The 44,467-nt window shown below is 48.5% G+C and carries 35 protein-coding genes, 1 tRNA gene and 1 pseudogene; 25 read left to right on the top strand and 12 right to left on the bottom strand.

Annotation, left to right across the window (positions count from 1 at the left end; translation table 11 throughout):
• Nucleotides 1–152: 152 nt before the first annotated feature.
• The 6 genes from hpnD to apaG all read left to right on the top strand — a co-directional run bounded on the left by hpnD (nucleotide 153) and on the right by apaG (nucleotide 5,210).
• Nucleotides 153–1,001 (top strand): presqualene diphosphate synthase HpnD, encoded by an 849-nt coding sequence (hpnD, locus tag O3661_RS09695; protein WP_371493253.1) that lies wholly within the window; start codon nucleotides 153–155, stop codon nucleotides 999–1,001.
• Nucleotides 998–2,305 (top strand): hydroxysqualene dehydroxylase HpnE, encoded by a 1,308-nt coding sequence (hpnE, locus tag O3661_RS09690; RefSeq protein ID WP_371493252.1) that lies wholly within the window; start codon nucleotides 998–1,000, stop codon nucleotides 2,303–2,305. Before hpnD ends, hpnE begins: the two co-directional genes overlap by 4 nt.
• A gap of 95 nt (nucleotides 2,306–2,400) precedes the next feature.
• Nucleotides 2,401–3,120 carry an SDR family oxidoreductase gene (locus O3661_RS09685; protein ID WP_371493250.1) on the top strand — a complete coding sequence of 240 codons (720 nt, stop codon included), beginning with the start codon at nucleotides 2,401–2,403 and terminating at the stop codon, nucleotides 3,118–3,120.
• Between the two features lie 187 nt (nucleotides 3,121–3,307).
• The gene (gene thiL, locus O3661_RS09680) at nucleotides 3,308–4,264 is read left to right on the top strand and encodes a thiamine-phosphate kinase (RefSeq protein WP_371493249.1); all 957 of its coding nucleotides are present in this window, start codon (nucleotides 3,308–3,310) and stop codon (nucleotides 4,262–4,264) included.
• The gene (locus O3661_RS09675; protein WP_371493248.1) at nucleotides 4,257–4,745 is read left to right on the top strand and encodes a phosphatidylglycerophosphatase A; all 489 of its coding nucleotides are present in this window, start codon (nucleotides 4,257–4,259) and stop codon (nucleotides 4,743–4,745) included. Before thiL ends, O3661_RS09675 begins: the two co-directional genes overlap by 8 nt.
• 96 nt (nucleotides 4,746–4,841) lie before the next feature.
• Nucleotides 4,842–5,210: a Co2+/Mg2+ efflux protein ApaG gene (apaG, locus tag O3661_RS09670; protein WP_003682575.1), complete on the top strand. Its 369-nt coding sequence runs from the start codon at nucleotides 4,842–4,844 to the stop codon at nucleotides 5,208–5,210.
• A gap of 65 nt (nucleotides 5,211–5,275) precedes the next feature.
• Here apaG and O3661_RS09665 read toward each other — a convergent pair whose 3' ends face one another.
• Entirely contained in the window at nucleotides 5,276–5,572 is a 297-nt protein-coding gene (locus O3661_RS09665; RefSeq protein WP_371493246.1) for a DUF2288 domain-containing protein, read from the bottom strand.
• A 270-nt stretch (nucleotides 5,573–5,842) separates the two neighbouring features.
• On the opposite strand from O3661_RS09665, the gene O3661_RS09660 reads away from it, so the two are divergent.
• The 4 genes from O3661_RS09660 to O3661_RS09645 all read left to right on the top strand — a co-directional run bounded on the left by O3661_RS09660 (nucleotide 5,843) and on the right by O3661_RS09645 (nucleotide 10,110).
• Entirely contained in the window at nucleotides 5,843–6,568 is a 726-nt protein-coding gene (locus tag O3661_RS09660) for a metal ABC transporter ATP-binding protein (protein ID WP_070607635.1), read from the top strand.
• A 76-nt stretch (nucleotides 6,569–6,644) separates the two neighbouring features.
• Nucleotides 6,645–7,520, top strand: coding sequence for a metal ABC transporter permease (locus O3661_RS09655; protein WP_003685375.1), 876 nt, complete (start codon nucleotides 6,645–6,647; stop codon nucleotides 7,518–7,520).
• Between the two features lie 79 nt (nucleotides 7,521–7,599).
• Nucleotides 7,600–8,505: a metal ABC transporter solute-binding protein, Zn/Mn family gene (locus O3661_RS09650; RefSeq protein ID WP_049331107.1), complete on the top strand. Its 906-nt coding sequence runs from the start codon at nucleotides 7,600–7,602 to the stop codon at nucleotides 8,503–8,505.
• 267 nt (nucleotides 8,506–8,772) lie between these two features.
• Nucleotides 8,773–10,110, top strand: a complete 1,338-nt coding sequence (locus tag O3661_RS09645; protein ID WP_371493244.1) for a sodium-dependent transporter — start codon at nucleotides 8,773–8,775, stop codon at nucleotides 10,108–10,110.
• Nucleotides 10,111–10,236: 126 nt separating this feature from the next.
• On the opposite strand, the gene O3661_RS09640 is transcribed toward O3661_RS09645, so the two are convergent.
• On the bottom strand, nucleotides 10,237–12,213 hold the full coding sequence (locus tag O3661_RS09640; RefSeq protein WP_371493243.1) for a TonB-dependent copper receptor: 1,977 nt from the start codon (nucleotides 12,211–12,213) through the stop codon (nucleotides 10,237–10,239).
• A 339-nt stretch (nucleotides 12,214–12,552) separates the two neighbouring features.
• On the opposite strand from O3661_RS09640, the gene O3661_RS09635 reads away from it, so the two are divergent.
• A complete protein-coding gene (locus O3661_RS09635) occupies nucleotides 12,553–13,326 on the top strand; it encodes a FadR/GntR family transcriptional regulator (protein ID WP_049331101.1) in 774 nt (257 codons plus the stop codon).
• A 110-nt stretch (nucleotides 13,327–13,436) separates the two neighbouring features.
• Nucleotides 13,437–14,630 (top strand): aromatic amino acid transaminase, encoded by a 1,194-nt coding sequence (locus O3661_RS09630; RefSeq protein ID WP_371493242.1) that lies wholly within the window; start codon nucleotides 13,437–13,439, stop codon nucleotides 14,628–14,630.
• 91 nt (nucleotides 14,631–14,721) lie between these two features.
• Here O3661_RS09630 and O3661_RS09625 read toward each other — a convergent pair.
• Nucleotides 14,722–14,797 (bottom strand) — tRNA-Arg (locus O3661_RS09625).
• 285 nt (nucleotides 14,798–15,082) lie between these two features.
• On the opposite strand from O3661_RS09625, the gene O3661_RS09620 reads away from it, so the two are divergent.
• Entirely contained in the window at nucleotides 15,083–15,949 is an 867-nt protein-coding gene (locus O3661_RS09620; protein WP_049323135.1) for a cytochrome c5 family protein, read from the top strand.
• Between the two features lie 216 nt (nucleotides 15,950–16,165).
• Complete coding sequence (glmM, locus tag O3661_RS09615) at nucleotides 16,166–17,503, top strand: phosphoglucosamine mutase (protein ID WP_070589678.1); 1,338 nt, start codon at nucleotides 16,166–16,168, stop codon at nucleotides 17,501–17,503.
• A 76-nt stretch (nucleotides 17,504–17,579) separates the two neighbouring features.
• On the opposite strand, the gene lolA is transcribed toward glmM, so the two are convergent.
• The gene (gene lolA, locus O3661_RS09610; protein ID WP_003682545.1) at nucleotides 17,580–18,200 is read right to left on the bottom strand and encodes an outer membrane lipoprotein chaperone LolA; all 621 of its coding nucleotides are present in this window, start codon (nucleotides 18,198–18,200) and stop codon (nucleotides 17,580–17,582) included.
• 289 nt (nucleotides 18,201–18,489) lie between these two features.
• Here lolA and O3661_RS09605 point away from each other — a divergent pair, with 289 nt between their 5' ends.
• The 4 genes from O3661_RS09605 to O3661_RS09590 all read left to right on the top strand — a co-directional run bounded on the left by O3661_RS09605 (nucleotide 18,490) and on the right by O3661_RS09590 (nucleotide 22,292).
• On the top strand, nucleotides 18,490–19,320 hold the full coding sequence (locus O3661_RS09605) for a ferritin-like domain-containing protein (RefSeq protein WP_371493241.1): 831 nt from the start codon (nucleotides 18,490–18,492) through the stop codon (nucleotides 19,318–19,320).
• Nucleotides 19,321–19,335: 15 nt separating this feature from the next.
• The gene (locus tag O3661_RS09600; protein ID WP_371493240.1) at nucleotides 19,336–20,280 is read left to right on the top strand and encodes a cation diffusion facilitator family transporter; all 945 of its coding nucleotides are present in this window, start codon (nucleotides 19,336–19,338) and stop codon (nucleotides 20,278–20,280) included.
• A gap of 69 nt (nucleotides 20,281–20,349) precedes the next feature.
• Entirely contained in the window at nucleotides 20,350–21,000 is a 651-nt protein-coding gene (locus tag O3661_RS09595) for an HAD family hydrolase (RefSeq protein WP_049352777.1), read from the top strand.
• Between the two features lie 98 nt (nucleotides 21,001–21,098).
• On the top strand, nucleotides 21,099–22,292 hold the full coding sequence (locus O3661_RS09590) for an amino acid aminotransferase (protein WP_004520646.1): 1,194 nt from the start codon (nucleotides 21,099–21,101) through the stop codon (nucleotides 22,290–22,292).
• A 66-nt stretch (nucleotides 22,293–22,358) separates the two neighbouring features.
• On the opposite strand, the gene O3661_RS09585 is transcribed toward O3661_RS09590, so the two are convergent.
• On the bottom strand, nucleotides 22,359–22,772 hold the full coding sequence (locus O3661_RS09585) for a YqaA family protein (protein WP_371493239.1): 414 nt from the start codon (nucleotides 22,770–22,772) through the stop codon (nucleotides 22,359–22,361).
• A 274-nt stretch (nucleotides 22,773–23,046) separates the two neighbouring features.
• Here O3661_RS09585 and O3661_RS09580 point away from each other — a divergent pair, with 274 nt between their 5' ends.
• The 4 genes from O3661_RS09580 (at nucleotide 23,047) to nth (ending at nucleotide 27,288) form a co-directional block, all read left to right on the top strand.
• Complete coding sequence (locus O3661_RS09580) at nucleotides 23,047–24,270, top strand: sugar MFS transporter (protein WP_371493238.1); 1,224 nt, start codon at nucleotides 23,047–23,049, stop codon at nucleotides 24,268–24,270.
• A 92-nt stretch (nucleotides 24,271–24,362) separates the two neighbouring features.
• Nucleotides 24,363–24,986, top strand: coding sequence for an alpha/beta fold hydrolase (locus O3661_RS09575; RefSeq protein ID WP_371493236.1), 624 nt, complete (start codon nucleotides 24,363–24,365; stop codon nucleotides 24,984–24,986).
• A 181-nt stretch (nucleotides 24,987–25,167) separates the two neighbouring features.
• Entirely contained in the window at nucleotides 25,168–26,547 is a 1,380-nt protein-coding gene (gene nhaC / locus O3661_RS09570; RefSeq protein ID WP_003747540.1) for a Na+/H+ antiporter NhaC, read from the top strand.
• Nucleotides 26,548–26,658: 111 nt separating this feature from the next.
• Complete coding sequence (gene nth, locus O3661_RS09565; protein ID WP_371493235.1) at nucleotides 26,659–27,288, top strand: endonuclease III; 630 nt, start codon at nucleotides 26,659–26,661, stop codon at nucleotides 27,286–27,288.
• 58 nt (nucleotides 27,289–27,346) lie between these two features.
• Here the strand turns inward: nth and putA are convergent, their stop codons facing one another.
• From putA to O3661_RS09545, 4 genes are all read right to left on the bottom strand, one after another.
• Entirely contained in the window at nucleotides 27,347–30,952 is a 3,606-nt protein-coding gene (gene putA, locus O3661_RS09560; protein ID WP_371493234.1) for a bifunctional proline dehydrogenase/L-glutamate gamma-semialdehyde dehydrogenase PutA, read from the bottom strand.
• 230 nt (nucleotides 30,953–31,182) lie between these two features.
• Nucleotides 31,183–32,709: a sodium/proline symporter PutP gene (putP, locus tag O3661_RS09555; RefSeq protein WP_371493232.1), complete on the bottom strand. Its 1,527-nt coding sequence runs from the start codon at nucleotides 32,707–32,709 to the stop codon at nucleotides 31,183–31,185.
• 452 nt (nucleotides 32,710–33,161) lie between these two features.
• Entirely contained in the window at nucleotides 33,162–33,956 is a 795-nt protein-coding gene (locus tag O3661_RS09550) for a formate/nitrite transporter family protein (RefSeq protein ID WP_004520655.1), read from the bottom strand.
• Nucleotides 33,957–34,154: 198 nt separating this feature from the next.
• Nucleotides 34,155–36,368, bottom strand: coding sequence for a bifunctional (p)ppGpp synthetase/guanosine-3',5'-bis(diphosphate) 3'-pyrophosphohydrolase (locus O3661_RS09545; protein ID WP_371493231.1), 2,214 nt, complete (start codon nucleotides 36,366–36,368; stop codon nucleotides 34,155–34,157).
• Nucleotides 36,369–36,456: 88 nt separating this feature from the next.
• On the opposite strand from O3661_RS09545, the gene grxB reads away from it, so the two are divergent.
• Entirely contained in the window at nucleotides 36,457–37,167 is a 711-nt protein-coding gene (gene grxB, locus O3661_RS09540) for a glutaredoxin 2 (protein ID WP_371493230.1), read from the top strand.
• Between the two features lie 56 nt (nucleotides 37,168–37,223).
• On the opposite strand, the gene O3661_RS09535 is transcribed toward grxB, so the two are convergent.
• The 3 genes from O3661_RS09535 to O3661_RS09525 are packed head-to-tail and all read right to left on the bottom strand — an operon-like array spanning nucleotide 37,224 to nucleotide 40,710.
• On the bottom strand, nucleotides 37,224–37,742 hold the full coding sequence (locus O3661_RS09535) for a membrane integrity-associated transporter subunit PqiC (RefSeq protein ID WP_371493229.1): 519 nt from the start codon (nucleotides 37,740–37,742) through the stop codon (nucleotides 37,224–37,226).
• Complete coding sequence (gene pqiB / locus O3661_RS09530; RefSeq protein ID WP_371493228.1) at nucleotides 37,742–39,403, bottom strand: intermembrane transport protein PqiB; 1,662 nt, start codon at nucleotides 39,401–39,403, stop codon at nucleotides 37,742–37,744. The genes O3661_RS09535 and pqiB overlap by 1 nt, the downstream gene beginning before the upstream one ends.
• Nucleotides 39,400–40,710: a paraquat-inducible protein A gene (locus O3661_RS09525; RefSeq protein ID WP_107722967.1), complete on the bottom strand. Its 1,311-nt coding sequence runs from the start codon at nucleotides 40,708–40,710 to the stop codon at nucleotides 39,400–39,402. Before O3661_RS09525 ends, pqiB begins: the two co-directional genes overlap by 4 nt.
• Before the next feature lie 400 nt (nucleotides 40,711–41,110).
• Here O3661_RS09525 and O3661_RS09520 point away from each other — a divergent pair, with 400 nt between their 5' ends.
• Both O3661_RS09520 and O3661_RS09515 read left to right on the top strand, forming a co-directional pair.
• The gene (locus O3661_RS09520; protein ID WP_371493227.1) at nucleotides 41,111–41,734 is read left to right on the top strand and encodes a biliverdin-producing heme oxygenase; all 624 of its coding nucleotides are present in this window, start codon (nucleotides 41,111–41,113) and stop codon (nucleotides 41,732–41,734) included.
• A gap of 173 nt (nucleotides 41,735–41,907) precedes the next feature.
• A pseudogene (locus O3661_RS09515) lies at nucleotides 41,908–44,392 on the top strand (TonB-dependent hemoglobin/transferrin/lactoferrin family receptor).
• Nucleotides 44,393–44,467: the final 75 nt, after the last annotated feature.

Here is a 44,467-nt window from a genome sequence, read left to right as displayed (position 1 = left end):
TTGGCAACGGTGGATATTAGGCCGTCTGAAAGATACTTAAGAATAGCTTTCAGACGGCCTTGTTGTAAGATGAGTTTTTGATATTGGCGTACTTTTTTAAATACAGATAAAATCCCTGCTAATTATTTATAACGATATTTTTAGGATACACAGTGCTTGCTTTGGATTATTGTCATCAAAAGGCTGCAGAAAGCCATTCCAGTTTTTTATCCGGCTTCCGTTTTTTATCGGTAGAAAAAAGAAATGCGATCACTGTTTTATATGCTTTTTGTCGTGAACTAGATGATGTGGTTGATGGCTGTACCGATCCAAATGTGGCTCAGATAACGTTGAATTGGTGGCGCAGTGATTTGGAGAAAGTATTTAATAATGAGATGCCTGAGCATCCCGTTCATCAGGCTTTAAAAGATATTCGGGTAAATTTTGATTTGCCGAAGAATGAATTTGAAGCTTTAATTGATGGTATGCAGATGGATTTGGAGCAGGCTCGTTATGGTGGTTTTGATGAATTAAAGCTGTATTGCCACCGTGTTGCAGGGGTAGTGGGGTGCCTTATTGCGCGGATTTTAGGTTTTTCCAATCCAAAAACTTTGGAATATGCGGACAAAATGGGCTTGGCTTTGCAGTTGACGAACATTATTCGCGATGTGGGCGAAGATGCGCGACAGGGAAGAATTTATCTGCCGATAGAGGAAATGCAGAAGTTTGATGTACCTGCCAATGTAATCATGCAGTGCAAACCGACAGACAATTTTGCAAAATTGATGCAGTTTCAAGTAAATAGGGCGCGTGAAACTTATCGTGAAGCGATGTTGCTTTTGCCGGCCGCGGATAAGAAATCGCAAAAAGTCGGCCTGATTATGGCGGCTATTTATTATGCGTTGTTGAATGAAATTGACCGTGATGGTGCGCAAAATGTTTTGACTTATAAAATTGCGATTCCTTCTCCCCATAAAAAACGTATTGCTTTGAAAACTTGGCTGTTTGGATTTAAACCATGAATACTAAGCGTCCAAAAATTGCCGTGATTGGTGCCGGTTGGGCAGGTTTGACTGCGGCGGTTTCCCTGATTAATCGAGCAGATATTTCTTTGTTTGAGGCCGGGAGACAGGCTGGCGGTAGGGCGCGTGTCTTGTCCGGGAAAGATGATGGATTCAGCTTTTTGGATAATGGGCAGCATATCTTGTTGGGCGCGTATCATGGTGTTCAAACTTTGATGCAACATATTGGCGTTCAACCTGAATCAGCCTTTTTACGCCAGCCTTTGCAATGGTACATTCATGAGGGATTACAGTTTCAGACGGCCACTCTGCCTGCGCCTTGGCATTTGCTTGTCGCTATCCTGCGTGCTAAAAATCTTTCTTTTTCATTGAAAATCAAATTGCTGTCGGATATGTTGGCATTGCGACGTTGGGCAGCTCATCATAAAACCGATTTGACGGTTGCAAAGTGGTTGAGAACACGAAATGTTCCCCGCAGTCTGCTTGGCCAATTTTGGCAACCTTTGGTTTGGGGTGCTTTAAATACGCCGTTAGAACAGGCATCGTTGCGTATTTTATGTAATGTATTGAATGATGGCGTATGGTCTGAAAAGGAGAACAGCGATTATCTTTTTCCTAAGCAGGATTTAGGGCGGATCGTAGCCGAACCGGCTTTGGCTTTCCTACTCACGCATGGTGCAAAGATACATCTTGAAACTCGTGTTTCACATTTGAACCATCATATTGATGGCCGAATTGAAATCAATGGTGAAGTATTTGATGCGGTGATTTTGGCTGTTGCGCCATATCATGTTGACGCGCTTTTGCCTGAAGATACGCCTGACTATATTCAGACGGCCTATCAATCGTTGCACTATCATGCGATTACCACGGTTTATTTGCGTTATGCCCAAGCAGTCAAACTGCCTGCACCTTTAACCGGGTTTTCTGATGGTACGGCGCAATGGGTGCTGCATCGGGGGGCATTGGGTTTACCGGATAATGAAGTCGCGGTTGTCATCAGCGTTTCCGATTGCACCGATGCTTGGAAGGATAAAGATTTGGCCGAGAAAGTTCATGCGGACATTAAGCGGATTTGTCCGGATTTGGGTAAGCCTGAAGCCGTACGCATTATTACGGAAAAACGCGCGACTACGGCGGCAACGGTTGATTTTGTACAACCTGATTTCTCATGGTTGCACCATCGCCGTATTTATCCGGCCGGCGACTATCTCCATCCGCGCTATCCGGCAACATTGGAGGCTGCGGTTCAGTCGGGCTTTGCCGCGGCTGAAAAGCTTATGCTGGATTTGCGGGTTGAATAAACTGAGGCCGTCTGAATGTTCAGACGGCCTTTTTGACTTTACAAAACTTACCAAGCCGATACAATATCCGAAACCATAAAGTTCAAGGAAAAGTCATGACGACATTAGCGAACAAAACCATCTTGATTACCGGCGCATCCCAAGGCTTGGGCGAACAGGTTGCTAAAGCCTATGCGGCTGCTGGAGCGACTGTCATTTTGGTGGCGCGTCATCAAAAGCGTTTGGAAAAAGTATATGATGCCATTGTGGCTGCGGGCAGCCCTGAGCCGTTTGCTATCTGCTTTGATTTGATGAGCGCGGAGGAGAAAGAGTTTAAGCAATTCGCGGAAACTATTGATGAAGCAACCGGCGGAAAATTGGATGGCGTGGTGCATTGTGCCAGTTATTTCTATGCCTTGTCGCCATTGGACTTCCAAACCGTATCGGAATGGGTCAATCAATACCGCATCAATACCGTTGCGCCTATGGGCTTGACCCGTGCGCTGTTTCCATTTTTGAAGCAATCCGAAGACGCTTCTGTGATTTTTGTCGGCGAAAGTCACGGCGAAAAACCGCAAGCTTATTGGGGCGGTTTCGGTGCCTCCAAAGCTGCGCTTAATTATTTGTGTAAAGTGGCCGCGGACGAGTGGGAACGTTTTGACAACCTGCGTGCTAATGTTTTGGTGCCGGGTGCCATTAATTCGCCGCAACGTATCAAATCTCATCCGGGCGAATCGAAAAGTGAACGTAAAAACTACGAAGATATCCTGCCGCAATTTATTTGGTGGGCAAGTCAAGAGAGCAGGGGGCGGACAGGCGAAATCGTCTATCTGTAAATCTACCTGCTCAGAGTGGTTTGAAAACATGAGGCCGTCTGAAATCTATATTTTCAGACGGCCTTTAACTTATTGAGTTTTATATCTAAATAATATGGAAGTTTGATGTTTGACGTGTTAACAGGCAAACATCAGGCTGGCACAAAATTAGATATAGTAATCTAAGTTATAGTTATATTGGATAAATATGACGGAATTTGACTTTATCAGACAATATTTGCAGCGACAAAAATCGGAAGGTCTGATTTTGGGCATAGGGGACGATGCCGCTATTATTCGCCCAAGTAACGGATTTGATTTATGTTTTAGCGCTGATATGTTGGTTAAGGGCAGACATTTTTTTGAAGATATTTCGCCTGAAGATTTGGCATGGAAAATGCTTGCAGTAAACTTATCCGATATGGCCGCTATGGGTGCCAAGCCACGTTGGGTGTTGCTCAGTGCTGCCTTGCCTGAATTGAATCAAGACTGGCTTAAACGTTTTTGCGATAGCTTTTTTGCTTTGGCCGCGCGTTTTGATACGGTGTTGATTGGTGGCGATACCACCAAAGGCGATTTGGTCTTTAATGTAACGATAGTAGGTGAAGTTCCGACAGGGCGTGCCCTGCGGCGTGATGCGGCCGAAGTCGGTGACGATATTTGGGTATCGGGTCGGTTGGGTTTGGCTGCCGCTGCGTTGAACAAACATCTGGGGCGTTATCAATTGCCGTCTGAAATTATGGCGGTTTGCGATGATAAATTGCTCCGTCCGGAACCGCGCGTTTCATTGGGTCAGGCATTGTTGCTGTTTACCCATGCCGCGCAAGATGTTTCAGACGGCCTGGCTCAAGATGTGGGGCATATTTTAAAAGCCTCTTCTGTCGGGGCGGAAATATTTGCCGATTGTGTGCCGTCGTTGCCTGAATTGAAAAACGTTTTGTCGCGCGAACAATGGTTGTCGGCAGTATTGGCCGGCGGCGATGATTACGAACTGATTTTTACTGCTGCTCCAGAAGACAGGGAACGCGTTTGTCAGGCAGCGGAACAAAGTGGCGTACCGGTCGCCCGAATTGGTAAAATTACTGACTCAGGCCGTCTGAATATTTTGGATGCCGAAGGCGGCGTATTGGAACTGACTTCTTTAGGATTTGATCATTTTGGCTGAACGTAAACCTACTTTTTCTTGGCTGTTGCACAAACCATTGTGTTTTTTAGGATTCGGTTTCGGCAGCGGCTTGTCGCCGGTTGCGCCGGGTACGGCCGGAACGCTGGCAGCATTACCTCTGGCTTTTGTATTGTGCCTGTTGGGCATAGACGGCTGGATATTGCTTTTATTGTGTATCGCCTTGTTTTTTTGGGGTATCCGCATTTGCGGTTATACCGAGAGGGAGCTGGGTATTCAGGATTACGGCGGTATCGTCTGGGATGAAATTGTCGCGATGCTGCTGGTGCTGTCGCTGATTCCGTTCAAATGGAGCTGGTGGCTGGCGGCTTTTGTTATTTTCCGCTTGTTTGATGCGTTGAAACCATGGCCGATCAAATGGTTTGACCAGTGGATTCATGGAGGTTTAGGCATTATGCTTGATGATTTGATTGCGGCTGTGATGACCTTGATGGTCTTGGGCCTGCTTTATTGGATCGCGTGATGCATTTTAAGTGTTTCGACTCTTTGCAAAAATAGGGCGGATACGCCGGAATTATCCGGATTGAAATAAAATAAATACCATACGGGGTAAACAATTATGAATGAAATCGAGATTAACGTGGAGCCGCGTTATATGGCCGGTCAGAGCGACGTCTATCGCGACCGCTACGCCTTCAATTATCTGATTACCATCTGCAACCGCAGTGATGAAATCATTACTTTGCGTCAGCGTTTTTGGGAAATCACCGACGGACACGGTGAGACAGAGCAGGTCGGTCATGCCGGCTTGATTGAAGAGCAACCTGTTTTGTACCCGGGCGAAGCTTATGAGTACAACAGCGGTTCGCAAATCAGCACGCCTTGGGGCAGCATCGAAGGCGCGTATGAGTTTGAAGACAGCATCGGCAAACGTTTCGTTATCGGGGTGCCGAAGCTTGAATTCAAAGCAGGCTTTACTTTGCAATAGGCCGTCTGAAAAAACAAAACCGGAACATGGGAAATGTTCCGGTTTTGTTTTTTCAGACGGCCTTATCAGTCTTTGCAGGGCTGTACCAATACCCACGGCGCCACGACAACCGCCCACATTTCCTGCTTATCCGCTAAAAATGTGCGCGCCATATCATCGCTGACGGCACCGAATTTGCCTTGTTCCATCCATTGTTTCAATGGCGCGGCTTCATCTTCAGCAACATGACGGGCGACGGCAATCAAATCCAAATCGGGCGCAACATAGACGGCGGCACCGCGTGCGAAGTGGGATTGTAGCTCTTCCCATGAAATGCGGGCGGTTTCGGTATTGAGTTTTTCGTTTAAGAGTGGAATAGACATAGGACAATCATCAAATAAAAAATGGATTGTAACCGATATTCGGCCTTTTGCCCGATGCCGTCTGAAAACGAAAGAAATTTACAGGGTTAACGTTATACAGTATCATTTTAATGTTTTAATTTTCTTTCAGACGGCCTGTTGTCCGTATTCGGGCAAGGGCGGTTTTAGGCTTATGAATTCTGTATTGTTGACCGGATTGCTGCAAAGGCTGCTGATTGCGCTTGTCGCATTGGCGGCGTTGTGGGCTGTGTATTTTTGGGCGGTATCGCCATGAGTATCGTGGTGGAGAATCTGACGGTCAGCTATCAGCGCAGGCCGGTGGTGCACCATGTCGATATGGTGTTTGAAGATGGCAAGATGTGGACGATTTTCGGGCCGAACGGCGCGGGCAAATCGACCTTGCTCAAAGCCATTATGGGCTTGCAGAAGACGGACACGGGCAGCGTGCGCTATGAAAATATGGCGCGCAAGGACATTGCCTATCTGCCGCAGCAGTCGGATATTGACCGCAGCCAGCCGATGACGGTGTTTGAACTGGCGGCGATGGGGCTGTGGTATGAAATCGGCTTTTTCGGGCGTGTGAACGCGGCGCAGAAAAAGCGCGTGATGGCGGCTTTGGAACGCGTGGAAATGCAGGATTTTGCCACGCGCCAAATTGCGCATTTGTCCAATGGCCAGTTCCAACGCGTATTGTTTGCGCGGATGCTGGTGCAGGATGCCAAATTTTTGTTGCTGGACGAACCGTTTAACGCGGTGGACGCGCGGACGACTTATGCGCTGTTGGAAGTTTTGCGCCAGTGCCATCAGGACGGTCAGGCAGTGATTGCCGTGTTGCATGATTACGAGCAGGTGAGGGCATATTTTGCCAACACGCTGCTTTTGGCGCGTGAAAAAGTGACTGCCGGTGCGACTGAAAATGTGTTGACCGATGAGTTTTTGGCACAGGCAAACCGAATGATGCAGAAACAGGAAGCGGCCGATTGGTGCGCGGTTTAATGGACAAGGCCGTCTGAAAGTAAGTATTTTTCAGACGGCCTAAGGCTTTCAGAGATTAATAAAAAAGCGATAAAACATGGATTTATATGATTTGGTCGTCGCGCCGTTTGCCGAATTTGACTTTATGCGTTATGCCCTGGCATCGATTTTCTGCCTGGCATTGAGTGCGGCGCCTGTCGGTGTGTTTTTGGTGATGCGCCGCATGAGTTTGGTGGGCGATGCCTTGAGCCATGCAGTTTTGCCCGGTGCGGCCATTGGCTATATGTTTGCCGGTTTGAGTTTGCCTGCGATGAGCGTCGGCGGTTTTGCGGCCGGTTTGCTAATGGCTTTGTTGGCAGGTTTGGTCAGCCGGTTTACTTCATTGAAAGAAGACGCGAACTTTGCCGCATTTTATTTGAGCAGCCTCGCCATCGGTGTGGTTTTGGTCAGCAAAAACGGCAGCAGCGTCGATTTGCTGCATTTGCTGTTTGGCTCGGTATTGGCAGTGGATATTCCGGCTTTGCAGCTGATTGCCGTTTCTGCGAGCGTCACTATTTTGCTGATGGCGGTCATGTTCCGTCCGCTGGTGTTGGAAAGCATAGACCCTTTGTTCCTCAAGGCTGTCGGCGGTAAGGGCGGCTTTTGGCATGTGCTGTTTTTGGTGCTGGTTGTGATGAATCTGGTTGCCGGTTTTCAGGCATTGGGTACGCTGATGTCAGTCGGATTGATGATGTTGCCTGCGATTACCGCCAGACTGTGGGCGAAAAGCATGGGTTGGTTGATGATTTTGTCTGTAGCATTGGCTTTGCTTTGCGGCTTGGCAGGACTGTTGTTTTCCTACCATATCGAAATCCCGTCCGGCCCGGCGATTATTTTATGCTGCGGCACGCTTTACCTGATTTCCGTCGTGTTCGGTTGGGAAGGCGGCATTTTGGCAAAATGGCTGCGCCGCAAGAAACATCGCACGGCATGATTTTTCAGACGGCCGCTTGAATAATCAGGCGGTCTGTTTTATGATGATGTTAATGTTACGTTATATCACTGGAGAGAATATGAAACATTGGAAACTCGGCATCGTTGCCGCATTATTGACCGGTGCAGCTTATGCCGCTCCGCTGCCTGTTGTCACCAGCTTCAGCATTTTGGGCGACGTGGCCAAACAGATTGGTGGCGACCGTGTGGCCGTTCAAAGCTTGGTGGGCCCCAACCAAGACAGCCATGCCTACCACATGACCAGTGGCGACATCAAAAAAATCCGCAGTGCCAAATTGGTATTGCTCAACGGCTTGGGCTTGGAAGCCGCCGATGTACAGCGTGCAGTCAAACAGAGTAAAGTACCTTTTGCCGAAGCGACCAAAGGCATTCAGGCTTTGAAAGCAGAAGAGGGCGGCCATCATCATGACCACGATCATGAAGGCCATCATCACGATCACGGCGAGTTTGACCCGCACGTTTGGACCGACCCCGTCCTGATGGGTACTTATGCGCAAAACGTTGCCAATGCGCTGATTCAAGCCGACCCTGAAGGCAAAACCTACTATCAGCAACGTTTGGGCAACTATCAAATGCAGCTGAAAAAACTGCACAGCGATGCGCAGGCTGCCTTTAATGCCGTACCTGCCGCCAAGCGTAAAGTTTTGACCGGACACGATGCGTTTTCTTACATGGGCAAACGCTACAATATTGAATTCATCGCCCCTCAAGGCGTGAGCAGCGAAGCCGAGCCGTCTGCCAAACAAGTGGCTTCCATTATCCGCCAAATCAAACGCGAGGGTATTAAAGCCGTCTTTACTGAAAACATCAAAGACACGCGCATGATTGACCGTATTGCCAAAGAAACCGGCGTCAATGTCAGCGGCCGCCTGTATTCTGATGCATTGGGTGGCGCACCGGCCAACAGCTACATCGGCATGTACCGCTACAATGTCAAAGTTATGACCGATGCCATGAAAAAATAAAGCGGCTTAAGGATAAAGGCCGTCTGAAACCTTAAAAACAAGGTTTCAGACGGCTTTTTATATGCTTATTTTTAAAATAAACCATCAAATTTAGAATATAAAAATAAAATTTGTGCTATTAAAAATTTAATTATCAAAAAATCATGCTAATTTGCTTGGTAAGCACGCACCATCCGTGCGAATTGCTTATCGGCGGTCTGCCGGCCACTCACGGCTTGACTTCACCCTGTTACAATTCGGCATCTTCACGTTTCTTAATCTTACATCATGAGCAATCATTCGTCTTGGTCATCCAAAATCGGCTTTGTGCTTGCTGCGGCAGGCTCGGCCATCGGTTTGGGTGCAATTTGGAAATTCCCTTATACAGCCGGTACCAACGGCGGCGCCGTATTCTTTCTTTTGTTTTTGATTTTCACCATTTTGGTGGCTTTACCGGTTCAACTGGCCGAGTTTTACATCGGCCGTACAGGCGGTAAAAACGCCATTGATTCCTTTAAAGTATTGCGCCCGGGTTCGCAGTGGCCGTGGGTCGGCCGCATGGGTGTGGCCGCGTGTTTTATTTTGCTGTCGTTTTACAGCGTGGTCGGCGGCTGGGTGTTGCACTACGTCGTGCACAGCTTTACCGGCGAAATTCATGCCGGCGCAGACTTTGAAGCCTTGTTCGGCAACACGATTTCTTCACCGTTTGGTTCGCTGTTTTACCAAGGCTTGTTCATGCTGATTACCATTTGGGTGGTTAAAGGCGGCATTTCAGACGGCATTGAAAAGGCTAACCGCGTGTTGATGCCGGGTTTGTTTATCCTCTTTATCGCACTGGCTGTCCGTTCGCTGACCTTGCCCGGCGCAATGGAGGGCGTGGCATTCTTGTTGAAACCGGATTGGTCGTATTTGAAACCGGGCACGATGCTGACTGCTTTGGGTCAGGCATTTTTTGCCTTGAGTATCGGCGTGTCTGCGATGATTACCTATGCTTCGTATTTGGGTAAGGATCAGGATATGTTCCGCTCCGGCCATACGATTATGTGGATGAACCTGTTTGTATCATTGCTGGCCGGTTTGGTGATTTTCCCTGCGGTATTTGCCTTCGGTTTTGAACCAGGCCAAGGCCCCGGCCTGATTTTTGTCGTGTTACCTGCGGTTTTCATGAAAATGCCGATGGGTACTTATTTATTCGCCGTATTCATGCTGTTGGTTGTTTTTGCAACGCTGACTTCCGCATTTTCCATGCTGGAAACCGTGATTGCGGCAACCATCCGCCAAGACGAGAAAAAGCGCAGCAGCCACACTTGGATAATCGGTATTGCGATTTTCATAGTCGGTATTCCTTCGGCGCTGTCTTTCGGCGTATGGAGCGAGTTTAAAATTTTCGGCAAAACCATTTTTGACTTGTGGGATTTCATCATTTCCGCCGTCATCATGCCGATCGGTGCTTTGAGTGTTGCCGTGTTTACGTCATGGATTCAGGACAAACAGTCCGTCCTGCGCGATGCGGGCATGGGCAGTACCGTGCCGAAACAGCTGCTTTACCTGTGGCTGGGTGCGCTTCGCTATCTTGCGCCGATTGCGATTGTTGTGGTGTTCATCAACTCTTTGGGTTTGATTTAATCCGATAGTGGGCAGACAGTCCGGCGTTGCATTGCTTCGCCGAGCTGTTTGTTTAAAACATCATGAAAAATATTAAGGCCGTCTGAACATTTTTCAGACGGCCTTTTTATAGATGTGCGAGGTTGGTTAGAACTTCGCTTGCAGTCTCAGCCATGCAGTACGGCCGGGTTCGTTCACGCGCATGGTTTGGGTACCGGCAGACGGGTCGCCGCCGCGACTGACGAATTCAGCATAGGTTTTGTTGAACACGTTGTCCACGCCGCCTTGCAATGTGGCGTATTTGCTGAATTTCCAACCGGCATTGAGCGAAAGTACGCCAAAGCCCGAAGAGGCGCCGATGTCTTGGCCGACGATATTGCCTTGGCCTTTGCTGTAACGGTTTTGCTTGGCCACGACGCGCCATAATGCGCCTGCGCTGAATTTGCCGTTGTCAAAGGCAAGGGTGTTGTTCCACTCGAGCGGCGGCGTTTGTGCCAAAGGTTTGCCGTCGGTACGGTTTTTGCCGTGGGTGTAGGCGAGGCTGGTGCCGACTTCCCAGTTAGGCGCAAATGTCCATTTGACTTCGGCTTCGCCGCCAAAGCGTGAAGCGTTGATGTTGCGCACGTTGAAATTCATGCCTTGGCGCTCCATCATGATGAAGTCTTTGATGTTGCTGCCGAATACGGATACGGATGCGTGGAGGTTAGGACGTTTCCAGATGATGCCTGCATCGATTTGGCGGTTTTGCTCTGCGCGGATGGCTTTGTGTTCGGAGCGCAGGCGTTCCCAGTAGTCAGGCGCGCGTTCGGCAATGCCGAATCCGGCATAGTATTTCAGGCCGTTGTCCGTATTTCTTTCCCAACGCAGGAAGCCTGAGTTCAAATTGAATTTTTGATGTTTCAAAACGGGGTCGGTCACACGCGCGGTATCGTAATGCGCTTTGACTTGGTCATGGCGCAAACCTGCTACCCAGCGTTGATTGTCGGTTTGCTGCCAAGAGGCTTCGGTGAAAATACCCCATTGTTTGAAACTTTGGTTGGGCATGTAAGGCTTGTGGCTGTAGCCGTCGCCGCCGCGCTCCATGCGTGCGACGTGGACGTCGTCCAGATAATCCAAACCGGTTTGCAGGTTGAGCTTGTCCCAGTCGAAAGTGGCTTTCAGACGGCCTGTATCGGTATTGCGTTTAGGGTTGTTGGCATTTTTAATCTGCATGCCGGCAGGGTTACGGATGGTACGCAGGCTGTATGTGTCCATCACGTGGTCGATTTCGCTTTTACCGTAGCGCAGTTCCAACTCGCTGAACCATGGGGTGAGGTTGCGTTGGGTAAAACGGATATTCCATGCATCACGGTCGAATTTGCTGCCGTCCATCATGCGGTCGGCGTAGGCAACCTTGGCTCTGCTGCGTTCGTATGTGCCGGCAATGGTGGTGTTTTCTGTCGGGGTAATACCCAGTTGCAACATTTGGCTGTCGCGTTTGAAGTTGGAGTGAATGCGGTTGCCGTCGCCGTCTTTGTAATCGTCGGCTTCGTTATGGGAGATATTGGTACGGACATAGCCGTATTTGCCGCCAAACTCGGCTTCCAGCGAGCCGTCAAGGCGGTCGTTGCTGCCTGCTGTCAGAGTGGCATTGATGTTGTAAGGTTTTTCAGTGAAATCAGGATCTTTACGGATAAATTGCACTGAGCCGCTGACCAAACCCATGCCTTGGGTAACGGTTTGTGGGCCTTTGGTGACCACGACTTTATCAAATGAATTTGGGTGGATATAGGCGGTCGGCGGGTCCATGCGCATACCGCAACCGCCATAAATAAACTGGTCGTCGGCATTGACGGAGAGGCGCGAGCCGCCCAAACCGCGAAATAACGGATCGCCCGAGCTGCCGCCTTTGCGGATGATGCTCATGTTGGGCACGGATTGTAAAAGGTCTGCCCCGTCTCCGGCAGGGAGGGGTTGTAAAGCAGCTTTGGGGTTGAAAGTAACGCGATTGGCTTTTTCTTGTTGTGTGCCGGTGACGGTGACAGGGGAAAGGGTAACCGTTTCTTCAGGTGCAGGGTTAGTATCTGCCCATGCTTGGGATACGGCTAAGGCAATGGGTAATATAAGTAATGGTGGGTATTTCATATCGTTTCTCTCTATTATTAGGAATTATGTTAACTAATACCTAAGCATTATACATAAAGTCTAGTTAAATAGAAGCAGTGGGATTTTAATCTAAATCAATATTTTCAGATTTTGGGCGCATAGGTTGTTTATTGAGATTGGTCATACCAAAATATTGATTTGAAGGCATTGGTGAGGTTACTTGATAAAAATGAATGTGTTTGAATTAAACTGCTTACAATGGGGAGAATGGCATTTCTTGACGAAAAAATAGGGGATTGATTAGAATGGGCGGCTAATTGGTCAATCCAATTTATGGCCGTTTGAATACAACTGTCCTTCAATCATCAGGAATACAACATGACGAAATTGGTTCGTCCTCAAAAAATCAGTGATCAGGTCTTAGCCGTTTTAGAAGAACGTATCGCGACCGGCATTTATGAAGAAGGCAGTAAATTGCCTCCCGAACGTACACTCGCGGAAGAATTCGGCGTGTCGCGTCCGTCGGTCAGGGTGGCGTTGAATATTTTAATTGCCAAGCAGGTTTTGGAAGCGCGGCAGGGCGATGGCTATTATGTTTCCGTCAAGCCGCAACAGGATTTTTTGCAAAGTTGGCAGGAATTGCTCGGCAAACATACCAATTGGGAAACAGACGTATTTGATTTCAGCTGTCACGTTGAAGGCTGTATGGCGGCGCTGGCCGCCGAAAGACGGACTGATGCCGATTTGAAACGCATTGATTTCTGGCGGCAGAAGTTTGAAACGGCCTGTGAAAGCGGAAATTTGGAGCATCAAGCCGAAGCAGACGTCAGCTTCCATCAAACCATTGCCGATGCTGCACACAATATCCTGTTCAGCCATCTTTCCAGCAGCCTGCTCAAAATGCTTTATCAGCAAACACGCAGCGGCATTATCTATATCCATCAAACCGAAGACCCGCGCCCGACGCTGATTGCCCAGCACCGTGCTATTTTTGAAGCCATTGCCCAGGCCAAACCGGCCGAGGCGGCGGAAGCGGCTAAACTGCATTTAAATTATGTCGCCCGCCGCATTTTGCAGGACAGGGAATATCAAAGCCGCAGCGAGCATGCGGATGTATTGGCACAAAACGATTTGAAACGAGTAGATTGGTAGCGTTTAAAAATAATCAGGCCGTCTGAATTTTTCAGACGGCCTGATTTTGCAAATAAGGACTTTTAGTGCCACAATTTGCATCAATTCTGTCTGAAAACAAAGGAAGCACCATGTACCGTCATGTCGAGTATTATCCGGGTGACCCGATTTTGAGTTTGGTTGAAACCTTCAAGCGCGACGAGCGCCCTGAAAAAGTCAATTTGAGCATCGGCATTTATTTTGATGACGAAGGCAAAATGCCGGTTTTGGAATCTGTCCGCCGAGCAGAAGCAGAGCGTGCGGCTGTACCGCGACCATCTCCTTATCTGCCGATGGAAGGTTTGGACACTTATCGGAGTGCCGTTCAGCGTTTGTTGTTTGGCAAGGATAATCCGGCATTGGCAGAAGGGCGCGTTGCGACCGTACAGACTTTAGGCGGCTCAGGGGCGTTGAAAGTCGGTGCCGACTTTTTGCACCGTTGGTTCCCTGATGCAAAAGCCTATGTCAGCGATCCGACTTGGGACAACCATAAAGGTATTTTTGAAGGTGCAGGTTTTGAAGTGGGGACGTATCCTTATTACAACTCTAAAACCGTCGGCGTGAAATTTGAAGAGATGACTGCGTTTTTCAAAACATTGCCGGAAAACAGCGTCTTGATTTTACATCCATGCTGTCAAAACCCGACCGGCGTAGATATGTCGCAAGCGCAATGGGATGAGGTGTTGGACATTATCAAAATGCACAAGCTGATTCCGTTTATGGATATTGCCTATCAAGGTTTCGGCGAAGATTTAGACAGTGATGCCTATGCAATCCATAAAGCCGTCGAAATGGGTCTGCCTTTGTTTGTCAGCAACTCTTTCTCGAAAAACCTGTCGCTGTACGGCGAGCGTGTCGGCGGTTTGAGCGTAGTGTGTCCTAATAAGGAAGAAGCAGAACTGGTGTTTGGACAGTTGAAATTTACCGTCCGCCGCATTTATTCCAGCCCTGCCGCGCATGGCGCATACATCGCTTCTGATGTGATGAATAGCGAGGAGCTGCGCGCTTTGTGGGAAAACGAGGTTTACGCCATGCGCGACCGCATCCGTGCCATGCGTCAGAAACTTTATGATGTTTTGACGGCCAAAATTCCCAATCGCGATTTCAGCTATTTCATCAAACAGCGCGGCATGTTCAGCTATACAGGCCTGACCGTAGAGCAGGTACACCGCCTGCGCGACGAGTTTGCCGTTTATCTGCTGGATTCGGGCAGGATGTGTGTAGCTGGTTTGAATGCATCGAATATCGATTATGTGGCCGAGGCATTTGCCAAAGTGTTGCAATAGCCGTTCAATCTGAAATTGAATGTAGTTTTATTTGAAGTAAATCAAAAGGCCGTCTGAAAAATTTTCATCTTTCAGACGGCCTCTTTATAATTGGCGCACCCAACAGGGATCGAACCTGTGACCTCCAGCTTCGGAAACTGACACTCTTCCAACTGAGCTATGGGTGCGGAAGCCGTAAGGTTAACGCATATTGGCTTTATTGGCAAAGTTTATCTTGAAAGTGTCTGAAAGTGGCATTGGCGGTCACTTTTTTGCATGGCTAGAATAATCAATTAACTACAAAGGTTTACAGAATTCAGACGGTCTTTTTGAGGATTTTTGCGTATCTTTTTCTCAAGATGGATTGGAAAGCCTTTGCGAATTCAGTATAATCCAGCAAAATATTGTTAATTGCGTTTAACACATAAACTATAACTTACAGCACAACCTAACCTAACGGCGAGGCCTACCAAATGAAACAACTCCGCGACCACAAAGCCCAAGGCTCTGCATTGTTCACCCTTGTGAGCGGTATCGTTATTGTCATTGCAGTGATTTACTTCCTGATCAAACTGGCGGGAAGCGGTTCATTCGGCGATGTTGCCGAAACAACCGAAGCTGCAACTCAAACCCGTATCCAGCCAGTCGGCCAACTGAAATTGGGCGATGGTATTCCAGTCGGCGAGCGTCAAGGCGACCAGATTTTCAATAAAATCTGTATTCAATGTCACGCAGCGGACAGCATCGTTCCCAAAGCGCCTAAATTTGAAAACAAAGGCGATTGGGCGCCTCGCATTGCCCAAGGTTTCGATACCTTGTTCCAACACGCTCTGAATGGTTTCAACGCAATGCCTGCCAAAGGCGGTGCGGCTGATTTGACCGATCAAGAATTGAAACGCGTCATTACTTACATGGCCAACAAAGCCGGCGGTACTTTCCCTGATCCTGATGCCGCAGCTCCTGCCGATGCAGCCGCTTCCGGTGAAGCCGCTTCAGCTCCGGCGGCTGAAGGTGCAGCTCCTGCAGAAGCCCCTAAAGCAGATGCGGCCAAAGCAGATGACAAAGGTGCGGCAGCTCCAGCAGCCGGTGGCGCAGACGGCAAAAAAGTTTATGAAGCCAACTGCCAAGCATGTCACGGTGGTGCAGTTCCAGGTGTTCCTCATGTAGGTAAAAAAGAAGACTGGGCTCCTCGTATCAAACAAGGTAAAGACACCCTGCACAAACACGCACTCGAAGGCTTTAATGCAATGCCTGCCAAAGGCGGTAACGGTAGCCTGAGCGATGATGAAGTGAAAGCTGCAGTTGATTACATGGCTAATCAGTCTGGTGCTAAATTCTAAGATTTGATTTTAAATCTCGAATAGAAGGCGCATTCTGCAAAAGGATGCGCTTTTTTCGTGCAGGAAATCCGGATCTTGCTATAATACTGAAGTAGTAAATTATTCTCATGATCAAGGGTCGTCTGAAAGATTCAGACGGCCTTCGAATACAATCAAGATTCTTTTAAAGAAGTTCAACAATATTCACATACGACAAAACAATCACGGAGTTATCTCATGGCAAAAAAATATTTCGGTACTGACGGTGTGCGTGGCGAAGTTGGTCAGTTTCCTATTAATCCTGATTTTGTCTTGAAATTAGGCTATGCGGCAGGTCAGGTTTTGGTACAGCATGAAGGTGAAATTAAACCGACTGTCTTAATCGGCAAAGACACGCGTATTTCAGGCTATATGCTGGAAGCTGCGCTGATTGCCGGTTTTACTGCCGCCGGTGTCAACGTTATTCAAACCGGCCCTCTGCCAACCCCGGGCGTAGCGTATCTGACCCGTGCTTTGCGTTTGTCTGCCGGTGTGATGATTTCTGCTTCCCACAATGTTTATTCCGATAACGGCATTAAATTCTTTGCTGAAGGCGGTGTGAAGCTGAGCGATGAAATCGAGTTGGAAATCGAAGCCAAAATCGATGAGGAAATGAAAACCCAGCCGTCCAGCCGTCTTGGCCGCGCGCGCCGGATTAATGGTGCGGATGACCGCTATATCGAGTTCTGTAAATCCACTTTCCCAAGTCATTTGGACTTGCGCGGTCTGAAATTAGTGGTCGATACCGCCAATGGTGCAGGCTATGCAGTTGCGCCTAAAGTATTCCACGAATTGGGTGCGCAAGTGGTCAGTATCGGTGATGAGCCAAACGGCTACAACATCAATGAGAAATGTGGGGCAACCCATCCGAAAGCTCTGCAAGCGGCTGTATTGCAAAATGAAGCCGATTACGGTATTGCCTTGGATGGCGATGGCGACCGTTTGATGATGGTTGACCGCAATGGCAAAGTGTATGACGGCGACAGCCTGATTTATGTGATTGCCAAAGCACGCGCGCACGAAGGTGTGGAAATCGGCGGCGTGGTGGGTACAGTGATGACCAATATGGCGATGGAAATTGCTTTGAAAGAGCAGGGCGTTGATTTCTGCCGCGCCAAAGTGGGCGACCGCTATGTGTTGGAACAGCTCCACCAACGCGGTTGGCTGATTGGCGGCGAAGCCAGCGGCCATATTTTGTGCATGGACAAACACAATACTGGTGACGGCATCATTTCTGCGCTGCAAGTTTTGGCCGCATTGCAAACCTTGAATCAAGACCTTGCCACCGTCTGCGCCGATTGGCAGCCTTATCCTCAAACCATGATTAACGTCCGCATCAAAAAAGGCCAAAACTGGCAGGACGCTTCCAAAGAGGCTTTGGCTGAAGTGGAAAAAGAACTCGAAGGCAAAGGCCGCGTGGTCTTACGTGCTTCCGGTACCGAGCCTGTCGTGCGCGTGATGGTGGAAGCCAAACAGGCAGACTGGGCGAAAAAAGGCGCAGAAAAAATTGCCGCTGCCATTCAAGGTCAAAAGTAACAGTGTGTTTGATTTTGAATTGAACTAAATAAAAGGCCGTCTGTTGTTCAGACGGCCTTTGTGTTTCATTAGAGGCTTAGTTGCTCAAGACATCAACGCCTTTAGGAGGAGTAAATTTGAACATACCGCTGGAAAGGTTAGGCTTGGTGTTCAAACCGCTGAAGCTGATGCTGGTTTGGTTGCCGAAGCTGTCTTTCAACTGCATGGCGGCGAGGTTGTCGCCTTTGAAGCCGATGCGGATGTATTGGTAGCCGGCGTTGTTTTTCTTAGGCGTAGCCAAAACGTAGTCGATACCGTTGGCAGAACCGTCCTCTTTTAGTGTGTAGCTGCTGTCCAATGCGGTTTTGTTGGAGAGGATGGCGGCAGGGCTGTCGCCGATGGTTTGGTCTTGTGAGGACTTGGTTACTTGCGCCAAATCTACGTCATAGAGCCAAATGGTTTTGCCGTCGCCAACAATGGTTTGTTTGTAGGGTTTGGTGTATTCCCATTTGAACAAGCCCGGGCGCAGGATTTTGAATGTACCGTGTGTGGTTTGGGTTTTCTTTTTGCTGTGAACGGTTTGGCTGAAGTTGCCGCTGATACCGTCGGCGTCATTATTGAATTTTTTCAGGGCGTCCACTGCGCCAGCTTGTGCAAAGCCGATGGCTGAAGAAAGCAGCGCGGCAGCGGTCAGGGTGAACAGTCGGGTAGTTTTCATGTTTTGGTTCCTTGTTCGGAGAGATGGGTTCAGTATAGACGTTATGGTGTAACAGGCAAGGGGCTGAATAGAGGGTTTAATTTGTGTAAATATGAAAAATTCAATCAAGTGACTGAAATAATTTCATTTCTTCAGACGGCCTGTATTTGGTTTTGACGTTTTTTTAATGAATCACACAAGGGTTTGGTGTAGCATTTAATGTCATTTTACGGAAAGCATGAAATTATAGTCTTTCTGTTTGCTTTTTAAAACGGCTATAATATTTGTCTTTTTAAAACAATGGTTTTGTATGTATCTGAATCCTTATCCTTTATTGGAACAGGCTTTGTTGTCGGACAATCTGGATGAAAAGGGAAGATTGACGCAGACTTTGTTTGCGCAGTTGGGCGAGGCGGAAGGTTTGACGGTTGAAGAGTCGAAACCCGTGGATTGCCGATTTGCCGGGCATCCTTCACGCCCGCGTTTGGTTGCGCCTTCGGAAGTCACGCCGCGCAAGATGAATACGGTCGAAGGATATGCGGCTATGTTGCACGCGATTGCGCACATTGAATTTAATGCGATTAATCTGGCTTTGGATGCGGCGTATCGTTTTCGCAATATGCCGTTTCAGTTTGTACGCGATTGGGTAAGGGTAGCAAAAGAAGAAGTATTTCACTTCGGCTTGATGCGTGGCCGTCTGAACAGCTTGGGCTACGATTACGGCGATTTTGAAGCGCACGGGCATTTGTGGGATATGGCGTATAAAACCGCTTACGATCCCTTGTTGCGCATGGCTTTGGTGCCGCGGGTATTGGAAGCGCGCGGTTTGGATGTCACGCCGGGTATTCGTGCAAAAGTGGCGCAACGTGGCGATATGGAAACCTGCGATGTACTGGATATTATTTATCGTGATGAAGTGGGGCATGTCGCCATCGGCAATCATTGGTATCAGCATCTTTGCCGTGAACGCGGTTTGGAACCGGTTGCCTTGTTCCGCAGCCTGATTGCGCGTTACGATATGTTTATCTTTCGCGGCTACGTCAATATCGAAGCGCGAGAACGTGCTGGATTCAGCCGTTTTGAGCTGGACATGTTGGAAGATTTTGAGAAAAGTTTGAAACAGGATAAAAAGGCCGTCTGAAACGGTAAAATCATCATGGCACATCATCACGATCATTCGCACGCGCACACGCATACCGCCAATAAGCAGGTATTGCGTATTTCATTTTTCGTCATTGCCGGATTTATGCTGGTTGAAGCGGTCGGCGGCTGGCTGACCAACTCTTTGGCCCTGCTTTCCGATGCGGGGCATATGTTCAGCGATGCGTTTTCGCTGGGCGTAGCATTGTGGGCATTCAAACTTGGCGAGAAACAGACCACGCTGCAAAAGACATTCGGTTACAAGCGTTTTGAAATTTTGACGGCGATGTTTAACGGATTGTCGCTGGTGTTGATTGCGGCGATGATTTTTTATGAAGCAGTCAAACGATTGTTTTATCCGCCGGAAATTTTGACGGGCGGCATGTTGGTGGTCAGTATCATCGGATTGCTGGTTAACATCGGCGTCGCCGTTTATATGTTGAAGAATGGCGATACCGAAGAAAACGTCAATATGCGCGGCGCGTATCTGCACGTAATCAGCGATTTATTCGGCTCGATAGGGGCGATTGTCGCAGCAGTGCTAATAATGGCGTATGGCTGGCAATGGGCGGATACGGTTGCCAGCGTATTGGTGGCGGCTTTGGTAGGGCGCAGCGGCTGGAAGCTGTTTAAACAGGCTTTGCACATTTTGATGGAAGGTGCGCCGGAAAACATCCATACCGATGAGTTGCTCAGCGTTATCCGTAATACGGAAGGCATAAAATCCGTTCACGACTTGCATGTTTGGACGATTACCAGCAATATCCACGTTTTGTCCTGTCATATTGTTGTCGATGGCAGTATGACGGTTGCAGAGTCCGAACAAATCTCCTACCGCATCGAATATGAATTGGCACATCACAACATCGGGCATTGTACGATTCAGATTGAGAGCGAACAGCATCCGCATAAAGATGAAGTTTTGTGTTCGCAGGAAATGCACGAACATCATCACCATTAACCATATTCAGGCCGTCTGAAACTTGTTGGATTGTTCAGACGGCCTTCTAAAATCATCAAAGGAACACTTATGACCCAAGCCGTATTATTCGACCTTGACGGCACGCTTGCCGATACCGCACTTGATTTGGGTGGCGCGCTCAATACGGTATTGCGCCGACACGGTTTGCCAGAAAAAAGCATGGATGAAATCCGTCCGCAGGCCAGCCACGGTGCGAGCGGTTTGCTCAAACTTGGTGCAGGCATTACGCCCGACCATCCGGACTATATGCAATGGCGCAAAGAGTTTTTGGACGAATACAGCCGCTGCTATGCCGACCAAACCATCTTGTTCGACGGCGTAAACGAAATGTTGGAAGCCTTAGTTCAACGCGGTATCCAATGGGGCATTATTACCAATAAGCCCATGCGTTTTACCGATGTCCTCGTGCCTAAGCTCGGGTTTACCGTGCCTCCTGCCGTGATTGTCAGCGGCGATACTTGCGATGAACCCAAGCCCAGCGTGAAGCCTATGTTTTATGCGTGCGAACAGATTGGCGTTGAGGCGCAGCGATGTTTTTATGTCGGTGATGCAGAGCGCGATATGCAGGCAGGCAAAAATGCAGGCATGACGACCGTGCTTGCCGATTGGGGCTATATTTCTGCCGAAGACCAAACCGAAAACTGGCTTGCCGATTTCCGTATTGCCACGCCTTTGGATTTGTTGGCAATCTTGCGTTAAAACCCTGTAATAATCCGTTTTCAGACGGCCTGAAACGGCGTAAAATTACATAAATTTGTATTTTTTCAACCGTTTTACTACTTGTAAAGAGAAAAATCATGTTCTTCAAGCATATCGAAGCTGCTCCTGCTGATCCGATTTTAGGTTTGGGCGAGGCGTTTAAAGCCGAAACCCGTCCGGAGAAAGTCAATCTCGGTATCGGCGTGTACAAAGACGCATCCGGCGCGACGCCTATTGTCAAAGCCGTTAAAGAGGCTGAAAAACGCCTGTTGGAAAGCGAAACAACCAAAAACTACCTGACCATCGACGGCGTTGCCGACTACAATGAACAAACCCAAATTCTGCTGTTTGGCAAAGACCACGAAATCATTGCCAGCCGTCGCGCCAAAACAGCGCAAAGCCTTGGCGGTACAGGTGCATTGCGCATTGCGGCCGAATTTGTCAAACGCCAGTTGAACGCGCAAACCATCTGGATTTCCAATCCGACTTGGCCAAACCACAACGCCATCGCCAAAGCGGTTGGTATCCAAGATAAACCTTATCGTTACTATGATGCCGCCAAACACGGTTTGGATTGGGACGGCATGATTGAAGACTTGAGCCAAGCGCAAAAAGGCGACATTGTCCTGCTGCACGGCTGCTGCCACAATCCTACCGGTATCGACCCTACGCCTGAACAATGGGAAACTTTGGCAAAACTTTCTGCCGAAAAAGGCTGGTTACCACTGTTTGACTTTGCCTACCAAGGCTTCGGCAATGGTTTGGAAGAAGATGCCTACGGCTTGCGCGTGTTTTTGAAACACAATACAGAATTGCTGATTGCCAGTTCTTATTCTAAAAACTTCGGTATGTACAACGAGCGCGTCGGCGCGTTCACTTTGGTGGCCGAAGATGAAGAAACAGCAGCCCGCGCCCACAGCCAAGTCAAAACCATCATCCGTACCTTGTATTCCAATCCGGCTTCACACGGTGCGAACACCATTGCGCTGGTGTTGAAAAATGATGATTTGAAAGCACAATGGATTGCCGAACTCGATGAAATGCGCGGCCGTATCAAAGCCATGCGCCAAAAATTTGTCGAGTTGCTCAAAGCCAAAGGTGCAACCCAAGACTTTGATTTCATTATCGAACAAAACGGCATGTTCTCTTTCAGCGGCTTGACTCCCGAACAAGTTGACCGTTTGAAAAACGAGTTTGCCATTTATGCCGTCCGTTCCGGCCGCATTAATGTTGCAGGCATTACCGATGATAACATCGACTACCTGTGCGAAAGCATTGTGAAAGTTTTGTAATTGTCGAATTAAAGGCAAAAGGCCGTCTGAATTGTTCAGACGGCCTTTATTTTTGACTGTCGAAACTTATCCGGCAACTGCGTTCATCCCCCAATAAATCATGGCATAGCGCAGCAGTTTGCCTGTAATCAGAATGATGGCGCAATGCAAGGCATTAAGCTTGAGCCAGCCTGCGGCAAGGGGGAGGGCATCGCCGATAATCGGCAACCATGCAAATAATAGCGGCCAAATTCCCCATCTTTGTATACGCGCCAATACTTTTTCAGACGGCCTTTTCTTGGCCGGAAACATTCTGCCCATGTAATACGAAACCATACTGCCCAAGCCATTTGCCAAACCGGCACACAAACATGCACTGAGGGCATGTTGAGGGTATTGGTACACAAATGCGGCGTATGCTGCCTCGGATGTACCCGGAAGTAGTGTGGCTGAAGTGAAGGCAGAAGCAATCAGGGCAAGGTAAGCGTAAAGAGGGGGCATGTTTTGAGTTACATCAAGTGATATTGTAAAAAAGAAATAACAGGCTTAATAAGAGGATTATGCCTTTATTTTTTAATCTAATAAAAGATAAATCCAATATTATTGAAATTTTTAAAATTAAACGACTGAAGGATAATGTAGTCGGCTGTTAGAAAATAGTTTTCAAAGTGACGGATTATCAGTATGATACGGGCGGCTGTTAATGGGTGTTAAGTTTAATGAACTGATTTAAGCTCATTTTTCCAGCAAATCTTAACAAAACGAAAGGCAAATCATGTCTGCGCATTCACAACAAAATCATACTCCTGCGCTGGTTGTCCTAACCACACTCTTTTTCATGATGGGTTTCATTACCTGCATGAACGATATTTTGATTCCGCATTTGAAAGATATTTTCGACCTAACTTATGTTCAGGCGATGCTGATTCAATTCTGTTTCTTTACCGCTTATGCGATTATGTCGATCCCGATGGGCTATTTGGTTGGCAAAATCGGCTATAAAAACGGCGTGATTAGCGGCTTCGTATTGACTGCCATTGGCTGTCTACTCTTCTATCCTGCTGCCGGCAGTCATTCTTATGCAACTTTTTTGGGTGCATTGTTTATTTTGGCTTCAGGTGTAACACTGTTGCAAGTAGCGGGTAACCCTTATGTGACTTTGCTGTCCAAACCGGGTAAAGAATCTGCAACACTGACTTTGGTTCAGGCATTTAACTCTTTGGGTACGACCATTGCTCCGCAAATCGGCGCATTCCTGATTTTGGCTGATGCGACACAAACTGTCAGCAAAGCCGAGCAAATTTCTTCTGTTCAAATTCCATATTTAGGTTTGGCCGGTCTGCTGATTATTTTGGCTGTATTCGTCAAAATGATTCGTCTGCCTGACGCAAACAAAATTGCTGAAGAAGAGAGCGAACACAACCATGATGGCAAACACAGCGTATGGCAATACCGTCATTTGGTTTTTGGTGCGGCCGGTATTTTCTGTTATGTTGGTGCTGAAGTATCTATCGGTTCTTTGTTGGTCAGCGTGTTGGGCTATCTGAAAGGTTTGGACCACGCATCTGCAGCAAAATATCTGTCGTTCTACTGGGGCGGTGCAATGGTCGGCCGTTTCTTAGGCTCTGCTATCATGGCGAAAATTGCGCCTAACCGCTATTTGGCATTTAACGCTACTGCTGCTGTTGCCTTGTTGGGCGTTGCTATGTTGGCAGGTAAAGCCAGTGCAGATGTTGCAATGTGGGCATTGTTGGCTATCGGCTTCTTCAACTCCATCATGTTCCCAACCATTTTCTCTTTGGCAACCAAAGGTCTAGGTCGATTTACCAGCAGCGCTTCCGGCGTATTGTGTACTGCGATTGTCGGCGGTGCGATTGTGCCTGTGGTACAAGGTTGGGCAGCGGATACTTACGGCTTGATGATTTCTTTCGTTGTATCAGCGATTTGTTATGTCTATATCGTCTTCTTTGCTATAAAAGGCTACAAAGCTGACGAATAATCCATCATGATAAAAGGCCGTCTGAAACCTTATGGGATTTCAGACGGCCTTTTTACTTTGTGGCATAATGATTTAAATGACAGGAGGAAAAAATGGCCAAAATCATTTTGCTGCATGGCTTGCACATGCATTCATGGGTAATGAAACCTCTGGCGTATTTGCTGGAACAAGAAGGTTTTGAAGTTGCTCTGTTCGATTATTACAGTGTGTTGCACTCGATGAATCGGCATGTTGAGGACTTGGCGCGATGGATTGATGAGAACCATGCTGATGAAACGCTGCACTTTGTCGGCCATAGTTTGGGCGGGTTGGTTTTACGTAATTTTGCGGCTGCATATCCGGATAAAGTCAGCGGCCGTATCGTTACCATGGGTACACCGCATCAAGGCAGCCGGGCTGCGCAACGTGTGCTCAATTTGGGTTTGCAAAAGCCGGTATTGGGCGGCTCTTACAAAGGCGCATTGGACGGCAGTATGCCTGAATTGCCAGAGGGTGTTGAGCTGGGCAGTATTGCCGGCAATAAACCGTATGGGCTGGGCCGTGTTTTAGGTTTGCATGGCGAACATGATGGTACGGTTTTGGTCAGCGAAACGCATTGTCCAAATATGCGCGATCATGTCGTTTTGCCTGTCAGCCATAGCGGTATGCTGTTTAACCGTAAAACGGTCGAGCAGGTGATGGCATTTTTGCATGATGGACATTTTAAAAAGCAATAAAATTTCATTTATTTCTATTTAAAAATGTTTAATTTTAATAATTTGATATATTTTTAAAGAAAGTGTCTCAATTTTGCTGGAGCTATTTTTATAAAATAACAGGCAGGCCGTCTGAAAATCGGGTTTCAGACGGCCTGTTATGCTAAAATCTGTTAAATACTTATTAAAAAGGCAAAGAACTATGTTTGCTTTCAAATCCTTACTTAATATGCCGCGTTTTGAGGCCATCGCTGTGGCCTTGGCTTTGGTGGCGGCAATGGGCTATACGATTATTTCGCTTGAATGGCTGCCGCATATGTCGATTGTGACGGCGATTGTGGTCTTGCTGTTGTACGGTTTGATGCGCGGCTTGAAATATCAAGACATGCAAAACGGTATGATAGGTGCGGTCGGGCAGGGCATGGGTGCGATTTATCTGTTTTTCTTTATCGGCCTGATGGTCAGTGCGCTGATGATGAGCGGTGCGATTCCGACGCTGATGTATTACGGTTTCGGATTGATTTCGCCGACTTATTTTTATTTTTCGGCGTTTGCGCTTTGCTCGGTCATCGGTATTTCCATCGGCAGTAGTTTGACGACTTGTGCAACTGTCGGCGTGGCCTTTATGGGTATGGCGGCTGCGTTTCATGCCGATATGGCGATGACGGCAGGTGCGATTGTGTCGGGCGCATTCTTCGGCGATAAAATGTCGCCGCTTTCCGATACGACCGGTATTTCCGCTTCGATTGTCGGCATTGATTTGTTCGAGCACATCAAAAACATGATGTACACCACTGTGCCTGCGTGGTTGATCAGTGCGGCGTTGATGTTGTGGCTTTTACCTAATGTGGCTGCACATGATATGAACAGCGTCGAGGCTTTCCGCGCGCAATTGGAGGCAACCGGTTTGGTGCATGCCTACTCGCTGATTCCGTTTGCCTTACTAGTTATCCTTGCCCTGATGCGCGTCAATGCCATTGTGGCCATGTTGTTTACCGTTGTGGTGGCGCTGATTGTCACTTACTTCCACAGTACGCCTGATTTGAAACAGCTGGGCGCGTGGTTTTACAGCGGATACAAACTTGAAGGCGAAGCATTCAAAGACATTGCCCGCTTGATTTCGCGCGGTGGCTTAGAAAGCATGTTCTTTACGCAAACCATCGTGATACTCGGCATGAGCTTGGGCGGCCTGTTGTTTAGCATCGGTGTGATTCCGTCTTTGTTGGAAGCCATTCGTGCGTTCCTGACCAATGCCGGACGCGCTACTTTCAGCGTGGCCATGACATCGGTCGGCGTCAACTTCCTGATTGGCGAACAATATTTAAGTATCCTGCTTTCCGGCGAAACCTTTAAGCCGGTATATGACAAACTCGGCCTGCATTCGCGCAACCTTGCCCGTACGCTGGAAGATGCGGGTACGGTCATCAACCCGTTGGTACCTTGGAGCGTCTGCGGCGTATTTATCAGCCATGCCTTGGGCGTACCTGTTTGGGAATACCTGCCTTACGCCTTCTTCTGCTACTTGAGCTTGGCTCTGACGCTGGTGTTTGGCTGGACAGGGCTAACTTTGAGTAAAAAATAAACAGTAGGCTGTTTGATTATCAGGTCGTCTGAATGTGTTTCAGACGGCCTGCTTTGTTTGAAGCAGCTCCATCGGATATAATTGCCGCGCCATATAAAAACAATTCCAACTATGAACAAACAAATCCGCCAAGAAATTTTCGAGCGTTTCCGCGCTGCCAATCCTCATCCGACTACCGAGTTGAATTTCAGCTCGCCATTTGAGCTGCTTATCGCCGTTTTATTGTCTGCACAGGCGACTGATGTCGGCGTGAACAAAGCGACTGCCAAACTCTTTCCCGTTGCCAATACGCCGCAAACCATGTTGGATTTGGGGCTGGATGGCGTGATGGAATACACCAAAACCATAGGTCTCTACAAAACCAAGTCCAAACATATAATGCAGACTTGCCGTATTTTGCTAGAGAAATACAACGGAGAAGTGCCTGCTGACCGAGAGGCTTTGGAATCTTTGCCCGGTGTTGGCCGTAAAACAGCCAATGTGGTGTTGAACACTGCATTCGGGCAACCTGTTATGGCGGTCGATACCCATATTTTCCGTGTGGCCAACCGCACCAAAATCGCGCCGGGCAAGGATGTGCGTGAAGTTGAAGACAAGCTGATGCGCTTTATTCCCAAAGAATTTTTGATGGATGCCCATCATTGGTTGATTTTGCACGGCCGCTATACATGTAAGGCTTTGAAACCGCAATGCAGCAAATGTTTGATTAATGATTTGTGCGAATATCCAGCAAAAATGTAAATAAAAACAGATAAAAAAAGGCCGTCTGAATTTCAGACGGCCTTTGGTTTGGCTACGATTAGTCGGCAACTGCCATCAGGCTGGCATTACCACCGGCAGCGGTAGTATTGATACTGCAAGAGATTTCTTCAAATACTTGCAGGATGTCCAGACCTTGTTCGGAAGGCAGGATGCGGATGAGCGCACCGTCGCGGCCGGCCAACTCTTGTTTGCGCTCGCTGCTCAAAGGCTCGATGGCGGCAACGTGGCTGATGCCTGCGTTTTCAGGTTTGCTGTTGACTTGCAACAAACCGTCCAAATCGGCTGAGTAGGAAGCCAACGGGCTGTTAGGCTCAACAACGGTTTGGATGCCTGCGGCTGCCAGCTCGGTCAGGGCAGAGAAGGCTTGCAGCAGATTGCCGCCATGTACCCAAACACGTTTTGGAGAGCGCCAGCTCAATGAGTTGCGTTCGCCGGTCGGGCCGACCAATACGGTTTCGGCTTTGCGCAGGGTACGGACGCGTGCGTGACCCAAAGCTGCGGCTGCGGCTTTTTTCTCTTCTGCGTTAAACGGCAGTTTGTGAACCAGGGTTTCCAAACGTTTGAGTGCGTCTTCGTCTGCTTGACCGATTCGGCTGAGGGTTGGGGCAACCCATTCAGGAGTACGAACCAGGCGTTGCAGATAGAATGAACCGCCTGCTTTTGGACCGGTACCGGACAAGCCGTGACCGCCGAAAGGTTGTACGCCGACAACAGCACCAACGATGTTGCGGTTAACGTAGATGTTACCGGCTTCGATGCGGTCGCGGATATGGTCGATAGTGCCTTCGATACGGCTGTGTACACCGCTGGTCAGAGCATAGCCTTTGGCGTTGATTTGGTCGATGAGTTGATCCAATTCGCTGGCGCGGTAGCGGACAACGTGCAGTACAGGACCGAACACTTCGCGTTGCAACTCGTTCAGGTTGTTCAATTCAAACAGAATTGGACGAACGAAGGTAGAGTTGTTGTCATCAACGTCGGCGGCAGTTTTGATTTCGTGGTAAGCCTTTGCTACGCCTTTCATTTTGTTGATGTGGGCCAACAGGTTTTGTTGGGCTTCAGCATCGATGACAGGGCCGATGTCTGTGGTCAGTTGGGTCGGTTTGCCGACAACCAGCTCGTCCATTGCGCCTTTGATGATGTTGATCATTTTATCGGCAACATCTTCTTGAACACACAAGATACGCAGGGCGGAACAACGTTGGCCCGCGCTGTCGAAGGCAGAGTTCAATACGTCGAGGCAGACTTGTTCCGGCAGGGCGGTAGAGTCCACGATCATCGCGTTTTGACCGCCGGTCTCGGCAATCAGGACAGGGCTGTCGTCGCGTTTGGACAGGGCTTTGTTGATCAGGCGCGCTACTTCGGTAGAGCCGGTAAAGATCACGCCGCCGATGCTGGCATCGCCGGTCAGGGCAGAGCCGACATCGCCTGCGCCGAGTACGAGTTGCAGCGCAGAAGTCGGAATACCGGCTTGATGCATCAGGGAAACTGCGTAAGTAGCAATCAGGCTGGTTTGTTCGGCAGGTTTGGCGATAACGGTGTTACCGGCTGCCAATGCAGAAACCACTTCGCCGGTAAAGATGGCCAATGGGAAGTTCCATGGGCTGATGGCAACGATTGCGCCGACAGCTTTGGCATCTTTAGGCAGGGTGTTTTCAGCTTCGTTGGCATAGTAGCGGCAGAAGTCAACGGCTTCGCGTACTTCGGCAACGGCGTTGTTCAGGGTTTTACCGGCTTCTCGGACGGCCAGCATCATCAATGCAGGCGTGTGTTGTTCCAACAAATCGGCAAAACGGCGCAGGCAGTCGGCGCGTTCTGAAGCAGGTTTGGCGCTCCACTCCGGCAGGGCGGCAACGGCTGCACCAATAGCTTCTTGAGCCAATGCGGCATCGGCAAAGCTGACAGTACCGACAACATCGTTGTGGTCTGCAGGGTTGCGGACGGGTTGAGCTTCGCCCACGTTACGCGCTTCGCCATTGACGATAGAAGCGGCGTGGAAGTCTTCGGAAGAAGCTTGGTTGAGTTTTTCTTGCAGGTTTTGCAATACGTTTTCGTTGCTGAAATCGACGCCTTGGGAGTTCAGACGGCCTTTGCCATACAAATCGCGCGGCAGAGGCAATGCCGGATGCAGGTGGATGCCTTGTTCGGCGATGGTGTCGAACGGGCTCTTAATCAGGCGGTCGATGCTGATGTTTTCGTCAACGATTTGGTTCACGAAAGAAGAGTTCGCACCGTTTTCCAACAGGCGGCGTACCAAGTAGGCAAGCAGGGTTTCGTGTGTGCCGACCGGGGCATACACGCGTACGCGGCGGCCTAAGTTTTGCGGGCCGACCACTTGGTCGTACAGGGTTTCACCCATGCCGTGCAGACATTGGTGTTCGAAGTCTTTGCCTTTACCCATTTGGTAGATTGCGCCCAAAGTGTAGGCGTTGTGGGTGGCAAATTGCGGGAACACGGCATCTTGTGCATCCAAGAGTTTGCGTGCGCAGGCGAGGTAGGAGATGTCGGTGTGGACTTTACGGGTGTAAGTCGGATAGCCTTCCATGCCGTCTACTTGAGCCCATTTCACTTCGCTGTCCCAGTATGCACCTTTAACCAAACGGATCATCAGTTTTTGGTTGTTGCGGCGTGCCAGGTCGATCAGATAGTCGATAACGAACGGGCAACGTTTTTGGTAGGCTTGAACAACGAAACCGATACCTTTGTAGCCGGCCAAGTCAGGATCGGAAACCAAAGCTTCCATCAAGTCCAAAGACAATTCGAGACGGTTGGCTTCTTCGGCATCGATGTTGATACCGATATCGTATTTTTTACCCAAAAGGAACAATTCTTTCAGGCGTGGCAACAGTTCGCTCATAACGCGTTCGTGTTGGGCGCGTGAGTAGCGTGGGTGGATGGCGGAGAGTTTGACGGAGATACCGTTGCCTTCGTAAACGCCTTGGCCTGCGGCATCTTTACCGATGGCGTGAATGGCTTGAACGTAGTCGTTGTAGTAGCGGTTGGCATCTTCTTCGGTGTATGCGGCTTCACCCAACATATCGAAAGAGAAGCGGTAACCCATTTTCTCGCGCTCTTTACCGTTTTGCAGCGCTTCTTCAATGGTTTGGCCGGTTACGAACTGCTTGCCCAGCAGGCGCATGGCGTAGTTCACACCTTGACGGATCAGGGGTGCGCCGCCTTTGCTGATCAGACGGCTCAATGCGGAACTCATCTGTTTATCGTTTGTCGCGGTCAGTTTGCCGGTAATCAACAGACCCCATGCAGCCGCGTTAACGAAGAGGGAAGGGCTGTTGTTCAAGTGGCTTTTCCAGTTGCCTTCGGAGATTTTGTCGGCAATCAGGCGGTCGCGGGTTGCATTGTCCGGAATACGCAACAGGGCTTCGGCCAGACACATCAGTGCAACACCTTCTTCACTGGAGAGAGAGAACTCGTGCATCAAGGCATCTACACCGCTGGCTTTGGTGCGGCTGGCACGGACTTGGGTAACCAAACGACGAGCAAGCTCGGAGGCGGCATTGCGTTCTTCGTCGGTCATCTGTGCACGTTGCAACATATCCTGAACGGCCTCGATTTCGTCGCGGCGGTAGGCATCAGTTACAGCTTGACGCAGAGGAGTTTGTGTTGGAAAAGCGAAGTTAAACATTATTTATGTTCTCCAAAGGTTTTTTCATGATTTCAGACGGCCTGAATTAAGACTGCTAAAACAAGCATTCTGAAGGATAGTAATATCGTAATAAAATTATGATGCGGATACAAGATGCATCCGCATAAATTGCTGTTTTTTCTGATAAGGCTCAGATTATTTTGAAACAGTTTATTTCATAACACAGACAGACGGCCTGCACGGAATCATGCAGGCCGTCTGAAAACGTCTTATTTAGAGGCGCGGTATTCTGCGTCTGCTTTTTCAAAGCGTTCTTGCAATTCGCGTGACGGTTGTTTGTCCATCAGGGATACCAAAACAATCACGAGGGTACAAGCAATAAAGCCTGGAACGATTTCATATACGGTAGAGAAGCCTGTTTCTTGTGCAGCCAGAGCAGGTTTTTTGATCCACTCAGCCCAAACAACCACAGTCAGCGCGCCAACAATCATGCCGGAGAGTGCGCCGTAGGCAGTAATGCGTTTCCACAAAACAGACAGGATCACAACCGGACCGAATGCGGCACCAAAGCCTGCCCATGCGTAAGCTACCAAGCCCAATACTTTGCTTTCAGGATCAGAAGCAATCAGGATGGAAATCACGGCGATAGCCAATACCATTACGCGGCCAATCCATACCAATTCAGCTTGTTGGGCGTTTTTACGCAGGAAGCCTTTATAGAAGTCTTCGGTAATCGCGCTGGAGCAAACCAACAATTGGCAAGACAGGGTGGACATTACGGCGGCAAGAATCGCGCTCAAGATGATACCGGCAATCCAAGGGTTGAAGAGTAGGGTAGCCAAAGCGATGAAGATACGTTCGTGGTTGCCGTTCATTTCATCAACGTGGGCAGGGTTGGCGCCGAAGTAAGCGATACCGAAGTAGCCGACGGCCACGGCACCGGCCATACACAGAATCATCCAGGTCATACCGATACGGCGTGCAGAAACCAGAGATTTAGCGCTTTCAGCAGCCATGAAACGGGCCAAAATGTGCGGTTGGCCGAAATAGCCCAAGCCCCAAGCAGCGGTAGAGATAATGCCGATGAAAGTAGTACCGGCAAACAGGCTGCCGTATTCTTTACCGGTAGAAGCGGCAACTTGTTGGATGGCAGCGTTCATTTGATCCGCACCGCCCAAACCCAAGTACACCATTACAGGAGTCAGTACCAATGCAAAAATCATCAAAGAAGCTTGCAGCGTATCGGTCCAGCTTACGGCCAAGAAACCGCCCAAGAAGGTGTAGGCGATGGTTGCGCCGGCACCCAACCACATGGCTTGAGTGTAAGACATACCGTGGAACAGGCTTTGGAACAGGGTAGCACCGGCTACGATGCCTGAAGCACAGTAAATAGTGAAGAAGAACAAGATAATCAGTGCAGAAACCACTTTCATCAAGTGACCGCCGGCACCGAAGCGGTGAAAGAAGTAATCAGGAAGCGTCAGCGCGTTGTTGGCGTATTCGGTATGTACGCGCAGACGGCCTGCAACCAACAGCCAGTTGAGGTATGCACCCACAATCAGACCAATGGCAATCCAAGCTTCATTCAAACCGCTCAGGTAAATGGCACCTGGCAAGCCCATCAAAAGCCAACCTGACATATCGGAAGCACCGGCAGACATCGCGGTCACGAACGGACCTAAGCTGCGGCCGCCGAGAATGTAGTCGTCGAAGTTTCGTGTTGAAAAATAGGCGGCGAGGCCGATCAGTAATACGGCGACCAAATAGATCGCGAAAGTGATATACATGGGATTCATGTACTTATTCCTCATCTAACTTTTAAAACGGGTTTGAAATTGCAAGCAATTCATACCCAAACTTTTTTCTAATAAAAATACAGCTTAAAAATCCTGTTTTTTGCGAGAGAGACAGGATAAATTATTTTCAAATACAATAAAATACGAAATCTTAATGCATTAAATTGTAAATAATTTAAACCAGCATACCGCAAAAAGTTGCTTTTGCAAAGCGAAGAACTCAGCCTTTATTCGAAATTGATGCCGCCTTTTGGCTAAGTCATTTAAAAACATAAAAATATATAAATTTTTACTGATGATGACGAAGGAAAGTGTGTGAAACTATCTTTCCTGATGTTTTTGGGGGATTAAAGAGAAAAAGTAATTAAACGACTTGGACTTTCAGACGGCCCTGTGTAGAACCCCCGTATCTGTGTCGGGCAGATACGGGGTTTTTAGAAAAAAAGACTACATTAAATAGAAAAATCGTCTTTTAGTAAGTGTTTGTAAGCAAAGAGATAAGAGGCTGCGACAAAGGATGATCCGCCCAGGACGTTGCCTAAGAAAACGGGAATCATGTTGTAGAAAAATTGACCCCAGCTGACGTTTGCGCCCGCCCAAATGCCGGCCGGAATGATGAACATATTGGCAACAAAATGTTGAAAGCCGATTAATACGAAGATCATAACAGGGAACCACATGGCTAAGATTCGTCCTGAAGTATGGCGTGCGCCGAAGTAAAACCAGATGCCCATACACACCATCCAGTTACATGCGATGGCAGAAACGAATGCGCGGCCGAAGTCCATATTAACTTTAGCTTCGGCAATGGCAATGGTTTTCGCTGCGGCCGGCCCTTCAGCAAGGCCGACGTAGTGGCCGAGAAAATAGGCCATGGCAACGGCGCCTGCCAGATTGCCCAAGCTGACAATCAGCCAGTTGCGTACCAGTTTGTAGGTGCTGACACGGCCGGTCAATCTGCCCAAAGCCATAATCATCATATTGCCTGTTGCCAACTCTCCACCGCCGATTAAGATACAAATCAGCGCAATCGGGAACACGGATGCGCCCAAAAGGGCGGCCAGGCCGTTCCATTCGGCAGGAATGCCACTGATGACGCGCAGGCAGGCAAGATAGCCGAAGCCGACATAGCCACCACCTAAAAAACTCAAAATCACCAACATTTTGATGCTGAATTCAGATTTGGCGCAACTTTTGCCGATGGCATCCTGCAAAATTTCATGAGGGAACAGGTCTCGTGTATCCATGAAGTTTCCTTAAGGTTAATATAAGAATAAAAATATCTTTCTTTATCATACGGATGGCGAGTTTGCCTGAGAATATGGCGGACAGGAAATAACGGCTGATTGTAAGGATAGAAGCGTAGGTTATATATTGGCAGCCGATGTGTGAAAGGCCGTCTGAAAGCAATACTTTCAGACGGCCTTTAGATGGGGGAATGGGAATTATAAGCGCGTTACGCTTAAAACGCCTTTGATGTCGCCCAAGCTGGCTAATACGCGCGGCAGGTCATTGACTTGGCGGACTTCAAGGGTAAAGCGCATACTAGCTTCCAAATCGCGCGATTGGGTTTGCACCGCGGTAACGTTGAGTTTATGACGCGCCAGCGCATCCGAAACGTCGCGCAGCAAACCGGAGCGGTCTTGGGCGCGGATTTCAACATCGACGGCAAATACTTGTCCTTCTTGCAAAGCTGCCCAGCTTGCGTTCAACACTTTTTCCGGAGCCTGCTCGGCGAGGTGGCGGAAAGAAGGGCAGGTGCAGCGGTGGACGGAAATGCCTCGGTCGCGGGTAACAAAGCCCACAATATCGTCAGGCGGCGCGGGTTTGCAGCATTTGGCAAGCGTGGTCATCAGGCCGTCTTCGCCGTCAATCAAAATGCCGTTTTTGCCGCCTTTTTTGATTTTGGACTGCTTGACGATATTGGTTTCATCAATCGGTACAGGAGGCGGTTCATTCAGCGCGCCGCAGGCTTTGTGGATGGCGCGGTTGGAAACTTCGCCCTGACCGATGGCCGTATAGAGTTCGTCGGTTTTTTTGAAGCCGAGTTTTTCCGCCAACGCTTGCAGATTGGGTTTTGGGAAGATTTTTGACAACTGCTTGTCCAACTGGGTGCGGCCTTCTTCGCGCACGGTATCTGCATTTTGCTGGCGGATATAGGCACGGATTTTGCTGATGGCGCGGTTGGATTTGACCCAGCCTTCGTAGAGCCAGTTGACGGAAGGATTTCCCTCTTTGGCGGTAATGATTTCAACGCGTTGTCCGTTTTCCAACGGCGTTGACAGCGGTACGATTTGTCCTTCGACTTTTGCGCCGCGACAACGATCGCCCACGCTGCTGTGCAGGGCATAGGCAAAGTCGATGGGAGTAGCGCCCGTAGGCAGGGAGAGGACTTTGCCGTGCGGGGTCAAAACATAAATCGTATCGTTGAACAGCTCGGTTTTAAAGGCTGCGGCAAGGTCTTCTTTGCCGCTTTCGGCCATGTTTTCGCGCCAGTCCAAGAGTTGGCGCAACCAGGCGATTTTCTGTTCGTAGGCGGAATCGCCCTTGCCGCCTTCTTTATAACGCCAGTGGGCGGCAACACCGAATTCGTTGAATTGGTGCATGTCGAAGGTGCGGATTTGGACTTCCACGCCTTTGTCTTCCGGGCCGACGATGACGGTGTGCAAACTTTTATAGCCGTTGCCTTTCGGGTTGGCGATATAGTCGTCAAACTCGCCCGGAATCGGCTGCCAGAGGCTGTGGACAATGCCCAAGGTGGTGTAACACTCGGGAATGGTGTCCACCAAAATCCGTACGGCGCGGATGTCGAACAAACCGTCGAAAGTAAGCTTTTTCTTCACCATTTTTTTGTAAATGGAGTAGATGTGCTTCGGTCTTCCGGCAACTTCAAAATGAATATTGTATTTTTTCAGTTCCGTACGCAGGATATTGAGGAAGTTTTCGATGTATTCGAGGCGCTCGGTGCGCTTTTCGTCCAAAAGCAGGGCGATTTCGCGGTATTTTTCCGGCTCTTGATGGCGGAAGCCCAAATCTTCGAGCTGCCATTTGAGTTGCCACACGCCCAAGCGGTTGGCGAGCGGGGCAAAAATGTCGAGGGTTTCTTTGGCAACGGCGCGTTTTTCAGGATTGTCGGGAACGTTGCTTAAGAATTGGAGGGTGCGTGTGCGCATCGCCAGTTTGATCAGGACGACGCGGATGTCGGTAACCATCGCCAACAGCATTTTACGCATGGTTTCGGCTTGTTGGGCGCGCTCTTCCGGCGTGGCAAGGCTGTCCACGCGTGCGAATTGGGTCAGTTTTTGTACTTCGTCTACGCCTTTGACCAGCTCGCAAACGGTGCTGTTGCAGCGTTCGGCAACCAATTCTTGCCAAGTGGGAACGTATTTGCCAATATCGGACAAAATCGTAGCCGCCACGGCATCGGGCAAGAGGTCGAGTTCGCTGACGATTTGCATCGAGCCGAGGAAATGTTCCAGCAATGGCTCGCCGTAAGTCGTTAGTGCATCGGCGGGGTAATGTTCTTTAGCTAAGTCAAAGGCCGTCTGAATCAGGTTTTTATCGGAATCGGGTAGCGCGGCAACATAGCCGTCGAACCAAGCGAGGAGGCCTTCCAGCGTTACGCTCGATGTTTGGGGCGTTTGGCGAATAGTGGTCATGGCGTGCGTTTTTTTCTTTTTGATAAAAACGTTTCCATTGTAACAGTTTATTGCCAACAGCCCTAGATTTGTATGCGAATGTGGCACTATGTTTCAGGAAGCCTTGTTTCAGACGGCCTTGGGTGTTATGGTTAACCGTTTTGAAATTTTAAGGAGCATTTCGATGAAACTGTATATTTACGACCATTGCCCATTTTGCGTCCGTGCGCGGATGATTTTTGGCTTGCGCGATGTAGCGGTGGAAGAGGTTGTCTTGGCGAACGATGACGAAGCTACGCCGATTGGCATGATTGGCTCAAAACAAGTGCCGATTTTGCAAAAAGAAGACGGTTCGTTTATGGGCGAGAGTTTGGATATTGTCCGTTACATCGATCAAGGCCGTCTGAAAGAAGAAGTTCGTTCCGAGGTTCAGGCTTGGTTGGACAAAGTGGGCGAATACAATAACAAACTGGTACAGCCGCGCATGGTCAAAATTGGTTTGCCTGAATTTGAGACTGATGAAGCGAAAAAATACTTTATCGACAAAAAAGAGAAAAGTATCGGCAATTTCGAGACTAATCTGAACAAAACGGCGCAATATCTGGAGCGTCTGCATCAAGATTTGGCTGAGCTGGAAGCGCTGGTATGCGAAGGCGAGGGCTTGGGCGGTGAAATCAGTTTGGAAGATATCCTGACGTTCCCTATTTTGCGCAACCTGACCGTTGTGCGTGGTATCCAATGGCCGCAGAAATTGATGGATTATTTGTTGGCAATGAGCGAGCGTTCCGGCGTGGCTTTATATTTTGACCGCGCGTTGTAATGAATGTTTGAAACATGAAAAAGGCCGTCTGAAAGTTTTTCAGACGGCCTTTGGGTTTAATAGGCAATCGTTTCGGCAACCTGTGACAAACCGTTTTCCAACGATTCGAGCATGGCGGTATAGCCGTCACCTTGTTGCGGCGTGACGGCGTTAAACGGTTTACTGCGTCCGTCCGGCCATTGTGCATAACCGCTGATGGTGGTCTGCCCCTGATAGCTGCCTTGGAAGGCTTCAATATAGACTTTCAGGGTTTGGCTGCTTTGGCTGCGTGAAGCAGGCACAAAAGTGCGATGCGGATTGAGGCGGTTGAGCTTGTTGCTGAGGTTTGCCGCCAACGCGCCATCGAGCGGTGCCGCCCACAGGTGGTTTTTCGCCAGATTCACATGATAGGCATCGGTTTGGTAAACGAGGCCGCCGTTGGCAAGCGGTTCGGCAAGGTTGACTTTGACCGCGATTTCGTTGCCATGCGCAGCAGGTCGGATGTACTGGCTGTCGGGCAGAACGAAATATTGTGTGCTTTGCGCAGTACCGCAGGCGGCAAGCGTCAGGGCGGCGGCAATCGGGAAGAGGCGCATTATCGGCTTCCTTTCGGGATGGGGTCTTTGCTGCTGCTGTTGAAAATCAGCGCGTTGGGTTTTTCTTTCAAAGTATTAATCACGGGTTGAACGTCTTTTAAGGTTTTGTCCAAACTTTGCAGCGTATTTTGTACGTCGCCGTAGATAGGCGATTGAGGCGATACGCCTTGCAGGGTTTGACGCAATTCTTTCAGGGTTTGGTTCAACTCGTTAGGGATGTTTTGTGTCTGCGGTTTGCCGACTAGTTTGTCGATAGAGCTTAGGGCAGCATTGGCAGATTTGAGTGTGGACTTGAGTTCGGCAAGCGAACCGTTCAAGCCGGCAACGGTTTTATCCAATGGCAGATTGTTGAATTTGTCTAACAAGTCGGCCACTTTTGCCTGCAAATCGTCTAAACCGCCGCCTTGGGTTGCGATAACGGTATCGCCTGCATAAACGGTGTGCGGTCGCAGCTTAGGCGAGGCGGAAGGCTGATCGTTCAACTCAATCATTTTGCTGCCGGTCAGCAGGTTGTTGCTGGAGATGGTGGCGGTCAGGCCTTTATTTAAGGCCGTCTGAAATTGTTGTTTCCAATGTTCTTTACTTTGCTCGTCGGCATTGATTTCCAAACGGGAAGGCTCGATACGGATGCGTACGGGAATCCAACCGTTTTCAAACAAATGCAGGCTGTCGTTGCGGTCGAAATAAGGGACATCAGAAACTACGCCGACATTCAGACCTTTGTATTCGACGGGCGAACCGGCAGTCAGACCGCGTACGGATTGTTTGAAAAATGCAGTGTAATACAGCGAGCGGTCGTCAGGCAGGTTGGCCACTTCGCTGCGGCTGTCATAAAGCGTGAAGCTGTCCTCGCTTTTGACGTTTTTGCTGTCGTTTGTTTTGGGCGAATCAAACGAAATCGCACCGGACAGCAGGGCAGGCAGAGGGGCGGAATTGAGTTTGACACCGCTGCCTGTGGTTTCGATATTAATGCCGCTTTCCAGCCAAAAACGGCTGGCGGAATTAATCAGTTTGTCGTTGGGGCTTTGGATGAAGATGGTGTAATGCACACTTTGGTCGGACGGGTCGAAATGCGCGCTTTCTATTTGGCCGACCATAAAGTTTTCATATAAAACCGGGCTGCTGGCATTGAGGATGCGGTCGTTTTTGCCGACTAAATTCAGGCGCAGGCCGCTTTTACCGATGGCGGCAATCGGCGGAATGTCTTGGACGACAAATACATCTTTGACTTCTTGGCTTTTCCCAGGAGTGAATGAAATGTATGAGCCGGAAAGCAAGGTTCCCAAGCCGGTAACGCCGCTTTGATCGATACGCGGTTTGACCACCCAAAATTGGGTATCGCTGCGGATAAGGTCTTTGGCATCGGCGCTGAGCTGGGCAGTAACTTCTACGCCTTTTTGGTCGTCGCGCAATTTGATGCGGGTAACGTGTCCGACATCGACGTTCAATACCTTAATAATGGTGTTGTTGACCTCGATGCCTTCCGCGCTGTCCATCAACAGCGTAACGACAGGGCCGCGGTTGCGGATGTCTTTAACCAAAAGCCAGCCGCCGGCAATCAACGCAATCAGCGGAATCAGCCACACGATAGATGTGAAGACATTGGTTTTCTTGACACGCGCCGAGGCGTGATAATTGGGTGAAGAATCGTGTTTTTTCATTGTGTTAAGGTCTGGTCAGAATCAAGGCCGTCTGAAAGCTGCTGTTGCTTGTCCCAAATCAGACGGGGATCGAAATAATAGGCCGAAAGCATGGTCAAAATAACGACCAGGCAGAAGTATATCGCTGCACCACCCGGCACGACGCGCGCCATATTGGTGTGGAACGAACTCATCAAAATAATAATCACAAAAATATCAATCATCGACCAGCGGCCGATGGATTCGGTAATCCGATACAAAACCGACATTTTGTCCGCACTCATCACGGGTTTGAAGTATGCGGAATAAATCAAAACCGCCATCGCAATAATCTTCAAAACCGGCACCATAATACTGGCACTAAAGATAATCACAGCAATCAAGCGGTCGCCGTCGTTCCACATATAAACAATGCCGTTAAAAATCGTATTGATCTCCAAAGCCGTCGGATTGGACGAAATCATAATCGGCAGGATGTTGGCAGGGAAATACAGGATAAACGCTGCCATTAAAAACGCCAGCGAAATGCTCAGACTTTTCGGGCGGCGGCGGTATAAGTCTGCACCGCATACGCCGCAAGGTTGCTCGTCTTTATTGCGGAAATACAGGCAGCGGCTGCAACAGATTTTGTCTTCAGTGGCCGTCTGAACCGCATGGCCGCCGGTTAAACGGTGAATCTTATAATAAACCCAATGCTGCGGAATCGATACCGAAGTCCGAATCAGCATGACCGACAACGGAAACATCAGGTAAAACGCTGAGCCGAACTCTACTGTAGCAACGGACGAGAGCTTGATATACGCCACCAAAGTGGAAATAAAAAACACATCCACCATAATCCAATGGCGCAGCCGCACCAATACGCGCGTTGCAAAGCGCAGCGCAGGGTAGGCCTTTTCGCGTATCAAAGCCGTATAAACATAAAGGCAGAGCAGTAAAAACAGTAAAGGCGCGCCGAAGGTGAGGATAAACATCACTTCCGCCAGAAAACCATAATCCAGCGAAATCAAAAGCCGCATCATTTGCGGCAACGACAAAATCGAAGTCACGCCGAACAAATCGACGCGGATATATACCATATTGTACGCGAACGCCATCAGAATCAAGGTTGTCAGCGCATAGGCGATCGGCGCGATATACGGATTGTTTTCCACCTCCACAATTTCATGGTTGCATACCGGACAATGTGCTTCCTGCCCCTGACGCAGGCGCGGAATATCCATACGGCAGCCGCAATCCGGGCATTCCACCGTATGTGCAGGCAGCGTCGCATCAGGAAGATAAGACTTGTAGCGCCACCAGCGATGGTAGGCAGGAATCCGTTTCATGGTTCGGCAGGGGATAAAGAAGGTGCAAAGAGTGTCGCATTATAAAGGAAAACAGCAGGATAACCCAAATTTAGGTCGATATTTGATTGAATGGCGACTGCTTAATAAGGTTTGGGTCGTCTGAAAAGTTTGAAAAGACTTCAGAAGGTTATTACTATAGGTTGTTAAATTTCGTTAATAAATCTTGTTTCAGTTTATTATTATATTAAAAATAATATATATTCTCATTTATTAAAAATATGATGAGTCTTGTAGATTTGTGGAAGGTGCGTAGTCAACGAACCTGAAGCAGGTTAAAAGTTATCTTCTTTGTTTTTAAAACGATTCTTTTCAAATTAGACGGATTTTTAACCATAAAGGCCGTCTGAAACTATTAGTCTTTTAATTCAAAGGAAACATCATGAGTGAAACCCAAGAGCTGACTTTTGCCAAACGCTTGAAAGAGCAAACCACGACAACGCACGACAGCGTTGATAACTTGGTTATGTCCGTTCAGCCTTTTTCCAGCAAAGAAAACTACATCAAATTCTTGAAACTTCAATCTGTTTTCCATAAGGCCGTCGACCACATCTATAAAGATGCCGAATTAAACAAAGCCATTCCAGAGCTTGAATACATGGCGCGTTACGATGCCGTGACTCAAGACTTGAAAGACTTGGGTGAAGAGCCTTACAAATTTGACAAAGAATTGCCACACGAAACCGGCAATAAAGCCATCGGCTGGCTGTCTTGCGCCGAAGGTTCTAATTTGGGCGCGGCATTCTTGTTCAAACACGCTCAAAAACTCGAATACACCGGCGAATTCGGCGCACGCCACCTAGCTCCTCATCCGAACGGCCGCGGCAAACACTGGCGTGCTTTTGTCGAGCATCTGAACGCTTTGAACTTGACTCCGGAAGCTGAAGCGGAAGCCATTCAAGGCGCACGCGAAGCTTTTGAATTCTATAAAGTGATTCTGCGCGAAACCTTCGGTCTGCCGGAAGGTGCGGAAGCGCCTGAAGGTATGACGCCGCACAGACTCTAAAAATAATTAAATCAAACAGACAAGGTCTCGGCGTAGATGTTTGCAGGGGCCTTTAATTACACAACAAAGTTTTGTTTGAACGGGTTGCTGTCTTATTAATCATTAATGATTATCAGAAATTTTTTATGTATTAACTGATGGATGAACAATCCATTACATCTTGAGTTGATAATATGAAACCATTACAAATGCTCCCTATTGCCGCGCTGGTCGGTAGTATTTTTGGCAATCCAGTATTAGCAGCAGATGAAGCTGCAACTGAAACCACACCCGTTAAAGCAGAGATAAAAGAAGTCCGCGTTAAAGGTCAGCGCAATGCAGCTACCACTGTGGAACGAGTAAATGCTAGAACTATTCAAGAACAAATGATTCGGGATACACGCGATTTGGTGCGTTACTCTTCTGATGTTGGTGTTTCTGATGATGGTCATCGCATGAAAGGCTTTGCCATGCGCGGTGTGGAAGATAACCGTGTAGGTATCAGTATTGACGGTGTGGCATTGCCTAGCTCGGAAGAAAATTCACTCTATGCGCGTTATGGCAACTTTAACAATTCTCGCCTAAGTATCGATACTGAGATGGTTAAAGGTGTAGATATTACGAAAGGTGCAGATTCATTCGAAAGTGGCAGCGGTTCTTTAGGTGGTAATGTTGAACTACCGCACACTTGATGCACGAGATATTGTTTTGCCTGAACAAAATTTCGGCGCACTTCTACGCAGCGGTTACGCAAGTAAAAATAGAGAGTGGGTGAATACCGTAGGCTTCGGCTATGTGGGCAATGTTTTTGATGCAGTGGTTTTGTATTCTCGCCGACACGGGCACGAAATGAAAAGCAGGGGCGGTGATATCGTTGATTTTGTAGGTTTTGATGAATTGGATAAACAGGATAAGGCAGAGCGTGGCTCAGCACGTATTCATCCTGATCCATCCAAACACAATAACCATAGTTATTTGGTGAAATTAGGCTGGCAGCCGGCTGACTCCCACCGTTTCGGTTTTTCTGTTAACGGACAAAATAACAGTAATTACACTCATGAAAAGACTTACTCTCTAACAAGTTATTGGAGGGGGGCAGACGATGTGCAGAAACGCACCAATATTAACCTAAACCACGAGTGGACCCCTACCTCTTCCATTCTTGCTTTGCTACGTACGGACTTGGACTATCAGAAGACCCGCAATGGAGCGATAAACTATAAAGGCGATATGGTTCGTACCGGAGATTGGCGCACAGGTTATCAGTATCACAACGGTTTTATGGCTGATAGAGACGAGCGGAATATGGATACCAAATACAAGCGCATTACCTTCCGTTTGGACAGCCAGCCTTTTTCACTGTGGAAAGGTGAACACAGATTATCGTTTAAGACTTTTGCCAGTCGCCGCGACTTTGAAAATGTAAATGATGATTTAGAATTTAATTCAACAGGCAATATAACACGCCGTAAACACTACACTATTATGCGTCCTATGAAGACGGATCAAATCGGTTTTTCATTGCAGGATAAAATCGCTTTTGGCGACAAGTTATCTGTGAATGCAGGCGTGCGCTACGACCATGAGAAGGTAAAACCGCAGGCTTTCAAGCCTGATACGCCTTGTAAGGAGAGCTGTATTAACGACGGCAATCCATCCGCAAGAAGTTTTAATACATGGAACGGCGTTTTAGGTTTGGACTACCGCTTAAATGACACTTGGCGTGCTGCTTACCAAATTAATACGGGGCATCGCGTGCCGACAGCATCGGAAATGTATTTTACTTATACCAGCAGGTATGGCAACTGGATAGCGAATCCGTCGCTGAAAGCCGAACGCAGCCTGAATCAAACATTGTCGCTGCATGGTAAAAACGACAAGGGGTCTTTGGATTTCAGCCTGTATCAAACCCGTTACCGTAATTTCCTATTTGAAGAAGAACATACCTTCCAAGCTTCCAATCCATTTGCTGGTGATTGGTATGCTTGTTATACGGATCCGACCTATTGCGGTGCTACGCTTACCCAAATCGGTCAGCAAATGGTTAATATCGATAAAGCAAGGGTGAGGGGCATTGAATTTAAAGGCGAGATGAACCTACATCAAGTAATGCCCGTGCCGGAAGGTTTCAAATTATCCGGCGCATTGGGTTACAGCAAAGGCAAATTGTCCGGCGATCGCGGCAGTATGCTGTCCATCCAGCCGCTGAAGTTGGTGCTTGGATTCAATTATGAGTCTCCTGATGAGCGTTGGGGTATTTTCTCCCGTGTCAGCTATATGGGCAGGAAAAAAGCCAAAGATGCCCAAGTAATTGAACAAAAGAGCTATTGCACAAGCTATAAGCTCGATCCTTGGACAGGTGAGGAAACAGATGATTGTGCTGTTGCCTTGCAGTATCGTGACGATAAAATCGACTTCCGTTGGTTGAATAAAGCGGCAACTGTTGTGGATGTATTCGGCTACTACAAACCGGTAAAACGTATGACTTTACGGGCAGGTGTTTATAATCTGTTTAACCGGAAATACCATATATGGGATAGCTTGCGTGGCATTAATCCGAGATCGACTATTAACTCTTTAAGTGTAAGCCCTGAGAACGCTAAATCAGCAGCTCAGGGTCTGGAACGCTACTACGCCCCAGGCCGCAATTACGCTGTATCGCTGGAATGGAAATTCTAAGCAGTTAACGGATAGCTAAAGGCCGTCTGAAAGTTTTGATGACTTTCAGACGGCCTTTTTTATTTAAAACGAAAT

This window comes from Neisseria sp. 20925_1_37 (assembly GCF_041433255.1).
GTDB lineage: Bacteria > Pseudomonadota > Gammaproteobacteria > Burkholderiales > Neisseriaceae > Neisseria > Neisseria flavescens_D.
The sequence above is the reverse complement of the archived record's forward strand: the minus strand, read 5'-3'. Positions and strand labels throughout refer to the sequence as shown.

Coding starts and splice junctions, on each gene's coding strand:
- hpnE (WP_371493252.1), top strand. CDS start 998: ATGAATACTAAGCGTCCAAAAATTGCCGTGATTGGTGCCGGTTGGGCA.
- O3661_RS09685 (WP_371493250.1), top strand. CDS start 2,401: ATGACGACATTAGCGAACAAAACCATCTTGATTACCGGCGCATCCCAA.
- thiL (WP_371493249.1), top strand. CDS start 3,308: ATGACGGAATTTGACTTTATCAGACAATATTTGCAGCGACAAAAATCG.
- apaG (WP_003682575.1), top strand. CDS start 4,842: ATGAATGAAATCGAGATTAACGTGGAGCCGCGTTATATGGCCGGTCAG.
- O3661_RS09665 (WP_371493246.1), bottom strand. CDS start 5,572: ATGTCTATTCCACTCTTAAACGAAAAACTCAATACCGAAACCGCCCGC.
- O3661_RS09660 (WP_070607635.1), top strand. CDS start 5,843: ATGAGTATCGTGGTGGAGAATCTGACGGTCAGCTATCAGCGCAGGCCG.
- O3661_RS09655 (WP_003685375.1), top strand. CDS start 6,645: ATGGATTTATATGATTTGGTCGTCGCGCCGTTTGCCGAATTTGACTTT.
- O3661_RS09650 (WP_049331107.1), top strand. CDS start 7,600: ATGAAACATTGGAAACTCGGCATCGTTGCCGCATTATTGACCGGTGCA.
- O3661_RS09645 (WP_371493244.1), top strand. CDS start 8,773: ATGAGCAATCATTCGTCTTGGTCATCCAAAATCGGCTTTGTGCTTGCT.
- O3661_RS09640 (WP_371493243.1), bottom strand. CDS start 12,213: ATGAAATACCCACCATTACTTATATTACCCATTGCCTTAGCCGTATCC.
- O3661_RS09635 (WP_049331101.1), top strand. CDS start 12,553: ATGACGAAATTGGTTCGTCCTCAAAAAATCAGTGATCAGGTCTTAGCC.
- O3661_RS09630 (WP_371493242.1), top strand. CDS start 13,437: ATGTACCGTCATGTCGAGTATTATCCGGGTGACCCGATTTTGAGTTTG.
- O3661_RS09620 (WP_049323135.1), top strand. CDS start 15,083: ATGAAACAACTCCGCGACCACAAAGCCCAAGGCTCTGCATTGTTCACC.
- glmM (WP_070589678.1), top strand. CDS start 16,166: ATGGCAAAAAAATATTTCGGTACTGACGGTGTGCGTGGCGAAGTTGGT.
- lolA (WP_003682545.1), bottom strand. CDS start 18,200: ATGAAAACTACCCGACTGTTCACCCTGACCGCTGCCGCGCTGCTTTCT.
- O3661_RS09605 (WP_371493241.1), top strand. CDS start 18,490: ATGTATCTGAATCCTTATCCTTTATTGGAACAGGCTTTGTTGTCGGAC.
- O3661_RS09600 (WP_371493240.1), top strand. CDS start 19,336: ATGGCACATCATCACGATCATTCGCACGCGCACACGCATACCGCCAAT.
- O3661_RS09595 (WP_049352777.1), top strand. CDS start 20,350: ATGACCCAAGCCGTATTATTCGACCTTGACGGCACGCTTGCCGATACC.
- O3661_RS09590 (WP_004520646.1), top strand. CDS start 21,099: ATGTTCTTCAAGCATATCGAAGCTGCTCCTGCTGATCCGATTTTAGGT.
- O3661_RS09585 (WP_371493239.1), bottom strand. CDS start 22,772: ATGCCCCCTCTTTACGCTTACCTTGCCCTGATTGCTTCTGCCTTCACT.
- O3661_RS09580 (WP_371493238.1), top strand. CDS start 23,047: ATGTCTGCGCATTCACAACAAAATCATACTCCTGCGCTGGTTGTCCTA.
- O3661_RS09575 (WP_371493236.1), top strand. CDS start 24,363: ATGGCCAAAATCATTTTGCTGCATGGCTTGCACATGCATTCATGGGTA.
- nhaC (WP_003747540.1), top strand. CDS start 25,168: ATGTTTGCTTTCAAATCCTTACTTAATATGCCGCGTTTTGAGGCCATC.
- nth (WP_371493235.1), top strand. CDS start 26,659: ATGAACAAACAAATCCGCCAAGAAATTTTCGAGCGTTTCCGCGCTGCC.
- putA (WP_371493234.1), bottom strand. CDS start 30,952: ATGTTTAACTTCGCTTTTCCAACACAAACTCCTCTGCGTCAAGCTGTA.
- putP (WP_371493232.1), bottom strand. CDS start 32,709: ATGAATCCCATGTATATCACTTTCGCGATCTATTTGGTCGCCGTATTA.
- O3661_RS09550 (WP_004520655.1), bottom strand. CDS start 33,956: ATGGATACACGAGACCTGTTCCCTCATGAAATTTTGCAGGATGCCATC.
- O3661_RS09545 (WP_371493231.1), bottom strand. CDS start 36,368: ATGACCACTATTCGCCAAACGCCCCAAACATCGAGCGTAACGCTGGAA.
- grxB (WP_371493230.1), top strand. CDS start 36,457: ATGTTTCAGGAAGCCTTGTTTCAGACGGCCTTGGGTGTTATGGTTAAC.
- O3661_RS09535 (WP_371493229.1), bottom strand. CDS start 37,742: ATGCGCCTCTTCCCGATTGCCGCCGCCCTGACGCTTGCCGCCTGCGGT.
- pqiB (WP_371493228.1), bottom strand. CDS start 39,403: ATGAAAAAACACGATTCTTCACCCAATTATCACGCCTCGGCGCGTGTC.
- O3661_RS09525 (WP_107722967.1), bottom strand. CDS start 40,710: ATGAAACGGATTCCTGCCTACCATCGCTGGTGGCGCTACAAGTCTTAT.
- O3661_RS09520 (WP_371493227.1), top strand. CDS start 41,111: ATGAGTGAAACCCAAGAGCTGACTTTTGCCAAACGCTTGAAAGAGCAA.